This window comes from Mycobacterium sp. RTGN5 (genome assembly GCF_033804465.1).
Classification (GTDB): Bacteria; Actinomycetota; Actinomycetes; order Mycobacteriales; family Mycobacteriaceae; genus Mycobacterium.
Genome location: NZ_JAPZLA010000006.1, coordinates 1 through 57671, shown reverse-complemented (window position 1 = coordinate 57671; position 57671 = coordinate 1). Strand labels below are relative to the sequence as shown.

At 65.5% G+C, this 57671-nt stretch carries 51 protein-coding genes, 2 tRNA genes and 2 pseudogenes (1 of these 55 running past the window's edge); 29 read left to right on the top strand and 26 right to left on the bottom strand.

Annotation, left to right across the window (positions count from 1 at the left end):
* Positions 1-702 carry the 3' portion of a hypothetical protein gene (locus SLQ31_RS24315; protein WP_319436698.1) on the top strand. The gene continues 153 nt to the left of window position 1, outside the view, so the window shows 702 of its 855 coding nt (coding positions 154-855); the start codon falls outside the window, past its left edge; it ends in the stop codon at positions 700-702.
* Between the two features lie 7 nt (positions 703-709).
* On the opposite strand, the gene SLQ31_RS24310 is transcribed toward SLQ31_RS24315, so the two are convergent.
* From SLQ31_RS24310 to bcp, 3 genes are all read right to left on the bottom strand, one after another.
* Entirely contained in the window at positions 710-2626 is a 1917-nt protein-coding gene (locus SLQ31_RS24310; RefSeq protein WP_319436697.1) for a LamG-like jellyroll fold domain-containing protein, read from the bottom strand.
* Positions 2627-3235: 609 nt separating this feature from the next.
* Positions 3236-3952, bottom strand: a complete 717-nt coding sequence (locus SLQ31_RS24305; protein WP_319436696.1) for a hypothetical protein — start codon at positions 3950-3952, stop codon at positions 3236-3238.
* 72 nt (positions 3953-4024) lie between these two features.
* Entirely contained in the window at positions 4025-4498 is a 474-nt protein-coding gene (bcp, locus tag SLQ31_RS24300) for a thioredoxin-dependent thiol peroxidase (protein WP_319436695.1), read from the bottom strand.
* 86 nt (positions 4499-4584) lie between these two features.
* On the opposite strand from bcp, the gene SLQ31_RS24295 reads away from it, so the two are divergent.
* Both SLQ31_RS24295 and SLQ31_RS24290 read left to right on the top strand, forming a co-directional pair.
* Complete coding sequence (locus SLQ31_RS24295) at positions 4585-4812, top strand: DUF3618 domain-containing protein (protein WP_319436694.1); 228 nt, start codon at positions 4585-4587, stop codon at positions 4810-4812.
* Positions 4813-4937: 125 nt separating this feature from the next.
* A complete protein-coding gene (locus SLQ31_RS24290; protein ID WP_319436693.1) occupies positions 4938-6683 on the top strand; it encodes an MFS transporter in 1746 nt (581 codons plus the stop codon).
* Between the two features lie 427 nt (positions 6684-7110).
* Here SLQ31_RS24290 and SLQ31_RS24285 read toward each other — a convergent pair whose 3' ends face one another.
* The 5 genes from SLQ31_RS24285 to SLQ31_RS24265 form a co-directional block, all read right to left on the bottom strand.
* On the bottom strand, positions 7111-8310 hold the full coding sequence (locus SLQ31_RS24285; protein WP_319436692.1) for a cytochrome P450: 1200 nt from the start codon (positions 8308-8310) through the stop codon (positions 7111-7113).
* A gap of 114 nt (positions 8311-8424) precedes the next feature.
* The gene (locus SLQ31_RS24280; RefSeq protein ID WP_319436691.1) at positions 8425-9798 is read right to left on the bottom strand and encodes an FAD-binding oxidoreductase; all 1374 of its coding nucleotides are present in this window, start codon (positions 9796-9798) and stop codon (positions 8425-8427) included.
* Positions 9799-9802: 4 nt separating this feature from the next.
* Complete coding sequence (locus tag SLQ31_RS24275; RefSeq protein ID WP_319436690.1) at positions 9803-11158, bottom strand: alpha/beta hydrolase fold domain-containing protein; 1356 nt, start codon at positions 11156-11158, stop codon at positions 9803-9805.
* Between the two features lie 21 nt (positions 11159-11179).
* Positions 11180-12751, bottom strand: coding sequence for a PQQ-dependent sugar dehydrogenase (locus SLQ31_RS24270; RefSeq protein WP_319436689.1), 1572 nt, complete (start codon positions 12749-12751; stop codon positions 11180-11182).
* 97 nt (positions 12752-12848) lie between these two features.
* Positions 12849-14354, bottom strand: coding sequence for a cellulase family glycosylhydrolase (locus tag SLQ31_RS24265; RefSeq protein WP_319436688.1), 1506 nt, complete (start codon positions 14352-14354; stop codon positions 12849-12851).
* A gap of 270 nt (positions 14355-14624) precedes the next feature.
* Between SLQ31_RS24265 and SLQ31_RS24260 the strand changes: the two genes are divergently transcribed.
* Positions 14625-15359 (top strand): FkbM family methyltransferase, encoded by a 735-nt coding sequence (locus tag SLQ31_RS24260; RefSeq protein ID WP_319436687.1) that lies wholly within the window; start codon positions 14625-14627, stop codon positions 15357-15359.
* Positions 15360-15410: 51 nt separating this feature from the next.
* Here the strand turns inward: SLQ31_RS24260 and SLQ31_RS24255 are convergent, their stop codons facing one another.
* From SLQ31_RS24255 to SLQ31_RS24235, 5 genes are all read right to left on the bottom strand, one after another.
* Positions 15411-16616, bottom strand: coding sequence for a glycosyltransferase family 4 protein (locus SLQ31_RS24255; RefSeq protein WP_319436686.1), 1206 nt, complete (start codon positions 16614-16616; stop codon positions 15411-15413).
* A 13-nt stretch (positions 16617-16629) separates the two neighbouring features.
* Positions 16630-17256 carry a PIG-L deacetylase family protein gene (locus tag SLQ31_RS24250; RefSeq protein ID WP_319436685.1) on the bottom strand — a complete coding sequence of 209 codons (627 nt, stop codon included), beginning with the start codon at positions 17254-17256 and terminating at the stop codon, positions 16630-16632.
* A gap of 8 nt (positions 17257-17264) precedes the next feature.
* Positions 17265-18224: an NAD(P)-dependent oxidoreductase gene (locus tag SLQ31_RS24245; protein ID WP_319436684.1), complete on the bottom strand. Its 960-nt coding sequence runs from the start codon at positions 18222-18224 to the stop codon at positions 17265-17267.
* Positions 18225-18424: 200 nt separating this feature from the next.
* Positions 18425-19030 carry a sugar transferase gene (locus SLQ31_RS24240; protein ID WP_319436683.1) on the bottom strand — a complete coding sequence of 202 codons (606 nt, stop codon included), beginning with the start codon at positions 19028-19030 and terminating at the stop codon, positions 18425-18427.
* Positions 19031-19735: 705 nt separating this feature from the next.
* Positions 19736-19808, bottom strand: a tRNA-Lys gene (locus SLQ31_RS24235).
* A gap of 164 nt (positions 19809-19972) precedes the next feature.
* Here SLQ31_RS24235 and SLQ31_RS24230 point away from each other — a divergent pair.
* Both SLQ31_RS24230 and SLQ31_RS24225 read left to right on the top strand, forming a co-directional pair.
* A complete protein-coding gene (locus tag SLQ31_RS24230; protein WP_319436682.1) occupies positions 19973-21193 on the top strand; it encodes a L,D-transpeptidase in 1221 nt (406 codons plus the stop codon).
* A gap of 10 nt (positions 21194-21203) precedes the next feature.
* Positions 21204-22184, top strand: a complete 981-nt coding sequence (locus SLQ31_RS24225; RefSeq protein WP_319436681.1) for an amidohydrolase family protein — start codon at positions 21204-21206, stop codon at positions 22182-22184.
* 3 nt (positions 22185-22187) lie between these two features.
* Here SLQ31_RS24225 and SLQ31_RS24220 read toward each other — a convergent pair whose 3' ends face one another.
* Complete coding sequence (locus SLQ31_RS24220) at positions 22188-22625, bottom strand: hypothetical protein (protein ID WP_319436680.1); 438 nt, start codon at positions 22623-22625, stop codon at positions 22188-22190.
* Between the two features lie 155 nt (positions 22626-22780).
* Complete coding sequence (locus SLQ31_RS24215) at positions 22781-24055, bottom strand: hypothetical protein (RefSeq protein WP_319436679.1); 1275 nt, start codon at positions 24053-24055, stop codon at positions 22781-22783.
* Positions 24056-24487: 432 nt separating this feature from the next.
* On the opposite strand from SLQ31_RS24215, the gene SLQ31_RS24210 reads away from it, so the two are divergent.
* Positions 24488-25573 (top strand): GGDEF domain-containing protein, encoded by a 1086-nt coding sequence (locus SLQ31_RS24210; protein WP_319436678.1) that lies wholly within the window; start codon positions 24488-24490, stop codon positions 25571-25573.
* A gap of 43 nt (positions 25574-25616) precedes the next feature.
* On the opposite strand, the gene SLQ31_RS24205 is transcribed toward SLQ31_RS24210, so the two are convergent.
* A tRNA-His gene (locus SLQ31_RS24205) sits at positions 25617-25689 on the bottom strand.
* A 44-nt stretch (positions 25690-25733) separates the two neighbouring features.
* Positions 25734-26369, bottom strand: coding sequence for an oligoribonuclease (orn, locus tag SLQ31_RS24200; protein ID WP_319436677.1), 636 nt, complete (start codon positions 26367-26369; stop codon positions 25734-25736).
* Between the two features lie 75 nt (positions 26370-26444).
* On the opposite strand from orn, the gene SLQ31_RS24195 reads away from it, so the two are divergent.
* A complete protein-coding gene (locus SLQ31_RS24195; protein WP_319436676.1) occupies positions 26445-28016 on the top strand; it encodes a helicase HerA-like domain-containing protein in 1572 nt (523 codons plus the stop codon).
* Here SLQ31_RS24195 and cmrA read toward each other — a convergent pair whose 3' ends face one another.
* Positions 28017-28823: a mycolate reductase gene (gene cmrA, locus SLQ31_RS24190; protein WP_319436675.1), complete on the bottom strand. Its 807-nt coding sequence runs from the start codon at positions 28821-28823 to the stop codon at positions 28017-28019.
* Positions 28824-28846: 23 nt separating this feature from the next.
* Between cmrA and SLQ31_RS24185 the strand changes: the two genes are divergently transcribed.
* The gene (locus SLQ31_RS24185) at positions 28847-30163 is read left to right on the top strand and encodes an MFS transporter (RefSeq protein ID WP_319436674.1); all 1317 of its coding nucleotides are present in this window, start codon (positions 28847-28849) and stop codon (positions 30161-30163) included.
* On the opposite strand, the gene SLQ31_RS24180 is transcribed toward SLQ31_RS24185, so the two are convergent.
* Entirely contained in the window at positions 30164-30913 is a 750-nt protein-coding gene (locus tag SLQ31_RS24180; protein WP_319436673.1) for an MmpS family transport accessory protein, read from the bottom strand.
* A 127-nt stretch (positions 30914-31040) separates the two neighbouring features.
* Here SLQ31_RS24180 and SLQ31_RS24175 point away from each other — a divergent pair, with 127 nt between their 5' ends.
* The 3 genes from SLQ31_RS24175 to SLQ31_RS24165 all read left to right on the top strand — a co-directional run bounded on the left by SLQ31_RS24175 (position 31041) and on the right by SLQ31_RS24165 (position 33394).
* Positions 31041-32927: an alpha/beta hydrolase family protein gene (locus SLQ31_RS24175; RefSeq protein ID WP_319436672.1), complete on the top strand. Its 1887-nt coding sequence runs from the start codon at positions 31041-31043 to the stop codon at positions 32925-32927.
* A gap of 61 nt (positions 32928-32988) precedes the next feature.
* Positions 32989-33198 carry a hypothetical protein gene (locus tag SLQ31_RS24170; protein ID WP_319436671.1) on the top strand — a complete coding sequence of 70 codons (210 nt, stop codon included), beginning with the start codon at positions 32989-32991 and terminating at the stop codon, positions 33196-33198.
* Between the two features lie 40 nt (positions 33199-33238).
* On the top strand, positions 33239-33394 hold the full coding sequence (locus SLQ31_RS24165) for a DUF6131 family protein (protein ID WP_108053704.1): 156 nt from the start codon (positions 33239-33241) through the stop codon (positions 33392-33394).
* Here SLQ31_RS24165 and SLQ31_RS24160 read toward each other — a convergent pair.
* The gene (locus SLQ31_RS24160) at positions 33391-34017 is read right to left on the bottom strand and encodes a TetR/AcrR family transcriptional regulator (protein WP_319436945.1); all 627 of its coding nucleotides are present in this window, start codon (positions 34015-34017) and stop codon (positions 33391-33393) included. The two genes, SLQ31_RS24165 and SLQ31_RS24160, sit on opposite strands and share 4 nt — an antisense overlap.
* A 96-nt stretch (positions 34018-34113) precedes the next feature.
* On the opposite strand from SLQ31_RS24160, the gene SLQ31_RS24155 reads away from it, so the two are divergent.
* From SLQ31_RS24155 to SLQ31_RS24120, 8 genes are read left to right on the top strand one after another with little or no spacing between them, the layout of a single operon-like run.
* Positions 34114-35664 carry a carboxyl transferase domain-containing protein gene (locus SLQ31_RS24155; RefSeq protein ID WP_319436670.1) on the top strand — a complete coding sequence of 517 codons (1551 nt, stop codon included), beginning with the start codon at positions 34114-34116 and terminating at the stop codon, positions 35662-35664.
* A 2-nt stretch (positions 35665-35666) separates the two neighbouring features.
* The gene (locus SLQ31_RS24150; protein WP_319436669.1) at positions 35667-37640 is read left to right on the top strand and encodes an acetyl/propionyl/methylcrotonyl-CoA carboxylase subunit alpha; all 1974 of its coding nucleotides are present in this window, start codon (positions 35667-35669) and stop codon (positions 37638-37640) included.
* A gap of 12 nt (positions 37641-37652) precedes the next feature.
* Positions 37653-38813: an acyl-CoA dehydrogenase family protein gene (locus SLQ31_RS24145; RefSeq protein WP_319436668.1), complete on the top strand. Its 1161-nt coding sequence runs from the start codon at positions 37653-37655 to the stop codon at positions 38811-38813.
* Entirely contained in the window at positions 38814-39302 is a 489-nt protein-coding gene (locus SLQ31_RS24140; RefSeq protein WP_319436667.1) for a MaoC family dehydratase, read from the top strand. It abuts the gene before it with no gap.
* Entirely contained in the window at positions 39302-40120 is an 819-nt protein-coding gene (locus SLQ31_RS24135) for a CoA ester lyase (RefSeq protein WP_319436666.1), read from the top strand. Before SLQ31_RS24140 ends, SLQ31_RS24135 begins: the two co-directional genes overlap by 1 nt.
* A 59-nt stretch (positions 40121-40179) precedes the next feature.
* Positions 40180-41229: a pyruvate dehydrogenase (acetyl-transferring) E1 component subunit alpha gene (gene pdhA, locus SLQ31_RS24130; protein WP_319436665.1), complete on the top strand. Its 1050-nt coding sequence runs from the start codon at positions 40180-40182 to the stop codon at positions 41227-41229.
* Positions 41230-41239: 10 nt separating this feature from the next.
* Positions 41240-42292 carry an alpha-ketoacid dehydrogenase subunit beta gene (locus SLQ31_RS24125; protein WP_319436664.1) on the top strand — a complete coding sequence of 351 codons (1053 nt, stop codon included), beginning with the start codon at positions 41240-41242 and terminating at the stop codon, positions 42290-42292.
* Complete coding sequence (locus SLQ31_RS24120; protein ID WP_319436663.1) at positions 42289-43389, top strand: dihydrolipoamide acetyltransferase family protein; 1101 nt, start codon at positions 42289-42291, stop codon at positions 43387-43389. The genes SLQ31_RS24125 and SLQ31_RS24120 overlap by 4 nt, the downstream gene beginning before the upstream one ends.
* Here the strand turns inward: SLQ31_RS24120 and SLQ31_RS24115 are convergent.
* Positions 43386-45485 carry an Ig-like domain-containing protein gene (locus SLQ31_RS24115; protein WP_319436662.1) on the bottom strand — a complete coding sequence of 700 codons (2100 nt, stop codon included), beginning with the start codon at positions 45483-45485 and terminating at the stop codon, positions 43386-43388. The genes SLQ31_RS24120 and SLQ31_RS24115 overlap by 4 nt on opposite strands.
* Positions 45486-45528: 43 nt before the next feature.
* Entirely contained in the window at positions 45529-46353 is an 825-nt protein-coding gene (locus SLQ31_RS24110; protein ID WP_413642894.1) for an ArsR/SmtB family transcription factor, read from the bottom strand.
* Between the two features lie 58 nt (positions 46354-46411).
* Here SLQ31_RS24110 and SLQ31_RS24105 point away from each other — a divergent pair, with 58 nt between their 5' ends.
* Positions 46412-47695: an HNH endonuclease gene (locus tag SLQ31_RS24105; RefSeq protein ID WP_319436660.1), complete on the top strand. Its 1284-nt coding sequence runs from the start codon at positions 46412-46414 to the stop codon at positions 47693-47695.
* Between the two features lie 2 nt (positions 47696-47697).
* Here SLQ31_RS24105 and SLQ31_RS24100 read toward each other — a convergent pair whose 3' ends face one another.
* Positions 47698-48444, bottom strand: coding sequence for an enoyl-CoA hydratase (locus SLQ31_RS24100; RefSeq protein WP_319436659.1), 747 nt, complete (start codon positions 48442-48444; stop codon positions 47698-47700).
* 115 nt (positions 48445-48559) lie between these two features.
* Between SLQ31_RS24100 and SLQ31_RS24095 the strand changes: the two genes are divergently transcribed.
* From SLQ31_RS24095 to SLQ31_RS24070, 6 genes are all read left to right on the top strand, one after another.
* Positions 48560-49219: an isochorismatase family cysteine hydrolase gene (locus SLQ31_RS24095; protein WP_319436658.1), complete on the top strand. Its 660-nt coding sequence runs from the start codon at positions 48560-48562 to the stop codon at positions 49217-49219.
* 3 nt (positions 49220-49222) lie between these two features.
* Positions 49223-50767: an acyl-CoA synthetase FdrA gene (fdrA, locus tag SLQ31_RS24090; protein WP_319436657.1), complete on the top strand. Its 1545-nt coding sequence runs from the start codon at positions 49223-49225 to the stop codon at positions 50765-50767.
* On the top strand, positions 50764-52179 hold the full coding sequence (locus tag SLQ31_RS24085; protein ID WP_319436656.1) for a DUF1116 domain-containing protein: 1416 nt from the start codon (positions 50764-50766) through the stop codon (positions 52177-52179). Before fdrA ends, SLQ31_RS24085 begins: the two co-directional genes overlap by 4 nt.
* Positions 52176-53546 carry a carbamate kinase gene (locus tag SLQ31_RS24080; RefSeq protein ID WP_319436655.1) on the top strand — a complete coding sequence of 457 codons (1371 nt, stop codon included), beginning with the start codon at positions 52176-52178 and terminating at the stop codon, positions 53544-53546. Before SLQ31_RS24085 ends, SLQ31_RS24080 begins: the two co-directional genes overlap by 4 nt.
* A 63-nt stretch (positions 53547-53609) precedes the next feature.
* The gene (locus tag SLQ31_RS24075; protein ID WP_319436654.1) at positions 53610-54716 is read left to right on the top strand and encodes a GGDEF domain-containing protein; all 1107 of its coding nucleotides are present in this window, start codon (positions 53610-53612) and stop codon (positions 54714-54716) included.
* On the top strand, positions 54713-54841 hold the full coding sequence (locus SLQ31_RS24070; protein ID WP_319436653.1) for a hypothetical protein: 129 nt from the start codon (positions 54713-54715) through the stop codon (positions 54839-54841). The genes SLQ31_RS24075 and SLQ31_RS24070 overlap by 4 nt, the downstream gene beginning before the upstream one ends.
* A gap of 9 nt (positions 54842-54850) precedes the next feature.
* Here SLQ31_RS24070 and SLQ31_RS24065 read toward each other — a convergent pair whose 3' ends face one another.
* Both SLQ31_RS24065 and SLQ31_RS24060 read right to left on the bottom strand, forming a co-directional pair.
* Positions 54851-55636: a DUF4239 domain-containing protein gene (locus tag SLQ31_RS24065; RefSeq protein ID WP_319436652.1), complete on the bottom strand. Its 786-nt coding sequence runs from the start codon at positions 55634-55636 to the stop codon at positions 54851-54853.
* A gap of 3 nt (positions 55637-55639) precedes the next feature.
* Positions 55640-56503, bottom strand: a complete 864-nt coding sequence (locus SLQ31_RS24060; RefSeq protein ID WP_319436651.1) for a hypothetical protein — start codon at positions 56501-56503, stop codon at positions 55640-55642.
* Positions 56504-56685: 182 nt separating this feature from the next.
* On the opposite strand from SLQ31_RS24060, the pseudogene SLQ31_RS24055 reads away from it, so the two are divergent.
* Positions 56686-56796: pseudogene (locus SLQ31_RS24055) on the top strand (AAA family ATPase); the annotation flags it as partial.
* A gap of 82 nt (positions 56797-56878) precedes the next feature.
* Here the strand turns inward: SLQ31_RS24055 and SLQ31_RS24050 are convergent.
* A complete protein-coding gene (locus SLQ31_RS24050) occupies positions 56879-57334 on the bottom strand; it encodes an Lrp/AsnC family transcriptional regulator (RefSeq protein ID WP_319436650.1) in 456 nt (151 codons plus the stop codon).
* A 151-nt stretch (positions 57335-57485) separates the two neighbouring features.
* On the opposite strand from SLQ31_RS24050, the pseudogene SLQ31_RS24045 reads away from it, so the two are divergent.
* Positions 57486-57671, top strand: a pseudogene (locus SLQ31_RS24045) (hypothetical protein); the annotation flags it as partial.

Below are 57671 nucleotides of genomic sequence, written 5' to 3'. Positions count from 1 at the left end.
GCGACCGCGACGGCAGGTGGGCTGTTCGGTGTCGCGTTCGCCCTCGGCCGCATTCCCTTGATCGGGACCGCGAATACGGGTGTGGCTACTGCGACCACAAGCGGGGCCTTCACCTTCGCTTGGGCGTGGGGCGACAACGTGACGGCACAGGCCGGGGATCTGTTCGGATTCGCCAGCCAATGGGGCACCAACGGGACGACGATCACGAAAGGCATGGGCAACATCGCCCAAGCCATCTCCAACCCGTTCGGTTCGACCACCGCCGATATCGGAATGACGCTGGCCAACGGCGTCGGCAACGTGATCACCAACGGCGCGATGTTCAGCGCGCCGGGCTCCAGCGTCGAAGCGGTGGGCTTCGGGAATTACGCGTTCAACGGGTGGGGCTTCAACAACGCCGTCAAGGCAGGCGGTACCCCGACCAGTTTCTTCAATATGGCGTTCGACGCCTTCAATGGCGGCGACGTGATCGCAGGCCCGGGCCCGTTCGCCATCGCGATCGCGATCGGGCGTGCCCCCGGCGAAACCACCAGCCAGGTGGGTCCGGGCATCAACGTCAAGGTCGGCAATGCGCTTCCGGTGTTCCCCGCTTCGGCCGCATCGCTCGGCCCGAGCAAGAAGGCGATGCCCAAGGCCGCCGCGAGCAGCGGCAAGAAGTCCGGTGTGGCGTCGGGGGCCAGGCAACACAAGAAGTCGGACTAATACCCGCCTAAGCGGTGCCGGCCCGCCAGTTGCCGACAACCTCGCTGGTTCGGAGTGCTCGGTCGTACATGCGGAACTGCCGCAGTTCGCCGCGCATTCGCGGGGCGAGCGCGAATGCGGGGGATGCGTCGATCGTGCGCAGCTCGTGGGGGAATCGCGCCCACCCGAACTGACGCCGGTCGCCGCCGTCGTTGACGATTCCGTTCACGACGAAGGTGATGATCTTGGGCCCGCCGTCCACGATGATCCCGACGTGTTGCCAGACGCCGGGTTGCAGAGCACCGGGGTCGCAGTCCCATGAGACCTCGGCGAGGCCGAAGTCACGCACCACCCGGGATGGACCTTCCCACCACGGCCCGATGGCGCCGCGCATCGAAAGCTGCAGAGTGCCACGGTCGGTCGTGGCGACGGCGAAGCCGTTTCCGTTGTCGTCGCGGTTGTCCACAAGAATCTGCCCAGGGTCGAACGATTCGAGGTTCAGGGCGAAATCGAAGGTGAAGCCCTTGTTTTCCTTGTCCTTCGTCCCGCTACCGAGATCCGGGAGGAGCGAGACCGGCAGCCGCCGTACCTCGCGCACGATTTCGTCCCCGCTGTCGACGATCAGCCCCTGCCGCGTGACAGTCCGAGCGGTGTGTTGGTTCCAGAGCATGTCGAGAAACTCCGCAGGCACCTCGTGGACGCGGGCGATGCTCTTTTGGGTCTCGGTAAAGAAATAGCGCCCTTCGTCTTCGACGAAGTCCGGGTAACTCATGCGTACGGCCATGTCTTGGTCATAGAGAAGGATGTCCGGCTCCGACCATGCGATCGCCTTGCCTGCCGGGGTATCGACCTCGCGGCCGGCCGCCAGCCAGGCCGGATTGCGTTGGCTCTGAACGGTATTGCCACCGTGATTGTGGAACCAGTACAGGTAGCGCCCGTTGCCGGCTTTCCACACGAAGTTCGCTGCCCGCGTGTTCTTTACCTTCCGCGCACCGGGGCCGTAAGTCATGAACTCCGGCTGGGTCCAGGTGTGGCCTTGGTCGCGGGAGTAAGCCTGCACCGGGTAGTCGGTTGCGGTGCGGTAGACAGTGAAGAGGCTGCCGTCGGAAAGTGCCACGATGCTCTGCTCTTCGGCGATGGCGCCCACGGGCGAGCGCAGTCCGATGTCGCCGTCCGGCAAGGTGTCCCAGTGGATCTTCGCCGGGTCGCGCTCGGTGAGAATATTGTCGCTGCGTAGGAAATTCCCTTCCGATTCTGCGATGAATTCGGGCGGCCCGAAGTTGCCGACCTTATGCAGCGTGACGTAAGCGGCGCCTCGGTCGATGAGCGGCCGCCCTACCTGCCAAAAGAAGCGCACCTTGCCGCCATAGACGTTTCGGCGGTCGATATCTGTCTCCCGGACGGGAATTTCGTACCGTGCCTGGGACCACGACATGCCGTTGTCGTCGCTGTATTTGAATACGAAAGCCCCGAGCGTATCGACTCGTTTTTCCATGGTGCCGTCGATGGTCTTGACCTCGCGCACGTTGTCCTTGTTGTAGTTGTAGAACGCGTAAATACGACCGTAGGGCGTCTTCAGCAGCGTGGCGTACGAGGACTCCGGCGGCCCCGACGGTTCGATCGCGATCAACGGCGACCACGTGCGGCCGAAATCGGTACTCCGTGTCACTACGACATGCTGACTGGTCGCGCCCTCATCGCCACGTGACGTGGTCAGGACGCACAGCCACGCGTGGTCATCAGCCTTCACGATGTAGGGCTGGTCGGCATACGCCTCGTCGGGGATCGTCCAGCCACTACTGATATCGCGCCACTTGTCGAGGGCGCCGGGGTTCGACTTCCCCGCTCGGGGGGTTGCCGCGGAATCTCCAGGGCGGGCGTCGGTCTGACCGATGAACAGCCGGTCGACGCCGACGCCGATGCCGCCCCCGACTAGTGCCGCCACCCCTGCTAGACCAGCTCCGCTGATCACCTCACGACGATTCATCGGCATCGGCGCAAGTTATCACGCAAGCAGAGGTGTCCCGCCGCAGCGTGGCGACGTGGCCGGTGGCGCGAGAGCAAGGGATTTCCCCGTATCGCAATCGCACGTGCAGCTCCTACGGTTTCAGTAATTGGGGGATCAACGATGACGGGGGAACGCAGTGAGGACGATTACTCAAGGACTAGTGATAGGCGGCGTGTTTATAGCCGCTGCGGTCGGTTTGGCTGTTCCGGCGTCAGCCGAGGGGCTCGACGGGATGTATTCGATCTTGGTGACAGACGGGGGAGGCGTCGTCGAAAACGGCGCTAAAGACGGTGCGTTCGCATCGCCATGTGGCCCCGACTGCACGCGCTTGATCACCTCGGGGTGGTCGACAGATGCTCAGCGGCAAGGCAATGCATGGACCGGTATCACTACGTCCGGGATCACCATCTCATTTGCCAGTGACACTCTCGCCGGCACGATGGTGAAGGGTCCGCAGGTCGTGAATGTGCAGTTGATCAAGGTCGGTTGAGTCTCCTCAACCGAGACATCGCGACCGCCGAGCGCTGCGGCTGGCGAACCTGGGTCCTAGGCCGCTTCCAACTTCCTCACCTGATCGTTGAAGAGGTTCACCAGAGTGTCTGTGTCAGCCGGTGAAACCTTGACGCCATTCGTATGAGTGGTCGATACCTCGACGTAGAGGCCCCGGCTGAGGCCGAAGATTTCGAGGCCTGTGAAGTGGACTTCTCCGCCAATAATGGGGGCGACTCCCGTTGCGTCATAACTCCAGGCGACGGCCGACTCGGGTAACCCGGGGTGTTGCAGGGGCGGCGACGCGGTCGACGTGAGTCCACCGAGGTGCGAGGTCTTGCATTTACCGAGCAGATCGCGCAGACCTCGAAGGTCTGGCTGTCCCGTCGGCACCGCAATGAGCACCGTAACGGTCTCGACTGGCAGATCCGAGCCGTCGGTCGGCCACTTCGACCAAAGAGCGGCCCCCTTTTGGCCGTGGGCAGGTCCCGAGAATATCGGCGCGCACTCCGGCGGATCGACCGGGTCGTCATACGGGTTGTGCCCGTCGGAGTTCAGGGCCGCTCCCGAGAAATTCAGTGCGGGACCATCCGGGATAGCCGATGCGTCGACGAACATCGACTCCGTCACCTGTGTGAAATCTGTTCGCTGTGGCGGGCTTTCGCTGCCCTGCGCCGCAGAGTGGTTGGCGGACGAAGAGCAGGAGACGGTCACAATTGTCAGGACCGCCGCCGCGGTCGCCGCCAGCGACCTCTGGTGACCAACTGCAACCATGTCTTCCCCTGCCGACGACAAGTCCCCAAGAGTCAGTCGAGTATGTCGTATCGGCTTGCCTGGTTGCGCGGTTCAGATGGAAAGGTCGCGCCGCAGCTTGGCGACGTGGCCGGTGGCCTTCACGTTGTACTGGGCGACCTCGATCTTGCCCTTCTCGTCGACCACGAACGTCGAACGGATGACGCCCTGCACGGTCTTGCCGTACAGCTTCTTCTCGCCGTAGGCGCCCCATTCGATGAGCACCTTTTTGTCGGGGTCGGACAACAGCGGGAACGTCAGCTGGTCGCGGTCGGTGAACTTGGCCAGTTTCTCCGGCTTGTCGGGGGAGATGCCGATGACGTCGATGCCCGCCCCGTTCAGCTCGGCCAGGCTGTCGCGGAAGTCGCAGGCCTGCTTGGTGCAGCCCGGGGTCATCGCGGCCGGGTAGAAGTAGACGATCACCTTGCGACCCTTGAAGTCGGACAGCTTCACGGTCTTGCCCTCGGCGTCCGGCAGGCTGAATGCCGGTGCTTTGTCGCCGACTTCGAGGCGTGCTGTGTCCGTCACTGATGGTCCCTTCATCTACCGGTGCATCAGGGTTGGCCCGGGTTGATCTAGGGTAGTTCGGCAGGACGGCAATTTGGAGGACGGAAGTGGCTGACCGGGACCCCGAGGTCATCAAGGCCGAGATCGACCAGGCTCGTGACCGGCTGGCGACGACGGTGGACTCGTTGGCCGTGCGGGCCAATCCACAGCGCATCGCCGACGACGTCAAGGCCGCGGTGCTGCGCTTTGTGAAGAAGCCCCCCGTGGCTGCGGCGCTGGCCGGGGTCAGTGTGGTGACCGTCGTGCTGGTGATCCGCCGAATCCGTAACGGCTAGGCAGCCCCCGCTCTTCTCACCTCCGGGAGTTCCACGCCCACTCAGGTAACGCACAGCCATTCATTTACATAGTTAATGAATGTTTTGGTTATCCCTCATCTCGACACCAAGAGATGCGGATAGAGATGACCACCGATATCGCGAACACCGACGCACCGGTCGTGGAAAGCGCCCAAGAGGCAGTCGCCGCAACCGCGCGGCGCCGCCAGCGGATGGACCATGACCACCCCAGATACAAGTGGGTGGCGCTGTCCAACACCACGCTGGGCGCGCTGCTGGCCTCGATCAACTCTTCGATCGTCCTGATCTCACTGCCGGCGATCTTCCGCGGCATCGGTCTCAACCCGCTGGCACCGGGAAACGTCGGATACCTGCTGTGGATGCTGATGGGCTACCTGGTGGCGACCGCGGTGCTGGTCGTGCCACTGGGCAGGCTGGGCGACATCTTCGGCCGGGTACGCATCTACACGCTGGGCTTCGTCGTGTTCACCGTCGCGGCCATCGCCTTGTCATTCGATCCCTTTCAGCTGACCGGCGGAGCCATCTGGTTGATCGGCTGGCGGGTGGTGCAGGGCGTCGGTGGCGCCATGCTGATGGCGTGTTCGGCGGCGATCCTCACCGACGCCTTTCCCAGCCGCCAGCGGGGCATGGCCCTCGGTGTCAACCAGGTGGCCGCGATCGCCGGGCAATTCCTGGGTCTGCTGATCGGAGGACTGCTGTCGCAATGGGATTGGCGCGCGGTCTTCTGGGTCGGTGTACCACTCGGCCTGGTCGGAACGATCTGGAGCTTCCGGTCTTTGGTCGAGGTCGGGGTTCGGACGCCGGCCCGGTTGGACTGGTCGGGCACGGTCCTGTTCGCGGTCGGATTCACCGTGCTGCTGGCCGCGATCACCTATGGCATCCAGCCCTACGGCGGACACCCCACCGGCTGGACCAATCCGTTGGTGCTCGGCGCGATCGGGCTGGGCGTCCTGCTGTTGGTCGTGTTGTGTCTGGTCGAACGTCGGGTGCGCGCACCGATGCTCGACATCCGGCTGTTCAAGTCGAAACCGTTCGCGCTCGGCAATCTCGCCGGGCTGATGGCCGCCGTGGGGCGCGGCGGCTTGCAGTTCATGCTCATCATCTGGTTGCAGGGCATCTGGTTGCCGTTGCACGGCTACAGCTTTGAATCGACCCCCTTGTGGTCGGGCATCTATCTGCTGCCCATGACGTTCGGCTTCCTGCTCGCCGGTCCGCTGTCGGGAACGCTGTCCGACCGGTTCGGCTCACGACCATTCGCCATCGGTGGAATGTTGCTGATGGCGCTGACTTTCCTTGCGCTGATGGTCATTCCGGTGGACTTCAGCTTCTGGGTCTTCGCGGTGCTGATCTTCCTCAACGGCTTGGGCGGCGGGATCTTCACCTCGCCGAACACCGCGGCGATCATGTCCAGCGTGCCTGCGGCCGAGCGGGGCGCCGCCTCCGGTATCCGGGCGACGTTCACCAACGCCGGCATGTCCCTGTCGATCGGCATCTTCTTCTCGCTGATGATCGCCGGGCTGGCCAAGACCCTCCCGGCCACGTTGAGCACCGGGCTTCAACAGCAGGGCGTGTCGGTGGCCGACGCGCACCGCATCGCGGAGCTACCGCCGGTGGGGAGCTTGTTCGCGGCGTTCCTGGGCTACAACCCGATCGGTGAACTCGCGGGCGGCACCTTGCAGCAGCCCGGAGTCAATGCGACGGTGCTGACAGGTAAGGAATTCTTCCCGCACCTGATCTCCGGGCCGTTCCACGCCGGCCTCACGGTGGTGTTCATCGCAGCTGCGGTGATGATGGTGATCGGGGCGGCCGCGTCATGGGTGAATCCCGGTCGCATCGCCGAGCGCGATTAGCGGCGGCGCAGCCAGTCGCCGAGCGAACGCCGGAACCCGGGGGGATTAGCGACCAGGCCGATCCGGCTGCAGCTATGAATCTGCATCGGGGTCACGGGTGCGGAGACCTGCGGAGCTACTTCGCCTGCGGGGCGTGGAACTAGGTTCTCCGGCACCATGCGGCTAAGTCCTTACGTCGTCACCGGACCTGAGGTCCGTGGGCGGCTGATGGTCAATTCAGCTAACGGCGACTATAACACCGTTCGCGCCATCGTTGCAGCACAATGCGGTGATCTTGAGCTCGGAAGCGCCTGCCGGTTATCTGTTGACGCGTATATCCCCTGGTCAGTCAGCTGTCTTAACGGGCCGCTCAGGATATTCACAGCGACGCATCTCACAACCCCCGGCGTGGTGTGCGCCCGTGACCTCGGGCAACGTCACATGCCGGTCAGGGGAGCACGATCGGCAACCGCTCCCAGCCCCGCACGGTCGATGTCGGGGCGAGCTTGGCTCCTGTGTAGTCGATGTCCCATTCCGGGAAGCGGTTGAGCAGCTCGTCCAGGGCGACCCGCCCTTCCAGCCGGGCCAGGTTCGCCCCTAGGCAGTAGTGCACTCCCTTGCCGAAGGTCACGTGGCTGATCGTGTCGCGGTGGATGTCGAAGGAGTCGGGGTTCTCATAGCGGCGCGGATCGCGGTTGGCGGCGCCGAACAGCAGCAGCATGGCGCTGCCGGCGGGCACCGTCGTGCCGTAGCACTCGAAGTCCTTCAGCACGTAGCGACCGACATGCGGCCCGGTCGGTTCGAAGCGCAACGTCTCGTCGATCGTGCGGTTCAGCAGCGAGCGGTCGGCCAGCACCTCGCGGCGCTGGTCGGGATGCTCGGCCAGCACCTTGGCCAGCCAACCGATCAGCCGGCCCGTCGTCTCGTTTCCCGCGCCGGCGACCACCTGGGTGTAGTGCAGCACTTCCTTGCGGGTGAGCCTGCGGGTGACGCCCTGGTCGTCGGTGAACTCGACATTGAGCAGCGCTGTCATCAGATCATCGGAGGGATTGTTCGACCGCCATTCGACATAGTCGGCGTAGATGCGGCCGTCAGCGATGCGGTCGGGGTCCGCGACCTTCATCGGTGCGCCGGGCTTGGTGCGCAGGTTGGCGTCATTGGCGTCCCGCACCGAAATCTGTTCGGACTCCGGGATTCCCAGCAGCATGCCGATGACGCGCATCGGCATCATCGACGCCAGCTCGGCGATGATGTCGAAACCGTCCGAGCCGATCAGGGGATCCAGGCAGCCGATGCAGTACCGGCGGATCTGGTCTTCGATCTCAGCCATCCGGCGCGGGGTGAACACCCGCGACATCAGCCCACGCAGCTGTGTGTGCGCGGGCGGATCCTCGAACATCATCACGCCGTCGGGCATGTCGAAGTCGGACTTGATCAGCTCCAGGATGTCGCTGCGGCTGTTGGAGAACGTCTCCCAATTCGACAACGCCGCTTCGACGTCGGAGTGGCGGGCCAGCGTCCAGAAGTCGTAGCGCTCGTTGTGATAGATCGGAGCCTCGTCGCGGAGACGGGCATAGACCGGGTACGGGTTGACGACAATGTCGACGTCGTAGGGGTCGTAGTAGACGGTGTCGTTCGCAGTCGTCATGTCCATCCCCACATCGGCCCCGCTGGCTGCTGAGCGATCGCTCAAACTTCCGGGTGGTGCCATGTTTAGCAGCCCTGGCGAGGGCCGGTCAAGGGATGCGGCGGCGGGTCGCGGCTAGACGAAGACCACGCCGGGATTGAGGATGCCGGCCGGGTCGAAGCTCTCCTTGATCCGCCGCATCAACGCCAGCTTCGCAGGGTCCTCCAGCTCGCAGAAGTAGTCCGCCTTGGCCCGCCCGACGCCATGCTCGCCCGAGATCGCCCCGCCCAGCGACATCCCCATCGCGAAGATCTCAGTCAGTATTTTCTTGCGGATCTGCGGGTCCTTGCAGAACAGCACACCGTGCACGTTGCCGTCACCGGCGTGCCCGCATCCGCTCATGCCGACGCCCTCGGCCAGGGCGATGTCACGGGCCCGGCGCAGAAACTCCGGCATCGACGCCCTGGGCACCACCACGTCGATGATGTCGTCGGCGCCGATCGCCTTGGCGGTCCAGAACACATTCTCCCGCGCCACGATCAGCCTGCGTGCCGAGTTTCCCTGTAGCACATACGCATCCAATGCACCCCACTCGGTGAGCAGCTCGCCAAGGGCCGCGGCGTCGTCGTCGAGGCGATCAGCGTGGGTATTCTCCAGAGCGACGACGAGGTAGGCCGCACAGGTTTCCCGAATCTCCTCGGGGATCCCCAGTTCCAGATTCTCGGCGTTGACGATCGCCGCCATCACCACGTTGTCGATGTATTCGACGATGGTCGGGTTCAGTCCGCTCGAGATGAGCTTCGGGACGGCAGCCATCACCTGGTCGAAGTCGCCGAATGGGGCCAGCACGGTGGCGCTGTGCGCCAACCGCGGGACCAGCTTGACGGTCACCTCGGTGACCAGCGCCAGCGTGCCCTCCGAGCCGATGATCAGCTGGGTGAGGTCGTAACCGGTGGAGATCTTCGACATCTTGCCGCCGGTTCGGATGATCTCGCCGGTGGGCAGCACGGCTTGCAGGCCGAGCACGTTGTGGCGGGTGACGCCGTACTTCACCGCACGCATACCCCCGGCGTTGGTCCCGACGTTGCCGCCGACGCTGGACGACAGCTCACCGGGATACACCGTGTAACTCAGTCCCACCCTTGCGGTCTGGGTGTCCAGCTCGGTCAGCGTCACGCCGGGCTGGACCACCGCGACGTGGTTTTCGGTATCGACCTCCAGCACGGCGTTCATCCGCTCGAACGAGATCAGCAGGCCGTCGGCGACCGGTTGCGCCGCGCCGGACAGGCCGCAGCCCGACCCGCGCGCGGTCACCGGCACATGGAATTCGGTCGCGGCCGTCAACAGTGCGGCGACCTCGTCGGCCGTCGCCGGCTTGGCGAGATAGGCGGGCTGCTGAGGCGGAATCGTCAGCGCCTCGTCGTGCCCATAGTCCTCGGAGATGGCGTCGCCGGTCAGCAGGTGCGTGGGGCCAACGATGTCGCCGAAGCGTGCCGCCAGATCGGTCATATGGTCAGACAGTAGTCGCGGCGGGGATCAGCCCGAGTTGGCGATAGATGTCGCGCCGCACCACCATCGCCTGGGAGTTGACCGGCACCCCGAGGGCCCAGTCGTGGATCTGCCCGCTGCCGATGACCACCGACATCGTGCCGCCGGCATCGACGACCTTCTTCTGGAAGAGCAGAGTGTCGGGCAGCAGGAACTCCGTCGATCCGACGTAGAGGGTGGTCGGCGGAAGCTCCTGCAGCACTGCATCTTCGAAGTTCATGGCATTGATCAGGGGATCAGTCTTCTCGACACCGTCACCCCAATGGTTGGTGTTGGTGTAGAACGCGATGTTGTTGACGTCGATGATCGGGTCGTTGGTCTTCTTGATGTCCGGGTTGGACAGGGTGGGGTCGGGTGCAAACGACAGCAGCACCATGCTGGCCGGGACGGGCTTGCCCGCCTTCAGTAACAGCCGAACGGCGCCTATCGCGATGTTGGGGCCGGCCGAATCGGCATAGATGCTGACGTTCTCCGGCCCGAAGGTGTCGATCTGCGCGGAGATGAAATCCGCCATCGCCGGGATGGTGTGGACGGCGGCGCCAGCCTCGGTGGTGGCCAGTGGGTACATCGGCACGATCACGGTGGCGCCGGTGTCGCGCGCCATGTTGGTGTAGTCGATCCAGTGCAACAGGAGCGGCTGCAGGATGAACCCGCCGCCGTGAATGGCGACCACTGCCTTGCCGCTGGGATCGGGCGGGGTGAACTCCCACACCTTCCACTCCGCCCCTTCGGCGGTGGTGTAGGTGGTCTTGGTGGCCGTCAATCCGCCGAGGAGGAACGACGGCGGGTTGGCGCTGGCCAGCGCCTTGCCGACCAGACCGTAGATGTCGGTGCCGAGGACGTTGGAGACGACGCGCATTAGGCGCAAAGTCGCCAATGTGAGCCGGTCACTCAGTGACGACGGCGCGGTGTAGGTCACCGAATTCGGGGCAGGCGCGGCCGAAACCGATTCGGTGGCAACCGGTTCGGACGACGTCGCCGGGGCAGCCGTGGGGCGCGGGGCCAGGCGGCGGGTGGTCGCTGCAGCGGTGACGACCTGCGACAGTGCGATCGGAGCTGCGGGGGAGGCCGGGCCAGGGTCGGGGACCTTCACCCGGGCGGGCCGCTTGCTCGTGCCGGCCAGCGTCTGGGAGGCTTTCACCCGCTTGTTCGAGGCGCGGCCGGCCGAGGGGGTCTTGGCGCTGTCCGATGAGGCGCTGCCCGGTGTCCCGGAACTGTCGGCGACGGCTGCCGGGGCGCCTATCCCGGTCCATACCGCCGCCCCGATGCCCAGCGCGACAGCTAATCCACCAACCCTGCCGATGTGCCCCCCAGCGCCCATAGCCTCGGTATAACAGCTGCACTAGTCGGCGGGGGTCAAAACGGACAGCTCACCGGGGAAGATCGTTAACTGATAGATGGAGCCGTTGGGGCCCTCCGCTAGCTTGACGGTGCTCCCCGCTGTGCCGTCGAAAGTCACCGCGCCCAGGAGCGTTGAGTAGTTGGAATTGAAGCTCAGGACCTTGATAAAGCCCCGGATGTAGTCAGCGATGAACACCGTGTTGTGGTAGCCAGGACCGAACGCGTTGCCGGTGTAGAACAGCACTGAGGTGATGGCCGCGCTCCCGGCGGAGTGGTCGTAGGTGTAGATCGGGTTGATGGATGTGCAACTGGCGCACACACCTTCGGCGCCGGGCCACCCGTAGTTGCCGCCCTTGGTGATGAGGTCCAGTTCTTCGACGGCGTTGTTGCCGACGTCGCCGGCCAGCAGGCGGTCGTCGGAATCGAAGGCTAACCGGAACGGATTGCGCAGGCCGTACGCCCAGATCCGCGGCTCCGCGTTCGGGGTGTTGACGAACGGATTGCCTTGCGCTGCAGACCCATCCGTTGGGTTCAGGCGCAGGATCTTGCCGCGGATGTTCGACAGGTCCTGGGCGTTGGCGCCGACGGTGTTGTCGCCGACTCCCCAGTAGAGCATGCCGTCGGGCCCGAATTGGAGGTCGCCGCCCTGATGGTTGGTGTTGGAAACTTCGGGTGAGTGGAAGAGCGAGAACTCCGAGTCGGGGTCGATGCCCTCATCGGTGACGGTCAGTCGGGACAGCTGGTAGTGCGCATCGGTCGTGGTGTAGGCGACGTAGATGTAGCCGTTGTCGGCGAAATGGGGATCGACCTCGATCCCGAGTAACCCGCGTTCGCCTTCGGTGCGCGTCGGCAGGACCAGAATGGGGTCGGGGTTCAGCGCGCCGTTCTCGTAGATCCGGATGGCGCCGGCCTTCTGCGTGATGAGAATCCGGCCGTCGGGCAGGACGACGAAATCCGTGGGACTGGACAGGCCGGTAGCGATCGGGGTGCGGTCGAACGGGGGCGGCTCGGTGGGCGGAGCCGTACCGCAGGCCATGATCGCGTCGTAGGTCCGTTCGGCGAAGCGCGTGACCGCCTGCACTACCTGCTTGACCACGGGTTGTGCCGCGATCCGTGCGACGGTGTCTTCGGCTTGCTTACGCACCCAGGCCAGCGCTACCCATGCTCCGAACGGGTCGGGTGCGGGTTGCGGGATGATCGGTGGGCGGGCCTCCGCGACGAAGAGCGCGGTATAGGTCGCCACGGTCTTGAGGAGATTGCACGCACAGGCGGTCACGGTGGAGACGACCGAGTTCACCGATGTCGCCCGCGAGACCGGCTTGGCCTGGGCGGTTGTCGGCCGCACGCTCTTGACTGTCACCGGCGCCTTGCGCGCGGCTTGCTGGGACTGGGACTGGGACTGGGACTGGGGCTTCGGCGCGGCCTTCGCGTTTCGCGGTCCGTGCGATCCCGCTGTCGCGGATCCCGATGTGGTGTCGGCCAGCGCTACCGCGGGTGAGGTCAACACGGCCCAGCCGAAGATCAGCGCGGTGGCGATAATGGCAATGCGCGCAACATATTTGGCGTGCACCATGGGTGCCCCCCGGGGGTTGTCGGCTAACTGACGCCTTTGCATATTCTGTCACGCTGGCGTGGCGGCGCGGGGGTTTTCTGTGAAGTTCCTCGAAGCCTCAGTGGGCCGACGGACGTGGCGCAGGCCTGCCGCTGTGACGAACCTTGGGCTGGGCGGACGCCGACCGCGAGGCGCCCGCCTTGGCTGTTGTGGTCTTTTTGGATGTGGTGCGCGGCACGGAAAGTTTGGCTCTCGGCGCCTTTTGCGCGACGGTCGTGCGGTCCGGCTGTGTGGCAGCAATTTTCGCCGCCACCGGTGCCGCCGCCGCTGTGGCCGGCCGCGTGATGCCCAGCGCCGAGCCGATGGCGTGAGTGATCGCGGTGACCGCGGACGTCGCGAGCTGATAGATCGCTCTCGGCACGATCAGCACCAGGTTGATGAACTGGCGGATGACGATCACCGCCGCACCCAGAAAGTCGACCTTGTTGGCGTACGGGGTGACATCGAACGGTTGCAGGTGCCCGCTCGCGAGTTCCTGAATCAATTCCTCGACGGTCGCGACGGCTTGCTTCGGCGTCCAGTTCGTCGTGAACAGCCCGAAGTTCTGCTCGTCGTCGAAGCCACCGGTACTCGAGTCCCGCGTGCTGTAGATGAACATCGGCCCGGCGCCCTCGACGGTCTGCCAGGACACGACGAAGTCGTGAATGAAGGCGGCCTGCTGCTTTTGCGTGATCGGGTAATTGGTGGGCAGGCCGTATTCGGTGGCCCAGATCTTGAGGTCGGCGTCACCGTTGGCATCCATCAGCGCCCGGAGGGCTTTCACCTGTTCCAGCGGGGAGTTGGCGACGCCCGTGCCGAGCGAGAACGGCAGCGTGTAGTGGTAGGGGTGGTAGGACAGGGCGTCGAAATAGCCCTCCGCGCCTGCGTCGTACATCTGCTTGAGGAAGCTCTGCGGTGCTACCGACAGACCGGAAATCGTTCTGACCGCCCCCAGCACGCCCGCAATCACCACGGCGTTGGGGTTGTTCGCCTTGATCGCCGGATACGCGGCCTGCAGCATCTTTGTGTACGACGCTGCGCTCACCGGGTTGTAGAACAGTGCACCGTTGGGCTCGTTCCAGATTTCGTAGTCGTCGATCGCACCGATGGTGCTGGTGTCGTTGTAGCGGGCGGCCACCGCGGCGGCGAAGCGCGCATAGTCAGCGGGATCGGAATGCCCGTTGAGCGGGAAGCCGGCCCAGGTCGGCGTCCCGCTGATGACCCCGACGAGGCTGATGCCGCGCTCGCTGGCCGCGTGCACGACGTAGTCCATCTTCGACCAGTTGTAGTTCGTGTTATCCGCCTGCTGGATGTACACCCACGGCACCGCGATCCGAATATCGTTGACGCCCATATCTTTCAGGTGATCGAGGGTGACATCGATATCGGCTTCGGACAGGGTGTAGAGCGTCGAGTCCGCGACGCCGAGCGTTGTCGGCGCCTCATTGACCGCGCCGGTGAGGACGAGCGGGATGGAGACGACGTGGCCACGCGGCGTGGCCGGCGGCGCGACGTAATAGCTGCCCGTGGTGGCAGTGCACACCAGTGCCGCGGTCAATGCCGCAGCTAGAGTCCGACGCTTCATCAAGCCCCCCGGCCGTCCGACTATGGATGGATTAGTGGCACCTTAACGTGCTCATGGTTAGCTGGGCCGTCCAATCGCGAAGTTGCGCGCGGTATCTGGTGCCGCGGGGCTTCGCTGATCGGACGATCAGTGGTCGAGAAGCGGCCCGAGGTGAACCGGGGCTCTTTGTGGTGACTGGCCACTAAACTATGCCAAAGTCGGATCCACCGTCGGTTAGTCGGACAGGTCGCCTATCGTTCGGAAAGTAGCAATAGAGATGTCTGACGTCACGTGAGTCTCAAACACAAATTGCGGCTTTTTGTCAACCACTTTGGTATTGACATCGTTCGGTATCCACTGCACGTGCCAGAGGTGCGAACAGCGAAATTGATCACTGATAGACACATCAATTGCGTCGTTGATGTGGGTGCCCACGATGGGGGATTTGCGACTGGAATCCGGGCTCTTGGCTACGCTGGTCGGATCATTTCATTTGAGCCGCTGCAAGAACCGTTTAGGCGGCTCAGCGATAAGGCCAAGGTCGACGACACCTGGGATGCCGTGCGATCAGCTATCGGCGATACCGACGGTGAGGTAACGATCAACGTTGCTGCCAATGATGGGCAGTCAAGCTCTGTATTGCCGATGTTGCCGAGCCATACCAACGCGGCCCCCGATTCGCGTTACATCGGGACCGAGACAGTTATTCAACAACGCCTGGACAGTATCTTGCCGCAACTCGGCGTAGGCCCCGGCTCGGGCAGCCGTGTGTTCCTGAAAGTTGACGTGCAGGGATACGAGGGGGCGGTGTTGGATGGCGCTGCAGAGTTACTGGCCGAGAGGGTTATCGTAGGACTTCAGTTGGAGTTGTCGCTGGTACCGCTTTACGGTGGCGCGATGACTTACCGCGAGGGGATAGACCGTGCTGAGGGTCTCGGAATGACGCTCATGGGTCTGGAGCCTGCTTTCGCCGATCCCGGATCTGGCCAGTTGCTACAAGCGGACGCAGTGTTCTTCGTCGCGTGAATAGCTTGGTACCGGCGACTCCTCACCATTTAGGGAGAGCGGTATCGACGGTCACCGGTTTCGCTCGGCCACCGCGCGGTGGAGGATGGATTCGAATTCGTCGGCGCGTCGTACGACGTCGAATTCAGTCAGCGCGAAGGTGCGCGCGGCGGTGCCCATCCGGACCCGTGCTCCCGCATCGTCATACAATTGTTCGGCGACCTTGAGCACGCGCCGATGGTCATCTGGGGGGACTACGTGGCCGGCGCGGCTGCGGCAGATCATCTCCGCGGCGTCGTTGTCGATCGGCATCACGCCAATTATCGGACGGCCTGCACACAGATAGCTCAGGACCTTTGACGGCACCGAATATCGGCCGGATTGATCGGTGAGCAGGGCGATGAGCACGTCGGCGGTGCCGAGCACTTCCGGGTGGACCTGATGCGGTTCGAGGCCGAGAAGGTGGATGTTGCGCACGTGCCTGGCAGCCGCCTGATTCCTGAGCCAGCTCTTCCCCGGGCCGTCGGCGGCGACGACGACCAGTTCGGCGCGCCCGGCGAAGCGGATCGCGAGCTCGAGTAACACCGTTGGGTTGTGCTTCAGCCCAAGGATGCCGCTGTACGCAAACACGAAGCGCCCCTCGAGATCATGGCGGCGCTCCCAGCCAGTCGGCCGTGCGAGTACCGGGATTTCGTCTGTATGGGCCCAATTGGGAATCACGGTGACGCGCTCATCGCGCACTCCCCACTTGAGCAATTGCGGCACGAGCGAGCTGGAGATCGACACGACTTGCTCGCTGGCGCGTAGGGTCCGTGCCTCGATCCGTTGCAGCGACCACGTAAGCGCGCTCGCGGCGGGTCCCGCGAGCGAGGTGACAACGTCGGCCGCGGCAGCGCTGTAGAGGTCCTGCACCCAAGCGACGCTCGGCACCCGGGCATGCCGGGCATACCAGCTCATCATCGCCTGCGACAGGAGCGGCGTATTGCACGAGATGATCACGTCGGGTTGCCAGTGCCTGATCAGTCGGCTCGCGCGCAGCCCGTACTCGACCTCCTGCGCGGCGCGCATCAACCATCGATACTTCGCGAACGTTCGCCGGTGCGAGAGCACTCCGAACGTCAGTGACGGGGGGTCGTCGGCACGCGCTATGAGACCGCCCTTCGCCGAGTCGAAAGTGGCGCAGTGCACGTGGTTCACGCGGTGGCCCCGTCGGGCGAGCTCCCGGCCGAGGCCAGCAGGGAAGGCGTGGCCGGCATGATCGTGGAGCAGGATTCTCATGGAATGGCGGCGATCATAGGAAAGCCCTGGCCACCACGAACGCCTCGGCGTACGTGGTGCCGCTCTGCACGCCGCGCTCACGAAGGTGCCGTTCGAGGTCTTCGGGCCGTCGTCCGGGATCCTGCTCGGTCCGATAGACCGCCATCGCATCGAGCTTGCGGCGAGCTTGGGACTCGTCGATGTCGACGAACAATCCGGGGTTGAACGCACTGGCGAACGCCTGATCTGTCGAGGTGCGCACCTCCATGAGCAGCACCGTACGTCGGAGTCGGAACGGACGCGTAGCGATCTCCACCGCACGCGAGACCTGCTGGTGGACCTGGTGGACGTCGCCGGGCCAGTGCGTGATGACGACATCCGACCAGGCGACCTGTTCGGCGACAAGCTCGTGGAGCCGTTTCAGGTCGGTCTCGGCCTGCTCTTCGGAAAGCGTGTTCGGTGACACGTGTGCTTCGACACCGAGGATGGCTGCAGCATCATGGAATTGACCGACGATCTCGTCCCAGTGCTCGCGACCTCGCGGATCGGTCCGGTGGACCGGGAGCAGGATGCGCACGTCCGCGCCAAGGTCGACGGCCTTTGCCAACGTGGCGCCGCAGCCCAGGACCTCGTCGTCGGGATGCCCTACAACGCAGAGCACGCGGCCGGTTAAGGCGACCACGTGCCGTCGAACGGGTGGGCGAGACCATGGAACGACAGCGCAGCGTCGACCGTGTGACTGTCGAGCGCGCCGTACCACGCCAACGTGGTGCCGAACGCGACGTCCCAGTCGGTCAGTTGGGTCGGGCCGAGCAGTTTCTCGAGGGTGTGGGGTTCAGCGACGGCCTGGCGCGTCGTGCGCACCTCGCCCTTGCGCATTGGAACATGTTGGATACCAGCCATGTTGCCGAAGTACGCATTGGTCCGTTCGGCCAGCTCGTTGACGCTCATGGCGACGCCCGAGCCACAGTCGACGGCGTGGTCAACGAACCCGACATCGAGAAAGTCAACGGTAATCCGCGCTGCATCGCCGACATAGAGCATGTCGATCAGCTGCTCGCCGTCACCGAATACCTGGATCGGCAGTCCTCGCATGGCCTGGATTGCGAACGTCGGCAGCACCTTTCGCACCGGGTAGAGCTTCTGTGCCGGTCCGAACAGATTGAGGTAACGCAGCGAACAGATCCGCGTCGGGTGTTGCTGGCTCAGAAGCCGTCCGATCTGCTCGGCCGCATGTTTGGTGATGGTGTACGCGTTTAGCCAGATGTGGACCTTCGAGGCGAAGAAGACCCGCGGGACATGCTGCGCGATCGCTGCCTCGAACACGTTGAGGGAGCCGATGATATTGGTGGTAATCGACTGGTGGAGCTGGTCGTCGAGTTCTGAGGTGCCGAGTTGGCCGGCGAGGTGGTACACCTCATCGGCACCGTCGACCACAGCGTCGAGCGAAGCACGATCGGTGATGTCGATGATCACCGGTCGCACGTTGTCGTGCTCGCCGTGGTCGGGTCTCTTACGGTCGCACGCGACGACCGAGCGTCCACGGGAGCAGAGCTCGTCGACGAGTGCGCGTCCGAGGAAGCCGCTGCTACCGATCACCACCGCGACAGGTGCGGCCAGTTCGCTCACATCTCTGTCCTCCGGTTGGTCGGATATGCGTTGCTCGGCGAATGATGCACCGCACGGAACGAGAGTGCAGGCCCCCCAAGGCGTCTCGTCGGTCGACCACCTTGCCCCTGTGATCCCACGCGTATGACTGGTCGACAGATCGTACGCAATGCGAACGCCCCGGTTGGGGCTCGTTTGCGGCCCGCAACGACCGTACTCATTTACATCGCCCCCCTGCGGGCGAGGACCGCCCATGGTGTTCGGGCGAGGATATAAAGGTCGAGTCGGAGCGAGTGTTTTTGCACGTACCGTACGTCGAGCTGTTGGAGTCCGACCAAGTCGTTGGCGCTGCGTCCCTGGACCTGCCACAAGCCTGAGATTCCGGGCTTCACAGCGCGGCGCACGTTGAGGAACGACGGTGGCAGATGATGCAGCAGGTCGGTCGGCATTGGTCGTGGGCCGACGAGGCTCATGTCACCTCGTGCGACGTTCACGAGTTGGGGTAGCTCGTCGATGCTCCACCGTCGCAATGTCCGTCCGACGCGTCCTAGGACACGAGGGTCGTCTCGCAGCCTGAGGTATCGGTTCCACTCCGTCGCGGCTGCGTCATCGTCTGCGAGCAGGGCGGCGAGCCGTGTATCGGCGTCGCGGTACATCGTCCTGAGCTTCAAGAGGCGGAAGGGGTCGCCGCAGAGACCGTCGCGTTCTTGTACGAAGATCACGGGCCAGCCGTCGATCGCAATGATGGCCGCCGACGCCAGAACCATTAGCGGGAGGGTCACCATCAACAGTACGGCGGAGGCCACCACGTCGACTGCGCGTTTCATCCTTCGTTGGAAACCGACGTCGTGTCCGATGGCTGACGCCAGGCTGAGCCTGTGTCTCGCCCGCCGCGATCGCGACTCCGGCGCAACGGCTGCGGCACCGCTAACCCGCCCGGCACAAGAACAATCACTCATCACAGCAACCTGCGCCCTTAGGCAGACAACCCAGACGTGAACCGTCTCGAGTGATAGAAAAGCACGGTTTAGGGGAAGCCGCAGGCCGATCCTGGGAAATCTCTGGCAATTGCCTGCGCATTTCGAAGACAGCGGCATCGCGAGAGTGGACCTCCTGAACGCAGGGGCCGGAACTGATTGTGAAATAACGGCGTAAGTGTCCTGGTCGCGGTCCTCGGGAGATCCGAGCACAACTGCGTCGCTGACCCCGTCGCCGTCTCAGCCGCGAACGACGACGGCGCTGTCGGCAGGTTCGAGATGTCGGGGATTGCGAGGTCGCGCTCGTGGCTGCACGACACGAAGTGCGCGGCAAGGGGTTTGGTCGGCTGCGAACGCAATTGTCAGCCGTCGCCATCCGCGGATCGGCGCGACCAAGAAGCCGCTGTCCCCAAGACGCAGGTGGGTCATTCGCCCCGCATATTCACCGCGCTGGCCTTCGCCTCAGCGGTCGCAGTGGCTAGCAGGCGAGCGGTGCCGCGCTGAACCAGGAACGGCAAAGAGCCCCGGAGTTCTCCGGGGCCCTTCTACCTACTGTGCGCCGTCAGGGTTTCGAACCCCGGACCCGCTGATTAAGAGTCAGCTGCTCTACCAACTGAGCTAACGGCGCGTAACCGCGTCAGCGACAATAACAAACTCCGCTGCCGAACATGAAATTCCGCTGCTGGCCAGCGCCGAGCCGCTGACCTGTGTAGTCGCCACTATCGCCGGCGTTCCCTTAGAATATTGCCAATCATCCCCAGCGTTTGCACAGCTAGTGAGACAGAGAGCGATATGAGGCAGGCCGGCTCGGCACACCGTCCGCGGTCGCGGCGTTGGCTGGCCGCGCTCGCGATCGTTCCGGCCTTGCTGCTCGGGTCCAGCGCGTGCGGCAGCGAACCGGCGGGGCCCCCGCCCGTCAAGGTCATCGCCGATAAGGGGACGCCCTACGGCGACCTGCTGATTCCCCAGCTCACGGCGTCGGTCAAGGACGGTGCGGTCGACGTGCCGCTCGACCGCCCAGTGACGGTCACCGCCACCAGCGGGGTGCTCGGATCGGTCACGATGGTCAACGCCGCCGGCAATCAGGTCGAGGGCAAGCTCAGCCCCGATGGCGTGACATGGGCGACCAGCGAGACGCTGGGCTACAACAAGAGCTACACGCTCACCGCCCAGTCGCTGGGCCTCGGCGGCGTGACGGCCGAGAAGATCACCTTCGAGACGCAGTCGCCCGAGAACCTGACCATGCCGTACCTGCTGCCCGGTGACGGCGAGGTTGTCGGTATCGGCCAGCCCATCGCGGTGCGCTTCGACGAGAACATCCCCAACCGGCTGGCTGCCGAGCGCGCGATGAAGGTGACCACCAATCCGCCCGTCGAGGGCGCCTTCTACTGGCTCAACAACCGCGAGGTGCGCTGGCGCCCGCAGAACTACTGGAAGCCGGGCACCACCGTCGACGTGGCGGTGAACACCTACGGTGTCGATCTCGGTGACGGGCTGTTCGGTCAGCAGAATCTGACGTCGCACTTCACCATCGGCGACGAGGTGATCGCGACCGCCGATGACGACACCAAGACGCTGACCGTCCGGCGCAACGGTGTGGTGGAGCGGACCATCCCGGTCTCGATGGGGAAGAACAGCACACCGACCAACAACGGTGTCTACGTCATCGGCGACCGGTTCTCCCACCTGATCATGGATTCGTCGACATACGGCGTTCCGTCCAACTCGCCCAACGGATATCGCACCGAGGTCGACTGGGCCACCCAGATGTCCTACAGCGGTATCTACGTTCATTCCGCGCCGTGGTCGGTCGGCGCGCAGGGCTACTCCAACACCAGCCACGGCTGCCTGAACGCCAGCCCGAGCAACGCGCAGTGGTTCTACAACAACACCAAGCGCGGCGACATCGTCGAGGTCCACAACACCGTCGGCTCAACGCTTCCGGGAACGGAAGGCCTCGGCGACTGGAACATTCCCTGGCCGCAGTGGAAAGCGGGCAACGCCAACGCCTAGAGTCGCGACCGTGTTGATCGCCCTCGAAGAGCACTACGCATGGGACCCGGTCAGTGCCGACAATGTCGTCGGCACCTGGCTCGAAACCCACAATGTCACCGCACACCAACGGCTCTACGACCGCGGCCCGCTGCGGCTGGAGCAGATGGATGCCGCCGGAATCGATTTCCAGATCCTGTCGCTGTTCGATCCCGGCGTCCAGGACGATGACGACACCGCCCGCGCGGTAGACCACGCGCGGCGCGCCAACGACGACCTCGCCGAGACGGTACGGGCCACCCCGGACCGGTTCGGTGGCTTCGCCACCCTGGCCACTCAGGATCCCGACGCCGCGGCCGCCGAACTGGAACGGGCGGTGCGCGATCTCGGTCTGGTCGGCGGCCTGATCAACGGGCACACCCACGGCCGGTATCTCGACGATCCCGCGTACCTCGGGTTGTTCGACTGCGCGCAGCGACTCGGCGTGCCGATCTACCTGCATCCGACCACGCCGCACCCGGCCGTGATGGAGGCCTGGTTCGCCCCGTACGTGAAAGATGGCCTGCACCTTGCCTCGTGGGGCTTCGCCGCCGAAACCGGCACGCACGTGCTGCGGCTGATCTACTCCGGACTATTCGACAAGTTCCCCCGGTTGCAGATGATCCTTGGCCACTTGGGCGAGATGCTGCCGTACGCGGCCTACCGCATCGACCGCTACTACGGACTCGGTGGCGGCGGCGCTGACGGCGGGGGATTGTCCCGGCTGCCATCGGAGTATCTGCGCGACAACTTCTACATCACGACGAGCGGCAACTTCAACCCGATCGCGTTTGGCTGCGCCTTGGACGTGATGGGTCCTGAGCGGCTGATGTTCTCGGTGGACTACCCGATGGACGACAACGTGACCGGCGCTGAGTTTCTCAGGGACCTGCAGGTGGACGACGACGTCCGGCACAAGGTGGCCGGCGAGAACGCGCTGAGGTTGTTCGGGGACAAGATCCCGCGACGGTGAGGCCTACGCCGACCGCTTGGTGATGACGTGCAGGCCGGTCGCCGCAAGAGCGCTGCGCGCCCGGACCTCAGCGGCGGACGGCAGGCCTTCGCGGCGCCAACGCTCGCACTCACGCTGAACGTCGGCCAGCTCTTCGGTCAGTGAGGCGTGCACGGCCGTCAGCGTCACCCGTCCTCGGGCCTCGGCTGAGTGGCGGTAGGTGGATGCCATCACGCTGGACAGTGCCTGCCGAACGCCGAGGACGATCAGCATGGCGGGGTGGGTGTCGGGCAGGGGATCGGAGGCGACGGCACCGTCCCAGATGTCCCAGGCTTGCTCGCAATAGGCCACCGGCTCGTCGGCATCGATGGCGTCGATCGCGGAAACGAAGGCGTCGAGGCGGTCCACCCAGATGCCCGGGCTAACAGCTCCGTCAAATTCTGTCAGTAGCCGAACGCTCATGTCCGTACGTCCCTTCCGCGATTGCGTCCCCCCGAACGCCAAGCCCCTGTGCTGCGGTTTTCCGCCAGGTACCTCCCTGTACCCGCTAGGCGGCAAGTTCAACCGGAAGGGTTTGCTGCGCGAACAGTGAGTTGCGTTACAGCATCCGAGGCGGCCTATTCGAAAGTTCGCACGAAGGAGAGCACGCGTGTCGAGAAATGCGGCGGCATCCACGGCTTATCCAGGGAGCCGGGCGCGGAGTGCAGGGCGTCCAAGCCTTTCTGGCCCCCGAATCGCGCAATCAGTTCTTTGACGGCCGCAACGTCGTCGGCCACGTTCGGATACAGGATCGCGTCGAGGTGCCCCTGCAGTGAATTCACCTTGGGCTGAATCGCTTTGATCATGTCGAGCACACTGGGGTCGCCGGCCATCACGGCCAGCTCACCGGGAGCGAGCCACTTCTTCTTGGACTTGGCCATGTAATCGCGATCCATCCGGACGTCCACGTCCGATTCGCCGTACCGCCGCGCGGTGAAGTGATACTTCACGGCGGCATGGTCGCCGCTCTGTAGTGGCTCGTGCAGTTCGTCCAACCATCGGTACTCAAACGAGGACCGCCTGACATCGTCGAACAGTGTTTCCACCGCCTTGGCCCGCGGGCTGCCGTAACCGAAGGTCCTCGCCGCGGTCTTGATCGATTGTTCGCGGTGGTTCTGCAAGGCGCCGGTGACCGAGACCAACGCTGACTCGATCTTGGTCTTGCGCTCGGCCATCACGGTCTCATCGAACGTGGAACCTCGGCTGGCCTGCAGATCCAGGACGATCTCGTGCACGACGTCCGAGAGGGTGTCGCTCTCATCGGTGATGCGCTGCAACGACTCTCGGTTCAGCATTCCTCGCAGCCGGTCGTAGGCTTCCCGGTACCGCCGGTTCTCGGTATCGGTGAGCGCGCACACTTTGTCGAACACAATTCCGGTGGCCGATATGGGCGCGGCGCCAGGCGTATTGGTCGCCTGCAGACTGGCCACCAACGTTGCACTCTGTGCCTTTATCTCCTCGGCGGCCGGCAAACCGTCGAGCAACCATTGGGCTGACTCCCGTCGCAGCGTGCCCAGGCAAGCCTTCAGCGACGCATGCACGGTCGAGAGTGTCTTGCGATCGCGGGCGTTGGCGGTGCGGTAGTAGTCGAGCGTCGACGCCGTCATGGCGTGTGCCACGGCCTGCAGGCCGCCGAGGGCCACGAGCACCGCGGGGCTGGTCTCAGGCGGGGGATCTGCGGCAACGGCGCTCTGCCAGATCTCCCAGGCCTCTGCGCAGAAGTCGAACGGATCGTCAGCGTCGATAGCGTCGAGCGCCAGTAGGTAGGCGTCGACCCTGTCGACCCAGACACCAAGACGCTCATCATCCCCAGCGAACCCTGCGGATCCGTTTTCGATCTGATCGCAATCCATGATTCAGCCCTCCCCAGCTAATCAATGCAATCTATTACTGGACGGTAACCTATGCCCAAATAATTGTCCCGCTTAAGTGGCGGAATCAGACAGAATCTTTACCATTTCGGTGCTTGTCCGACCGGAATCGGCGCCCGGAGGCGGTGGCGACGGAGGGAATCGAAGGTTTCCTCGCAGCTAGAGGCGGCCGACGGGGTAGGAACTCCCGGCTGGGGCATGAATCTGCGTCATGGCCGTCGCAGGGGAGCGGCAAGCTGTGGGTACAGTTATGGTGATACCGCTGGTAATGCCTACATCTACCTTCATGAAGCGTGATAAATAGGTCATTCAGCAAACAATTGGGCGTGCCATGGGAGCCCGCGGGCCCTGGGGTGTCGGTCGGCCCTTCGCGTTCGCGTGTGAAATTATTGACGCATGCGTAACGCGGGATCAATGGACCTGATAGCACTCGCCCGCGCCCGTCAGGCCCTCCTGCGGGTGGGCATCGTCTTGATCATGGTCGGCGCGATGATCGTCGGGACCGCGCCGGGTGACTGGCTCGCGCAATGCATGTGGATCGCGGCGTACGCCTCGGTTGCCGTCGGCGCGGCCGTTATCGCGCTCTCACCGGCAGGCAAGTTGATCTCGGGACCTCGATGGCGGGTCGCCACCGCGATCACCGATATTGTGGCGTTGTCCGGCTTTCACCTGCTGACTACGGGTGGCTACGTGCCGCTGCTGCTCGTCGGACTCCTTCCGCTGATGGTGATCGTCGAAGTGTCGTGGCGACGCGCCGCGGTCATCCTCGGTCTCAGCGTGGTGGCGTTCATCGGGACGCTGGTGGCAGATACCTCGATCCCCGCGCAGATCGGTTGGCCGGCGGCCTGGTTCCTGGTTGCGCTGTATGCCTACCTGTGTTGCGCGGCGTTTCTGGCGACCTATGTGCAGGCCCGCCAGATTGACGAAGTCACAACGCAGCGCACGGCCAACGAATACTTCGCCCATCTGGCCACGCACGACGCCCTGACCGGACTGCCCAACCGGGCATACGTGCTGGCCCGCATCTCGGATGCCGTCACCCGCGATGGCGGCGGCGCGTTGTCTGCCGCGCTGTTCATCGACCTCGATCGATTCAAAGACATCAACGACTCACTGGGGCACGAAGCCGGCGACACGGTGCTCCGGACGGCCGCCGAACGACTGCAGCGGGCAGTACGCCCCGATGACCTGGTCGCCCGTCTTGGCGGAGACGAATTTGTCGCGCTGCTGTTCGGGCCGACGACGAGCGACGTGCTGGACCACGTCTGCGAGCGCCTGCATGCCGCATTGGCTGCGCCGATTCGCATCGGCGATACCGCTGTGAACGTCACGGCCAGCATCGGTATCGCCCCGGTCGGTGAGCACGACGAGCGGGACGGCGCCGCCATCCTCAATGACGCCGATTTCGCGATGTACGCGGCGAAGGCGGTGGGCCGTGGCGAGAGCCGATATGCGAGCGGATTACCCGACGTCACCGAAGAACTACTCGACGTGAATTGAGATTGAAAAAGGTCAGGGGCCCAAAAGGGCCCCTGACCTGCTGGGTGGCTGACGGGACTCGAACCCGCGACAGCCAGGATCACAACCTGGTGCTCTACCAACTGAACTACAGCCACCATCGCTGGACACCGTCCTGGGGACGGCAGCAGCGTCGTCGATACTAGCCGTTGTCGGCCTCAACGGCCGAATCTGCGCCGCCGGGTCCGTCGATCTCCGCGGCCGCGTTCGCAATCTCGCTGGTAGACGGTCCCGGCAGGGGCACGAACGCGGTGCGCCGGTAGTACTTCAGCTCGCGGATCGACTCCTGAATGTCGGCAAGGGCCCGGTGTGCGAGTCCCTTTTCCGGCTGGCCGTAGTAGATCCGGGGATACCAGCGCCGGCACAGCTCCTTGATCGAGCTGACGTCGATCATCCGGTAGTGCAGGTAGTTGTCCAGCGTCGGCATGTCCCTGGCGATGAACCCGCGGTCGGTGGCGATCGAATTGCCGGCCAGCGGTGCGGTCTTGGCCTGCTTCACGTAGCCGCGGATGTAGTCCATGACGAGTGCTTCGGCGGCCGCGACGTCGATCGTCGACGCGCGGACCTCCTCGGTAAGCCCGGACCGGTGGTGCATCTGGGTGACCACCTCGACCATGCCGTCCAGCGCCTCGTTGTCCGCGTGGATCACCACGTCGATGCCGTCTCCGAGGACGTTGAGCTCGGCGTCGGTCACCAGGGCAGCGATCTCGATGAGCTTGTCGGTCCGCAGGTCGAGGCCGGTCATCTCGCAGTCGATCCACACCAATTCTTCACGCACAGCGCTCAACCCTAAGCCCAGAGGGCCAAGTAGTGTCGTAGCGGCCATCACGTGAGCAACAACGGAGGTCGGCCGATGACCAGCGAATCGACAGCGACTCCTGCCCAGCAGATCGCCGCCGGATACGCGAGCACGGGGGCGACGCTCGATCTCGGGTCGGTCGTGATCGACGGGGTGGCCGATCCCGCGTCGCAGGTCCGGATCCCGCTGGCCATGATGAACCGCCACGGCCTGGTCGCCGGCGCCACCGGCACCGGCAAGACCAAGACGCTGCAGGTGATCGCCGAACAGCTGTCCGCCGCCGGGGTGCCGGTGATGATGGCCGACGTCAAGGGCGACCTGTCCGGTCTGTCGCGGGCGGGGGAGTCCAGTGACCGCACGCTGCAGCGTGCCAAGGACACCGGCGACGACGGCTGGACCGGCGCGCCATTCCCCGTCGAGTTCCTGTCGCTGGGCACCGACGGCATCGGTGTCCCGGTGCGCGCCACAATCTCGGCGTTCGGGCCGATCTTGCTCTCAAAAGTATTGGGGCTCAACCCTACTCAGGAATCCACCCTCGGCTTGATCTTCCACTGGGCCGACCAGCAGGGCCTTCCGTTGCTCGACCTGAAGGATCTGCGCTCCGTCATCACCTACCTGACCAGTGATGAGGGCAAGGAGGTCCTGAAGACGATCGGCGGGGTGTCGCCCCAGACCGCGGGGGTCATCTTGCGGGCGCTGGTCAATCTTGAGGCCGAAGGTGGTGGCACGTTCTTCGGCGAGCCGGAACTCGACCCGGCCGATCTGCTGCGCGTCGACGCGCAGGGGCGCGGTGTGATCACCCTGCTCGAGCTGGGCGATCAGGCCGCCCGGCCGGTGATGTTCTCGACGTTCCTGATGTGGGTGCTGGCCGACCTGTTCACCTACCTGCCCGAGGTCGGTGACATCGACAAGCCCAAGCTGGTGTTCTTCTTCGACGAAGCCCACCTGCTGTTCGCGGATGCGTCCAAGGCGTTTCTGCAGCAGGTCGAGCAGACGGTCAAGCTGATCCGGTCCAAGGGGGTCGGTGTGTTCTTCTGCACCCAGCTGCCCACCGACGTGCCCAATGATGTGCTGTCCCAGCTGGGTGCACGCGTCCAGCACGCGTTGCGGGCGTTCACCCCTGACGATCAGAAGGCACTGTCCAAGACGGTGCGCACCTACCCCAAGACCGAATTCTATGACCTGGAAACGGATTTGACGTCGCTAGGCATCGGGGAGGCCATCGTCACGGTGCTCTCCGAACGTGGCGCGCCGACCCCGGTGGCGTGGACGCGGATGCGTCCGCCGCAGTCGTTGATGGACACCATCGGACCCGACGCCATCAAGGCCGCTGCCCAATCCAGTCCGCTGTTCGCCAAGTACGGCCAGACCGTCGACCGCGAGTCCGCCTACGAGAAACTCGCGACGAAGTTGGCCAAGCCACCTGAGGAGCCCGTCGATCTGCCACCGCTGATGCCGACCGGAATCGATCTGCCGCCCATGCCGAAGCCCGAAAAGGCCGAGCCCGGTGTGCTCGATCAGGTGATGAACAGCCCGGCGTTCAAGAGCGCGATGCGCTCGGCGGGCACGGTGATCGGCCGCGAGATCACCCGCAGCATTTTCGGCACGGGTCGCCGGAGGCGCTAGTTAGTCGCCGCCCAGCTTCTTGTAGACCAAACCGACGATCGGCGTGACAATGCTGCGCGGCGCGTACCCGGAGGCGACCGACATCGCCTTGGACGTCAACCCCGGCACGATCCGCATCTTGTTGCGCGCCAAGCCATCCAGTGACAGCTGCGCGGTGTGCTCCACCGAGATCCACAGAAAGTCCGGGATCAACTTGTCCACCAGTGAGGCGTCGGCAGGGTCGGGCACGTCGGTGCGCACCGGGCCGGGCGCCAGCACGGTCACATGCACGCCCGAGCCCTTCAGCTCGCCGCGCAGCGACTCGCTGAACGTGTTGGCGAACGCCTTGCTCGCCGCATAGGTGGCGTTGTTCGGGATCGGCGAGTTCCCGGCGGCGGATCCCGAAATCAGGATGCCGCCGGCCTTGCGGGCCAGCATCCCCGGCAGCACGGCCAGCACCAGATCGTGCACGCCCAACACGTTGAGCTGAACCTGCGCCTGTTCGGCGGCGGGGTCCAGCTTGGCCACCGGGCCGAACGTGGCCGTACCCGCGTTGGCGCACAGGATCGAGATCTCGCGGTCGGCCAGCTCGTCGGCCAAGGCGGTGCGCGCGGCAGGGTCGGCAAGATCCACCGGGCGCACCTCGACGATGACCCCGTAGCGCTCGGTGAGCCGCGCGGCCAGGTTGTGCAGCACGTCGGCGCGGCGTGCGGTGATGATCAGGTGGTGGCCGCGCGCGGCGAGTTCGGTGGCCAGCGCCTCGCCGATGCCTTGGGAGGCACCGGTGACGACGGCTCGGCTGTCCGGGGCGGGTGCGGGTACAGGCATGCGGCAAGCATATTGTGGCCCGCATGACCAGCCCCCCGCCGGTTGCCCAGACCGCCGGCCGGTCGAAAGTCTTGTTCTGGGCGTTGTGGGACTGCGGTTCCACCGGCATGAACGCCATCGTCACGACGTTCGTCTTCTCGGTGTACCTGACCAGCACGGTCGGCCAGGGCTTGGGCGGTGACACCTCACCGGCCAGCTGGCTCGGCCGATCCCTGGCCATCGCCGGCCTGACCGTCGCGGTGCTGGCTCCGCTCACCGGGGTGCTGGTTCAGGCGCCGCACCGGCGCCGCGCCGCGCTGACGCTGCTGACCGGGTTGGCGGTGCTGTCCACGGCGGCGATGAGCCTGATCCGGGCCGACCCGGCCTTCTTCGCGATGGGCCTGGTGCTGCTGGCATTAACCGCGGCATGCGGCGATCTGGCCAGCGTGCCCTACAACGCGATGCTGCGGCAGCTCACCACCCCGCAGAACTCCGGGCGCATCTCGGGGATCGGGGCGGCCGCAGGCTACTTCGGCAGCGTCGCGCTACTGATCGTCATCTATGTCGCGTTCATTGCCGGGGACGGCCCGCACCGCGGCTTGTTCGGTGTCTCGGTCACCGACGGGCAGAACGTGCGGGCGGCGATGGTGATGGCCGCAGTGTGGTTCGTCGTGCTCGCCCTGCCGCTGCTGATCACCGCGCACAGTTTCTCCCCGGCGGTCGACCCGGAGGCCCAGTCCGTCGGCCTGCTCGGCGGCTACCGACGGTTGTGGAACGACCTGCGCGACGAGTGGCGGCGCGACCGCAACCTGGTCTACTACCTGGTCGTCAGCGCGATCTTCCGGGACGGGATTGCCGGAGTGTTCGCGTTTGGCGCGGTGCTCGGCGTCAGTGTCTACGGAATCTCACCGGCCAACGTGCTGATCTTCGGCGTCATCGCCAGCACGATGGCCGCACTCGGCGCGGTCCTCGCGGGTCCCGTTGACGACCGGATCGGGGGCAAGCCCGTGATCGTCGCGTCGCTGACGGTGATGATCGCCGTCGGCCTGACCCTGCTGTCGCTCTCCGGACCCGTCGTGTTCTGGATCTGCGGGCTGCTGTTGGCGCTCTGCGTCGGACCCGTCACGACGTCGGCCCGCACGGTGCTCTTGCGCATGGTCAGCGAGGGCAAGGAGGCGGTCGCCTTCGGGCTCTACACCACCACCGGACGGGCGGCGTCGTTCCTCGCGCCGTGGCTGTTCTTCGTGTTCGTGGACGCGTTCCACGCCGACCGTGCCGGCCTGGGTGGGCTGTGCGTGGTGCTGATCGTGGGCCTGTTGGGCATGCTCCTGGTCAAGGTGCCCAACGACGGCCGCGCCTAGTTAACCGGCGCCGGTGCAGATCGTCAGGCCGCGGCCGGTGCGTTCCCGCACCTGTGTCCCGTTGACCGCAACGTTGCAGGTCACGTCACGCCCGACGTTGACAACAGCGACGCTGGCCGACGCACGTGCCGGCGCGGGCAGGCTGACTTCCTTGCTCCACGGCAGCATCACGTTGAACTCGGTCTGCATGATGCCGCCGGTATCGACGTAGGTGATGTTGATCGCCCTGCCGTCACCGGCGACGCTGTAGACGACCGTGTCGGTTCCCGTCGGACTGGTGGTGCCCCCACCGGGGACCGTCGGCGTGCCCGGAGTGGCGCTCGTCGTGGGCAGCGGGGGCAGCGTCGTCGTCGGTATCGAGGTGGACGCCCGGGGCGGTGTGGACGACGTGTCGGACAGCGGCGGCAGCGGTGCCACCACCGTCGTCTCCCTGGCCGAGCTGCTGACGATCACCAGAGCGATGACCAACCCCACCACGAGGAGCACCGCGACGCCCGCGAGGATCCACAACCATTTCGGCGATTTGGGCGGACCAGGCGGCGGCTGGGGCGGCTCGCCGGGCGGGTGAGCCCCGCCCTGGTGCCAGTACGACGGCAGCTGCTCGGTGGGTTGTGTGCCACCCTGGCCGTACCCTGGCGCGCCATAACCGGTTCCGTAGTACTGGCCGGCGTAAGCGGGATCGGTGTTCGGTGGAATCCCGCCCCCGGCCTGCGTCGGGTCAGACCACCCTGGTCGACGCGGATCGTTCATGCCCACCTCATGGTTGCCCAGGCTACCTGCGCGTGGCAGCCCCCGTGCGATCCCTGTTAGCTCTGCATGTGTTTACCACCGGTGAGGACCGTGGAACGTAATACCGAGTAACTGATAGTTGAGTGGAATGCGAGGCGGAGTGGAACCGGATGTTCGCGCGACCTATGGCGCATCGCTGTCGCCCGACGCGACGGCGTTCGCCCACATCGTCGACGACGGCGGATACCCGCGTGCCGTCCAGCGGTTTTTGCGGGGCTGGCGGGCCAGTTCGTCGCGCGACGTCGAACTGCCGGTGCACGGGCCGGTGACCAGGGTCATCCACTCCGCCGACGGTCACTGGCTGGCGTGCCAGGTCGCCCCGGCGGGCAGCAGCCGAAGTCAGATCTGGGTGGTCACCACCGACCCCGACGACCGGCTGGCCCGCCGTATCGACGGCATGGGCGAGGACGGTATGGCGGGCACCGCCGAGCTGATCGCCTGGGACGGCACCAAGGTCTGCGCGATCCTCACGGGTGAGGACGGTGTCGGCCAGTCCAGCCTGATTGACCCTGCCGACGGCGGCGTGACCGTATTGGATCGCCGGTCCGGCGGCCGACTCGTCGACGCCTGGGCCGGTTCGGCACTGATCCGGGTGGGTCCCCGGGGTTATCGCGAGCTGATCATGCGGACGGGCATGACTGAAATCGCTTTGCTACCTTCGGATCCCGGCTCATGTACCGATATGGGGGTGATCCTGGATGACCATCAGCCCCGGCGGCTGCGGTCGGGGCCTGACGGCGAGGACACCACGCTGTATCACCCGGCGTACACCTACGGCCCGGACGGCGCAGACGGCTACGTGCGCGCGCTGATCCGCAGCGATAACGGCGCGGCGCACAGTCGTCTCCTCGAAGTGACCGTCACTCCCGGCGGGGTGGCTTATCACGTGGTCGCCGAGCGTCCGGGCCACGACCTCGACGAGTTCGTGGTCAGCGACGATCTGTCGACCGTGGCTCTGCTATGGAACATCAACGGCTGCAGCGAGTTACAAATACTCGATCCTGCCGACATGACAATGAGCGAACCCATCCCGCTGCCCAACCTGGTCGCGGGCGAATTGTCCATCAGCGCAGGCGGATCGATGGTTGCCCTCACGGTTCAAGGCGCCGACCTGCCTCGCACCGTCGAACTCGTCGACCCCCGATCCCGGGAGTGGGAACGCATCGACCGCAAACCCAGCGTCGGCCCGACTTCTGCCCGCCCCCGATTTCACACGGTGATCGCGCGCGATGGTCGTTCGCTGTCCGGGTGGCTGTATTGCCCGCCGGCCGGTGTCGAGCAGACCGGCACGATGATCTATCTGCACGGCGGCCCGGAGGGGGAGGCCCGCCCCTCGCACAGCGAGATTTTCCCGGGGCTGCTTGACGAGGGAATCGCGGTGTTCACCCCGAACGTGCGAGGTTCGAGTGGTCACGGTCGCGAATTCGCTCATGCCGACGACAAAGACAAGCGATTCGCCGCCATCGACGACGTGGCCGACTGCGCCCGGTATCTCGCCATGCGAGGCCTGGCCGATCCAGGCCGGATCGCCTGCGCGGGTTGGTCTTACGGTGGCTATCTGACAATGGCGGCGCTGGCGTTCCATCCGGATCTGTTCGTCGCCGGCGTCAGCATCTGCGGGATGAGTGATCTGGGCACGTTTTACCGCAACACCGAAGCGTGGATCGCGGCGGAATCCTATCCGGAATACGGCCATCCGATCGCTGAGCGCGAGCTACTCGACGCGCTGTCACCGCTGCAACGAGTAGACGCGCTGGTCGCCCCGCTGTTGGTGGTGCACGGCGGCACCGACACCAACGTTCCGGTCAGCGAATCCGAGCAAATCGTCGAAGCATTGCGAAAACGCGGTCGCGCCGTGCGTTATCTGCTCTTCGAGGATGATGGGCACGAAATCGTCAAGCGCGAGAACCACGCCGCGCTGGCCCGTGCGGTGGCTGATTGGCTGGCCACGGCGTTTGACAGGCGTCAGGTTTAGGAAACTGTCGGATGGGTAAAACCTTGTGCGCCAACTGTTGCGGACGTTCAAGGAGGACACCATGCCTGGTCGGGGAATCCTAGGCGCGATTGTGATCGTGTGGCTTGTGATTGGAGTCTTCGCTACCTGGCAGCGCGGTTACTTCTCCAACAGCGAAGCCAACTGCGCCACCGCGGGGTCCATTGCCCTGACGGTGGTGGCGGGACCGCTCAACTACGCGGGAGTCAATCCCACCGTTGCGAGCTGCAACCTGCCGAAGCCTAGCCAGTAGCGACGAAAAGAGTTCAGTAAGTGACTATCTGGAGGAAGCAATGATCGTTCTCGGAGCAATCCTGCTCATCCTTGGGTTCGTTCTGAATATTCAGATTCTCTGGACCATCGGCGTCATCCTGCTCGTCGTCGGTGCGGTTCTGTGGCTGCTGGGCAGCGTCGGACGACCGGTCGGCGGCAGGCGGAACTGGTATTAACCAACGCCATCGCGGGCGTGATGGTCGGCCGATGACAACGCCGCCATCGTCATAGCCCGGAGGACATCGCGTGAACGCCCCTGGTCGGCCCCCTTGGCCGCCAGGGGCTTCATGCTGTGTGGGGTCGAGTTGAGCAGGCCGAACACCGCGTGTGCCATCAATCGGGCGTCGGCCTCATCGAGGTCGGGATGCGCTTCACGCTGCACGCCCACCCAGATCTCGACGTAGCTGCGCTGTGCACGCCGGACCTGACGCTGTGCCGAGATCGGCAGATGTGCCAGGTCACGGTCCTGGATACGGATGAGATCCGATTCGCCAAGGGCGAAGTCGAGGTGAAATTCAATCAGTCCGGTGAGTGCCGCGGCAGGCTCATCGGTCTCGGCGAGGACGGTGCGGGCCCCGGCCAGCAGCCTGGTGCTGATGCCGACCAGAAGCTCGACCAGGAGTGCTTCTTTGTTGGGGAAGTGCCGGTAGATCGCGGGGCCGCTCACCCCGGCCGCGGCGCCGATGTCCTCGAGCCGCACGGCCTGGAAGCCCCTCTCCGCCATCAATCGCTCCGCCGCGGCCAACAGGGCAGATCGGCGATCCGACTTCTGCCTGCTTCGGCGCGTGGGAGTGTCGATGGGGGGCCTCCGACAAGACGTCTGGACGTTTCGGTTAATCTTCACTAACGTTACACGAGTTAGTCGTCATTAACTCAATTCGATGGGACATCGACGATGACATCAGCCGCCGCCAACCGTGAGGCGCATCTGCAACTCGTCGAGCAGTTGCGCGGCAAGCTGGCCGCGGCAGCGCTCGGCGGGTCGGAACGCTCACGTGAGCGACACGTCGCGCGCGGCAAGCTGCTGCCGCGCGACCGAGTGGACGGATTGCTGGACCCCGGTAGTGCGCTGCTGGAGGTGGCCCCGCTGGCCGCCGACGGCATGTACGACGACGAATGTCCGGCCGCCGGGATCATCACCGGCATCGGCCGGGTCTCCGGGCGGGAATGCATGATCGTCGCAAACGATGCGACGGTCAAAGGCGGCACCTACTACCCGGTGACGGTCAAAAAGCATCTGCGCGCTCAGGAGATTGCGCTGCAGAACCGGCTGCCATGCCTCTACCTCGTCGACTCCGGCGGTGCGTTCCTGCCACGCCAGGACGAGGTCTTCCCCGACCGCGACCACTTCGGCCGGATCTTCTACAACCAGGCCACCATGAGCGCGGCGGGCATCCCGCAGATCGCCGCGGTACTGGGCTCCTGTACTGCCGGTGGCGCCTACGTTCCCGCGATGAGCGACGAGGCCATCATCGTGCGCAATCAGGGCACCATCTTCCTGGGCGGCCCGCCGCTGGTGAAGGCCGCCACCGGTGAGGTGGTGACCGCCGAGGAGCTCGGCGGCGGCGACCTGCATTCCAAAACCTCCGGTGTCACCGATCATCTGGCCCACGACGACCGCGATGCACTGCGCATCGTCCGACGCATCGTCGCCACGCTCGGGCCACGTGAAGCGCGGCCGTGGGATGTCCGGCCCGACGGCGACGCGATCGCCGACCAGCACGAGCTCTACGACGTCGTCCCGGTTGACGCCCGGGTGCCCTACGACGTGCGCGAGGTGATCACCCGCATCGTCGACGGCGGCGAATTCAGTGAATTCAAAGCCGAATACGGCACCACCCTGGTCACCGGATTCGCCCACATCCACGGTCATCCGGTCGGCATCGTCGCCAACAACGGCGTGCTGTTCGGTGAATCCGCGCTCAAGGGAGCGCATTTCATCGAACTGTGCGACAAGCGGATGGTGCCACTGCTCTTCCTGCAAAACATCACCGGCTTCATGGTCGGCCGCGACTACGAGGCCAGCGGCATCGCCAAGCACGGCGCCAAAATGGTGACGGCGGTGGCGTGTGCGCGGGTGCCCAAGCTGACCGTCGTGATCGGCGGATCGTACGGCGCCGGCAACTACTCCATGTGCGGGCGGGCCTATTCCCCACGGTTCCTGTGGATGTGGCCCAACGCCAGGATCTCGGTGATGGGCGGTGAGCAGGCGGCCTCGGTGCTGGCCACCGTGCGCGCAGAGATGACACCCGAGGAAGAAGAAGCCTTCAAGGCACCGATCCGCGCGCAGTACGAACATCAGGGCAATCCGTACTACTCGACCGCACGGCTGTGGGACGACGGCGTCATCGATCCCGCCGACACCAGAACTGTTCTGGGGCTGGCACTCTCGGTGACCGCCAACGCGCCCGTCGAGTCCGTGTCCTACGGCGTCTTCAGGATGTGACGATGTTTACTACTGTTCTGGTCGCCAACCGTGGCGAGATCGCGGTGCGCGTCATCCGCACGCTGAAGTCGATGGGCATCCGCTCGGTGGCCGTCTACAGCGACGCCGACGCCGGCGCCCGCCATGTCACCGAGGCCGACGTCGCCGTGCGCATCGGACCCCCGCCGGCCCGGCAGAGCTACCTCGACATCGACGCCGTGGTGAATGCGGCACTGCGCACCGGCGCGCAGGCCGTCCATCCGGGCTACGGCTTCCTTTCGGAGAACTCCGATTTCGCCGCGGCACTGGAACGCGCCGGGGTGGCATTCATCGGGCCGCCGTCGGGCGCGATTCGCACCATGGGCGACAAGATCGCCGCCAAGGCCACGGTGTCGGCGTTCGGGGTTCCGGTGGTGCCCGGCATCGCTCGCCCCGGACTGACGGACGCCGATCTCGTCGAGGCCGCCGGGGACATCGGATTCCCGATCCTCGTCAAACCGTCCGCGGGCGGTGGCGGAAAGGGCATGCGACGCGTCGACGACGCCGCCGAGCTGCCTGCCGCGCTGGCCGCGGCGCGACGTGAATCCGGTGCGGCGTTCGGTGACGACACCCTGTTCCTCGAGCGGTTCGTCCTGCGGCCCAGGCACATCGAGGTTCAGGTGCTTGCCGACACGTTCGGGACCGTCCTGCATTTCGGCGAGCGGGAGTGCAGTCTGCAGCGCCGCCATCAGAAGGTGATCGAGGAAGCGCCGTCCCCGCTGCTGGATCCCGCCACCCGCGCACGCATCGGTGCGGCCGCGTGCGACACCGCCCGCAGCGTCGACTACGTCGGCGCGGGCACCGTCGAATTCATAGTCTCCGCCGACCGGCCCGACGAGTTCTTCTTCATGGAGATGAACACCCGGCTGCAGGTCGAGCACCCGGTCACCGAGATGGTCACCGGACACGACCTCGTCGAGTGGCAGGTGCGCATCGCGGCGGGGGAGAAGCTGCCCCTCACCCAGGACGACATCGTGATGGACGGGCACGCGATCGAAGCCCGGGTATACGCCGAGGATCCGGCCGCAGGCTTCCTGCCCACCGGTGGTCCGGTGCTCGGCCTTCTCGAGCCGAGCGGTGCTGGAATCCGAGTGGATTCCGGCCTGTCGCAAGGCATGACGGTCGGCAGCGACTACGACCCGATGCTCTCGAAGGTGATCGCGTACGGCGAGGACCGCGCTGCCGCATTGCGCACGCTTGACCGTGCGCTAGCGCAGACCGCGGTACTGGGCGTCGGCACCAACATCGAATTCCTGCGGTTCCTGCTGGCCGACGACGACGTGGTGGCGGGCCGACTCGACACCGGCCTTATCGATCGCACCGTGTTCACGGGCGAGCCGGCCGGCGACCAGGCATTCATCGCCGCGGCGGCCTACCGCTGGCTGCAGCGCTGGCCGACCGTATCGGCTGATCTGTGGGATGTGCCGTCCGGCTGGCGGATCGGCGCGCACGCGCCGACTACCGTTCGCCTGCGTAACGGTGAACGCACCGACCACGTCCACATCACCGGAACACCGGCCGGTGCAATCGCCCGCATCGAAGACGGTGAAAGCTGTTCGCTGTCAGCCCAGTTAGACGACGAACTTGCCGTCACGGTCGACGGAATTCGCAGCACCTACACCGTAGCTGCCGACGGCCACCAGATCTGGCTGGCCGGTGCGGGCCGAACGGTGGTGCTGGATGAGGTTCGCGAAGCGCCCGTGCGCCCCGACGACGAGGTCGGCGGTGACGCCGAGCTCATCAGCCCGATGCCAGGATCGGTGGTGGCGGTGGGTGTTTCCGACGGTGACGAGGTCACCGCAGGCACCGTGGTCGTCGCCGTCGAGGCGATGAAGATGGAGCATTCGCTGACCGCGCCCGTCGACGGGGTCGTCGAATTGCATGTCGCCGTTGGCGATCAGGTCAAAGTGGGACAGCTGCTGGCCAAGGTCACCGCCACCCCGAAAAGTGAGAAGTAGAGAAGGTACGACATGACTGACTTCCTGTCCACGGGAACGCTTCCCGAGGAATACGAACAGCTCGCCAAGACCGTCCGTGACTTCGCGCGCGCCGTGGTCGCCCCGGTCGCCGCCGAACACGACGCGCAGCACACGTTCCCCTACGAGGTCGTGGCCGGGATGGCCGAGATGGGTCTATTCGGCCTGCCGTTCCCGGAGGAATACGGCGGCATGGGTGGCGACTACTTCGCCCTGTGCCTGGCGCTTGAGGAACTCGGCAAGGTCGACCAAAGCGTGGCGATCACGCTCGAGGCCGGGGTGTCGCTGGGTGCGATGCCGGTCTACCGGTTCGGCAACGAGGCGCAGAAGCAGGAATGGCTGCCGCAGTTGACCAGCGGGCAGGCCCTCGGCGCGTTCGGCCTCACCGAGGCCGGCGGCGGCACCGATGCGGGCGCCACCAAGACCACCGCGAAATTGGACGGGGCGAGCTGGGTTATTAATGGCTCCAAGCAATTCATCACCAACTCCGGCACCGACATCACCAAGCTGGTCACCGTCACCGCAGTCACTGGCGGCTCCGGCGAAAACCGGGAGATCTCCTCGATCCTGGTGCCGGTGCCGACCTCCGGCTTCACCGCCGAGCCCGCCTACAACAAGGTCGGCTGGAACGCCTCGGACACCCACCCGCTGACGTTCGAGGACGTCCGGGTGCCGGAGGAGAATCTCCTCGGCGAGCGTGGCCGCGGCTACGCCAACTTCCTGCGGATCCTCGATGAGGGGCGAATCGCTATCGCGGCCCTCTCGGTAGGGGCGGCCCAGGGTTGTGTCGACGAGAGCGTGAAGTATGCCGCCGAGCGTGCTGCGTTCGGCCAGCCGATCGGCAAGTTCCAGGCAATCGAGTTCAAGATCGCCCGGATGGAGGCCCGCGCCCATGTGGCTCGCACCGCCTACTACGACGCGGCGGCGCTGATGCTGGCAGGCAAGCCGTTCAAGAAGGAGGCGGCGATCGCGAAGATGATCGCCAGTGAGGCCGCCATGGACAATGCCCGTGACGCCACTCAGATTCACGGTGGCTACGGTTTCATGAACGAGTACCCGGTGGCTCGGCACTACCGGGACAGCAAGATCCTCGAGATCGGCGAAGGGACAACCGAAGTGCAGCTGATGATCATCGCCCGGCAGATGGGACTGTAGGTGAGCGAGTCCTCCGAGGAGAAGGTCGTCGTCCAACGCGGTTTGTGGTTCGAGGAGTTCGAGATCGGGGTGCGCTACGTGCACGCCCCCGGCCGCACGATCACCGAGGCCGACAACGTCTTCTTCACTACGCTGACGATGAACACCCAGGCGCTCCACCTCGATGCGGCGTTCTCCGACGCGCTGCCGCCGTTCAACCAGCGGCTGGTGAACTCCATGTTCACCCTGTCCACCATGGTGGGCCTTTCGGTCACACAGCTGACGCAGGGCACCATCGTCGGCAATCTCGGCTTCTCCGACATCGCCTTCCCCAAGCCGCTTTTCCACGGCGACACGATGTATGCCGAGACCGTCGTCACCGACAAGCGCGAGTCCAAGAGCCGGCCGGGCGAAGGGATCGTCACGTTCGCGCACACCGCGCGCAACCAGCACGGTGACATCGTCGCGACCGCCAGCCGCAAGACCATGGTGCGAAAGAAGCCCGCCTGATGGCACTCGACAACCCGGGACCCGCATGGCTGTTCTGCCCCGCAGATCGCCCTGAGCGATTCGAGAAGGCCGCTGCCGCAGCCGATGTCGTGATCCTGGATCTCGAGGACGGGGTGGCGGCCAAGGATCGAGAGGCTGCCCGCGAAGCGTTGCTGGCGACCCAGCTCGACCCCGGTCGCACGGTCGTCCGGGTCAACCCGTCGACCACACCCGATCATCCGCTCGACCTCGAAGCGCTGGCCCGCACGCCGTACACCACGGTCATGCTGGCCAAGACCGAATCGCGCGAGCAGGTGGCTGCACTGGCACCCCTGGATGTCGTGGTGCTGATCGAAACCCCGTTGGGCGCGCTCAATGTCGTCGACTCGACCCGGGCAGACAACGCATTCGCCGTCATGTGGGGCGCGGAGGACTTGTTCGCGGTTCTGGGCGGCACCGCCAATCGCTATCCCGACGGCTCCTACCGGGAAGTCGCACGGCACGTGCGGTCGCAGAGCTTGCTGGCCGCCAAGGCCTACGGCCGGCTGGCACTGGACTCGGTGTACCTCGACATCAAGAATCTGGACGGTCTGCGTGGCGAGGTCGACGACGCGGTGGCCGTTGGTTTCGACGCCAAAGTGGCCATCCACCCTAGCCAGATTGCGGTGATTAGGGAGGGCTACCTTCCCAGCGCTGAGCAGGTAGGTTGGGCGCGACACGTGCTTGAGGCGGCCCGCGATGAACGCGGTGTCTTCCAATTCGAGGGCATAATGGTGGATGCCCCGGTGCTTCGGCGAGCAGAGCGCATAGTCCAACTAGCGCCCGACCCCGGCCGCTAGCTGGAGCCTGCCACAACAGGTTTGCTCCGACCGCCCCTGCACCGGCAGAGGAGGCGGTTATGGATCAGCCGATTCAACTCATCGCGCCAGACGGAAGCGCGACTGCCGAGAGTCGATATCGTCGCGACCTGCCGGCAGAAACCCTCGTCTGGCTCTACGAGAACCTCGTTGTCACTCGGGATCTCGACGCCGAGTTCGTCAATCTGCAACGCCAGGGTGAGCTGGCGCTCTACGCCTCCTGCCGTGGCCAGGAGGCCGCGCAGATCGGTGCGGCGGCAGCCCTGCGCAAGACCGACTGGCTGTTCCCGCAGTTCCGTGAACTCGGTGTCTTCCTGGTCCGGGGCATCGCGCCCTCCCACGTGGCCGCCGTCTGGCGCGGCGCCTGGCATGGTGGCCTGGATTTCACCAGCAAGTGCTGCGCACCGATCGCCATTCCCATCGCTACCCACGCACCGCACGCCGTCGGCGCGGCGATGGCCGCCCAACGGCTGGGCGAAGATTCACTGACGGTGGCTTTCCTCGGTGACGGGGCCACCAGCGAAGGCGATTCGCACGAGGCGATGAACCTGGCCGCGGTCGAGAAGGCGCCGTGTGTGTTCTACATCCAGAACAACCAGTGGGCGATCTCGGTGCCGGCCAGCCGCCAGTACGCCGCACCCAGCATCGCCCACCGTGCAATCGGATACGGAATGCCCGGAATCAGGGTGGACGGCAACGACATTCTGGCCTGCTACGCGGTGATGGCCGAAGCCGCCGAACGAGCGCGGGCCGGTGACGGACCCACCCTCATCGAAGCGGTGACCTACCGGATGGAACCGCACACCACCTCCGATGACGCCACCCGGTATCGCACTGCCGCAGAACTCGCGGAGTGGTCCGCCCGCGATCCGATCAGCCGCTACCGCACCTATCTGCACCAGAACGGGCTCCTCACCGAGCGAGTCGAACAGCGGGTGCAAGCCCGCTCTGTGCGACTACGTACGGAGCTTCGCGACGCGGTGGTTGACGCCCCAGACCCGGATGTGGGTGAGCTGTTCGACCACGTCTACGCCGAGATCACCCCCGAGCTGTCCGCCCAGCGTGCGCAGTTGCGCGCCGAATTGGCTTAGGAGGCATGAGATGACGCAGATCATCGACCGGCCGCCACTGCGTGGCGACGGGACACCGGAGCCGGGCGGCCCGATCCTGACCGAATTGCCCACCGTCACCACGCTCACCATGGCGCAGGCGATCAACCGTGCCCTGCACGACGCCATGGCCGGTGACGACCGCGTGCTGGTGTTCGGCGAAGACGTCGCTGCACTGGGCGGGGTCTTCAGGATCACCGAGGGGTTGGCCGAAACCTTCGGCGAGCAACGGTGTTTCGATACTCCGTTGGCCGAGTCGGCGATCATCGGTGCCGCGGTGGGTTTGGCGATCCGCAGTTTCGTTCCGGTTCCGGAAATCCAGTTCGACGGCTTCTCCTACCCGGCGTTCGACCAGGTGGTCAGCCACCTCGCCAAGTACCGGATGCGGACCCGCAGCCAGGTCGAGATGCCCGTCACCATCAGGATCCCGTCGTTCGGCGGTATCGGCGCGGTGGAGCACCACTCGGAATCCACCGAAACCTATTGGGTGCACACCGCGGGGCTGAAAGTCGTTGTGCCCTCGACACCCTCGGATGCCTACTGGCTTCTTCGACATGCGATCGCCGCTCGCGATCCGGTGATCTACCTGGAACCCAAGCGGCGTTACTGGGGCCGCGAAGCGGTCGACCTCGCCGTGCCGGGGCCGCCGATCGGCAAGGCCGTGGTCCGGCGCAGCGGCGACGATGTCACCGTGCTCACCTACGGCGGGCTCGTCGGCACCGCACTGAACGCCGCCGAAATCGCCGACTGCAGCCTGGAAGTCATCGATCTGCGGTCGCTGAGTCCGCTGGACTTCGACACCGTCGCGGACTCGGTCCGCAAGACCGGCCGTGCGGTGGTCATGCACGAGGGCCCGCGAACGCTCGGCTTCGGGGCTGAGTTGGCAGCCCGGATCTCCGAGGAGTTGTTTTACGACCTCGAGGCGCCGGTGTTGCGCGCCACCGGATTCGACACGCCCTACCCGCCGGCCCGGCTGGAGAAGCTCTGGCTGCCAGGAGTGGACCGGCTGCTGGACTGCGTCGAGAAAGCGATGCGACGGCCATGAGCGACTTCCTGGTTCCGGACCTCGGGGAGGGCCTGGAGGACGCCACGGTCACCAGCTGGGCCGTCGCCGTCGGTGATGTGGTCGAACTCAACCAGACACTGTGCACGGTCGAGACCAACAAGGCCGAGGTCGAGATCCCCAGTCCGTACGCCGGGCGGATCGCCGAGCTCGGTGGCGCCGAGGGGGAAACCCTGGCGGTGGGAACACTGTTGGTGCGCATCGAAACCGAGGCGCGCACGCCGGTGCTGGTCGGCTATGGTGTCGACAACGGCATGGATCGCAGCCGACGGGCCCGCGCGGCTCCCAAGGTCCGCAAGCTCGCGGCTGACCTTGACGTGGATCTGCAGGGGCTGCAACCCGGTTCGGGTACCGACGGGGTGATCACCCGCGACGATGTGCTGGACGCGGCCGGTACGGCACCGTCGTCACAGACCATCCCCGTGCGCGGTGTCCACGCCCGGATGGCGACCCACATGTCGTTGTCACGCAGCCAGATCCCCGATGCGCACGCCAGCGTGCAGGTCGATTGCACTGCGCTGCTGCGGCTTCGGGACACGCTGGAGGTGACACCCTTTGTCCTGACGTTGCGGCTACTTGTCCTCGCGCTGGGGCGCCACCGGATGCTCAACGCCACCTGGGTGGAATCCGAAGCCGGACCGGAGATTCGGCTACATCCCGACGTGCGGCTCGGCGTCGCGGTCGCCACCGAACGCGGCCTGGTGGTGCCCGTGATCGCCACCAAGGATTGCTCCACGCGGCAACTGGCCGCGGCCGTCGACGATGTCGTGCAGCGGGCCAGGGCCGGCACACTGGCGCCCGCCCAGTTGAGCGGGTCGACGTTCACGGTGTCGAATTTCGGTGCGCTGGGGCTCGACGACGGTGTCCCGGTGATCAATTACCCGGAGGCCGCGATCCTCGGCATGGGCTCGCTGAAGCCGCGGGCGGTGGTGGTCGACGACGTGGTGGTGGCTCGGCCGACGATGACCCTGACGTGTGCGTTCGACCATCGCATCGTCGACGGCGCGCAGGCGGCGGCGTTCCTGACCGACCTGCGCGGGCTGATCGAGGCGCCGGAGACGGCGCTGCTGGACCTCTAGGCCTGCGGGTAGGGCGTGTAGCGCTTGTTGTATCCGAGTTGCCGCTTGGCGATCTGGGCCGCCCGCTCCTCGGGGGTGACGAAGACGGTGCCGGCCGGCAGCACGCCGTCAAGCTCGTTGAGCTTGACCACCTGCGAGCTCACCGTGGGATCGATCGTGGAGTTCGGATCGAAGTCCTGGAACCGGATGGAGATCGTGCCCTGATTCAGACCGCCCGTGGACACCCAGTTGGCCACGCCGGGATCGGTGGGGGAGACCACGATCGTGTACGTCTCGTCGTCGTTGTCTACTTGGGACTGGCTGAGGTTGAGGCTGGTCTGCTGGTCCCAGTAGTTGTCGGTGATCGTCCAGAGGTTGGTCACCGGAACGCTGAAATACCGTGCCTTTTCGGGCTTGATCGTAAGCACCAGCGCCTCGTCGTCGGCGAGCTGGAAATAGCCGACGCTCTGCAACTGAGTGGCCAGGAACGACGCATTGTGGTCGGGATCGGAGAACACGTTCGGCAACTTGGTCTCGCCCGTGGTGGCGTCCTTCGTAGCCACCGACATGTACGTGTTCTCGCCGCTGATCCCCAGCAGCAACATGATCACCGCGGCCTCGACGGACTGCAGCAGCCGCGGTGCAGGCAACGGGGGGATCAACGAAACCAACGACGTCAGCAGCGGATTGCCCGACACCAATGGGCCGATGCCCGGGATCGCGAACCCGCCGACCTGGCTGAACAAGCTGTTCGGCGGCCCGCTGACCCGAAGGATCGACAGGCTCATCGGTTCCTCGGCGTTCCAGTCCGACAACGTGTTTCGCGTCGTGATCAGACTGGTGCCCGGCGGAAGATAGAGATGATTGGTCTGCCCCGGCAGCGTCGGCGTCGAGTCGACGGTGATGGTGAAGCTGCCGTCGGAGTTGAGGACGAGATCCTTGCCGTTGATGTTGTCGGCGGTGGTCCCGCTCAAGCCGGTGAGCACGCTGAAGTTGGTGTCGGCGGGCAGCGTGCCGTCGAATTTGCCGGTGATCACATACGACGACGCCGGGTTCACCCCGACGAATCGGTAGATGGTGTCGGGGTTGTCATACCAGATCCGGGAACCGGCGAAACTCTGCAGATACCAACTATGGGTGGGTGCCACCTGCTGAAAGAACTTGGGGGCGTTGGAGTTCAGCAGCAGAACTTCCATCGCGGCCTGGTTCGCGTACTCGCTGATCGCCTGATCGAGCTGGGCCAGGTTCTCTTGGTCCGGTCCGCCGATCAAGCTGAAGTTCTTCTGCGCGGCCAGCCGCCAGCCGATCTTGAGGATCTCCTTGGCCAGCCGCATGAACGGCGAATTGGCGATTTGGGTGGCGATCTGCTCGGCGTTGAGCTGATCGGTGGTGGACAGCACGGACGTCGGCTCGGCGGTTCCCGGATTCTCGAGAACGGTGACCTTTGCCGTCGCGGTGGATCCGCCGTTGGGCGCGAAAAATGTTGCCAGACCGTGCCAGTGGGCTTGGTTACCAGGCTGATCGTTGGCCATCACCGCGAACGTGTCGGTGCCGCCGAGCGTGGTGAACTGTGCGTTGGGTGTGTAGGTGAAGGTGCCGTCGTCGTGGATCTCGACGGCGCCCTGTTGCGGTGTCTGGGTGACGGTATAGGTGAGTGCGTATCCGTTGGTTTGTCGGGCATTGAGCGTCCCGGTGATGACGCCATCATCGGCCTGGACGTTCTGGGCGGCGTTGTAGGCCAGCGTCGGCGTGCGGGCGAAGAGGATGTTGCCGATGGTGGCGGGCGGCTGCTGGGTCGTCTGTTCTGCTTCCCGGCGTGTGTAGCCGAGGACATCGGTCAGGCTGACGGCGTCACGGGGGAGGGCCGGGTTGGTGCGGGCCTGGGCACGGCTGCGCGGGGCCGAAGCGCCGGTGCGCTTGGCCGCGGTCACCGATTGACTTCGCGCGCCCGAAGGCCTGGCCGAATGTGCTGCCGAGTTCGACGAACCAGAGCCGCCGGTATCGGCCGTCGCGACACCCGGATTGTTCGCCACCGCCACCCCGACGCCGAGCGCGAACGCCAGCGCCCCGACCCTGCCGACATACCGGGCATACCGACTCGACGTCGTGTGACTCACATATCGACTCTAAGTTGGCGCTGACCTCTACATCGCGGAATTGCTAGCCGCGCTTGGCCAGCTGTGCGGCGCGTTCCTCGGCGTGGAACTCCCAAGGCGCCGTGGGCAGCACGTCGCCGGTCTCCAGGAGCGTCTTGAGATTGGCGAACACGGTCGGCCAGCCCTGCCCGATCGATTCGCGGTCGGCCGCCGACGGGAGATTCGTGTGTGTGACGGTCAGTTTGACGATGTCGTGGAAGGGCTCGATGTCGAACGTGACGACGCTCTCCTCGGCCGTCGGATCGTCGCTGGGCTCGCCGAAGCCGAACACCAACCGGTGCGGCGGATCGACCACCATCACGGTGCCGGTGACATCGGTGATGCCGGACCCGTCGGAGCGGACGTGGTCGACGCGGCTGCCGACGCGCCAGTCCGAGACTTGCGCATGACCCCAGAACTTCGCGGTGAGATCGGCGTCGGTGAGTGCATGCCACACCTGCTCGGCGCTGGCGTGAATGTAGGTCGTGTAGACGTAGTCCGGAATCGGCTGCGTGTGTTCAGGCATGGCGCTTTCCTCCGCGTGTTGCTTGATCGTGGCAAGGGCCGTCAGACGCGGCTCCTCGAACTTCCAGATCCAGCGGGTCTGAATCTGGTGAAGCGGAACTGCATTCAGGTAGTGGAGCTTGCGGCGGCCGTCGCGCACCGAGGTCACCAGGTTGGCGGTCTCGAGAATCTCGATGTGCTGGCTCACCGACTGCCGACGCATGGTGAGCCCTTCGCAGAGTTCGCCGAGCGTCAGTCCGGCGCGCTCATGGAGCATGTCGAGCAAGCGCCGCCGGCCGGGGTCGGCCAGCGCCTTGAATACCGCGTCTGCGTCCACTCTTGCCATTATGCAGGCAAACGCCTGCCTATTGCAAGCATGTTCAAACAGGAGTACTATCGAACATGTGTTCGAAGAACTCCTCGAGATCGACCCGGCCGCCGAGGAATCGGCGCTGGTCGAGCGCATTGCAGAGCTCGAATGGGTGAAATCGGCCGCCGCGGCGGGGCAGGCGCGCGTGGCGGCCGCGCTGGATGCCAAGCGTCGGTCCGCGGAGGCCGCGGCGGGGGTTCCTGTGGCACGGCGGGGGCGCGGCTTGGCGGCGGAGGTGGCGCTGGCCCGCCGGGATTCACCGGCCAGGGGCGGCCGGCATCTCGGCTTCGCCAAGGCCCTGGTGTACGAGATGCCGCACACGCTGGCCGCCCTTGAGGCCGGGGTGTTGTCGGAGTGGCGGGCCACTCTCGTCGTGCGGGAGTCGGCTTGTCTGGACGTGGAGGACCGGCGTCGCCTCGATGCGGAACTCTGTTCGGACGTCGGCACATTGGCGGGCGTGGGTGATGCCGCGCTGGCCGCCAACGCCAAGGCGATCGCCTACCGACTCGACCCGCATGCTGTGGTGGAGCGCGCAGCCAAGGCCGAAGATGAGCGCACGGTGACGATCCGGCCGGCTCCGGACACGATGACGTATGTGACCGCCCTGCTGCCCGTGAAACAAGGTGTCTCGGTGTACGCCGCCCTCAAGCGGGAGGCTGACGTCTGCTGTGACGGACGCTCACGCGGCCAGATCATGGCCGACACCTTGGTCGAGCGGGTGACCGGTCGGCCGGCGGAGGAGGCCGTCCCGGTGGCGGTCAACGTCGTGATCTCGGATCAGGCGTTGCTGGGGGCCGAGCATGGTGCGGCCGTGATTGCGGGCTACGGTTCCGTGCCGTCGGCGGTCGCGCAGAAGATGATCATGGACGCGGTGACCGATTCTCGGTCGCGGGCCACGTTGCGCCGTCTGTACGCCAGCCCGGTCAGCGGCGCACTGGTCGCCCTGGAGTCGCGGTCGCGGCTGTTCCCGAAAGGGCTCGCCGACTTTGTCGAACTGCGGGACCAACGCTGCCGAACGCCGTACTGCGGTGCACGCGTTCGGCACCGCGACCACGCGACGCCGCATCGGCGTGGTGGAGCGACCAGCTCGGTCAACGGGCTGGGATTGTGCGAGGCGTGCAATTACGCCAAGGAGTCGCTGGGCTGGAAGGTGACCGCCGAAGTCGCCGAGAACGGTACGCACACAGCGGAATTCATCACCCCGACCGGTACGCACTACCACTCGACCGCGCCGCCGATGCCTGGCACGCCGAAGATCCCGATGACAGCGGCCGAGATATACCTCAACGGCGAGCTGTTGCGCGTGCTCGCCGCCTGACTTCAGCGACGTTGCGCGGCGGCCAGCCGGGCCTTGAATTCCGGCGACTCGATCGAGGTGGCCTGCGGGTCGAGCTCGATGTCCTTGGCCGCCTCGTGGTGGTCGGTGTCCAGGAAGCCGGGGATGGCGGTGGCGCGCATCGACGCCTTGGTGGCGAGGACGACGTCACGCGGCGCGGCCGCAGGACCCGCGGCCAGTTCCAGCGCGGCGGCCACAGGATCCTCGGCGACGGTGAGGGCAAGGCCGTGCCGCACGGCGGCGTCGGCGTCGAAACGCATGCCGAACAGCAGCGCGGCGCGGGCCACCTGTGGGCCGACCGCACGCTGCAACATCCAGGTGGCGCCACCGCCGGGATGGATGCCCAACTTCTGGAACCGCGGATCGAAGAGGGCGTGCGGCCCGGCGATGCGGACATCTGCGGCCAACGCCAGGTTGAGCCCGGCGCCCACGGCGGCGCCGTTGACCGCGGCGACGGTCGGCAGCGTGCAGCGGCCGACGGCCATGAAGCCGGCGTAGATGCGTTCGAGCCCTTCCTTGGCGGCCGCGCCGAGGGCGGACAGATCCGCACCCGCGCAAAACGCCTTGCCCGCGCCGGTGATCACAACGGCGTTGGCCTCGGCTTCGGCCGCCTCGACCGCCGAGCGCAGCTGCTGCGACATCGCGTCGGTGACGGCGTTGCGCCGGTCGGGATCGTTGACGGTGATCAGCGCGACGCGATCGATGACTTCGTAAAGAACCAAATCTCCCACGGGCTCGATCGTGCCACCTCAGATCATTTACGCCGACGAAATCTTGCCGCGCGCGCTCATTCGTGACTTGCGCTTCAATGGACCAGTCGTTCGACGTGTCAGGAAGGGACCTCAGATGGCCACGATCAAGGCGGAGCCCTTCCCGTTGGACTTCGACGTCGCGAGCACCGCATTGGTGATCATCGACATGCAGCGCGACTTCGTGCTGCCCGGCGGATTCGGTGAGGCGCTCGGCAATGACACCTCGCTGCTGCTCGCCGCGGTGGAGCCGATCGGACGGGTGCTGGCCAAGGCCCGCGACATCGGCATGCTGGTCATCCACACCCGGGAGGGGCACCGCCCCGACCTGACCGACTGTCCGCCGGCGAAGCTGCATCGCGGCGGCAAGACATTCATCGGCGAACCCGGCCCGATGGGCCGCATCCTGGTGCGCGGCGAGAAGGGCCACGACATCATCGACCAGCTGTATCCCATCGATGGCGAGCCGGTGATCGACAAGCCCGGCAAGGGCAGCTTCCATGCCACCGACCTGGCCCAGATCTTGTCCGACCGCGGCATCAAGACGCTGGTGGTCTGCGGGGTCACGACGGAAGTCTGCGTCCACACCACGGTGCGTGAGGCCAACGACCGCGGCTATGAATGCCTGGTGCTCAGCGACTGCGTGGCGTCGTACTTCCCGGAATTCCAGCGGGTGGCATTGGAGATGATCAAGGCGCAGGGCGGCATCTTCGGTTGGGTCTCCGACGCCGACGAGTTCGTCGCCGCGACGTCCTGACGCATGGGAACCAGTTCGCGTTTCTATCCCAACCTCTACAAGGACTCGGTGTCCTTGATGACGGTCTCCGCGCGGGTGACGTCGATACCGGGCATCCAGGCCGCGTCGGTGGTGATGGCCTCGGCCACCAATGTCGACAACCTGGTCCAGGCCGGTCTCGGCGCTTTCGAGGTCCGGCCCAACGATCTCGTGGTCGCCGTCTCGGGCACCGACGAAGCCTGCGACGAAGCGCTGGCGATCGCCGACAAGCTGCTCTCGGCGGCGGCCGCCGACAGCGGTGAGCCGGCCGCCGCCGCGCCCACGACGAGCATTCAGATGGCCGTCGCCAAGGACCCCGCGCTCAACCTGGCGCTGATCTCGGTGCCGGGCGACTATGCCGCGGCCGAGGCGATGAAGGCCCTGCGGCTGGGTCTGGACGTGATGGTGTTCAGCGACAACGTCAGCCCGGATGCCGAATTGGCGCTCAAGCAGTACGCCCGCGAGGTCGACCTGATGGTGATGGGCCCGGACTGCGGGACCTCGATCGTCAACGGAGTACCACTCGGGTTCGCCAACGTCGTACGGCGCGGGCCGATCGGGGTGGTCGGTGCTTCGGGCACCGGCACCCAGGAGGTCACCGTCCGGATCCACCAGAACGGATCCGGGGTGTCGCAGGCGCTGGGCACCGGCGGCCACGACCTGGCCGACGCCATCGGCGGCATCTCGATGCTGCACGGCCTGGCCGCACTCGACGGCGATCCGGCCACCACGGTCATCGTCCTGGTGTCCAAGCCGCCGTCGGCCGCGGTGGCCGCGAAAGTCCTTGCCGCAGCCCAAGCCAGCACCAAGCCCGTCGTCGTCATCTTCCTCGGCGCCGACCCGGCGGCCATCACCGGCGACGGCGTGTACGGCGCGGCGTACCTCGCGCAGGCCGCCGACATGGCCGTGCAGCTGGCCCGCGGTGAGCAGCCGAGCACCGGCGACATCGCCATCGCACCCGACATGCAACGAACCCTCACTGATCTCGCCGAATCGATGGCGCCGGGCCAGCACTACGTCCGAGGCATCTTCTCCGGTGGCACATTCTGCTTCGAGGCGCAGCTGGTGCACCGCTCGCACGGCATCACCGCGCACTCCAACACCCCGGTCGCGGGCAACGCCGCACTGAAAGACATCCGAACCAGCCTGCAGCACACCATCATCGACATGGGGGATGACGAATTCACGCAGGGCAAGCCACATCCCATGATCGACCCGTCGGGTAAGGACGCCCGAATCCGCGATGAGATCGCCGACCCGACGACGGCGGTGGTGCTGTTCGATGTGGTGCTGGGCTACGGATCGGCCGACGACCCGACCGTAGGACTGATGTCGATCATCGAGGCGGCTCGCGCCGAAGGAAGAACGGTGGCATTCATCGGCTACGTGTGCGGCACCGATCTCGATCCGCAGGATCACGCCAAGGCCGTCGCCGGCCTGCAGTCCGCCGGAGTGCTGGTCGCGTCCAGCAATGCCGAGGCGGCGCTGTGGTCGGCAACCCTGATCGCCGCGCGGGGAGGAAAGCGGTGAAGAAACTCTTCGAGCATGATCTCAAGGTCGTCAACGTCGGCCTGCAGGGCTTCGCCACCAACATCACCGCCGCCGGCGGTCAGGTCACCAACGTCACCTGGGCCCCGCCCGCCGGGGCCGATCCCGCGCTGGGCTGGACGCTGGCCACCCTGGTCGGCGACCCGCGCGTGGAGGCGGCCAACCAGATCGCCTTCGACCGCTACCTGGCCGCGCAGCCACGGCTGATCGATCTGGTTCGCGCGGGCGACGTGATCGCGGGCCTCGGCCCCGGCGAGCGTCGTATCTTGCATTCCGGGCCGCCGATCGACTGGCCCGACATGTGCGGACCGCAGCGCGGCGCGATCGCCGGAGCGATCCTCTACGAGGGCTGGGCACAGGACCTCGACGCTGCCGAAAAGCTCGCCGAGAGTGGGGAAGTGGCGCTGGACCCCTGCCACGAGCACGGCGCGGTCGGGCCGATGGCGGGCATCATCAGCCCGTCGATGCCGGTATGGGTGGTGGAGAACACCGCCGCGGGAAACCGGGCTTACTGCAACCTCAACGAGGGATTGGGCAAGGTGCTGCGGTTCGGCGCCAACTCGCCCGACGTGCTGGACCGGCTGCGCTGGCTGGGCAGCGACTTCTTCGCCACCATGCAGGTCGCGGTGCGCGGACTGGCCGATCCCGACCTCAAACCGCTGATGGCACAGGCACTGCACATGGGCGACGAGTTGCACAACCGCAACGCGGCCGCATCCGGGCTGTTGTTCAAGCGGCTGACGCTATCGCTGCTCGGTTCGGACTTGCCATCGGACGCGGTGCGTCGGGCCTTGGAGTTCGTCGCCGGCAATGACCATTTCTTTCTCAATATCTCGATGGCCGCATCCAAGTCGATGTCGGACGCTGCCGCCGATGTACCGGGCAGCAGCATGGTCACGGTGATGGCCCGCAACGGGGTGAACTTCGGCATCAAGCTGTCCGGCACCGGCGATCAGTGGTTCCAGGCGCCCGCCAATCCTGTTGACGGGCTGTACTTCCCGGGCTACTCCGTCGACGACGCGGCCGCCGACCTCGGCGACTCGGCTATCACCGAGACCAACGGGCTCGGCGGATTCGCGATGGCCGCCTCGCCGGCGATCGTCCAGTTCGTCGGCGGTACCCCGGCCGATGCGACGGCCAACAGTCGTCGCATGCTGTCCATCACGCTGGGCGCCAACCCCGCATTCACGTTGCCGGCGTTGAACTTCGGGGGCACCCCGGCCGGCATCGATACCCGCCTGGTGGTCGATTCCGGTGTGCTGCCCATCATCAACACGGGCATCGCGCACCGGCAGGCCGGCGTCGGGCAGATCGGTGCGGGTATCACCACCGCACCGATGGAATGTTTCAACGACGCCTTGGCCGCGCTGGCGTCGGGCCTAGGAGGCGCATGAAGACTGCCATCGTGGCGTTCGGCGGCAACGCGCTGGTCACCGACGCCGATCACGACTCCATCCCGCAGCAGTACGACACCGTCGCCCGCACCGTCTCTCCTCTGATCGACATGGTGGAGCAGGGCTGGAAACTCGTTGTTTCCCATGGCAATGGGCCTCAGGTCGGCTTCATCCTGCGTCGCTCTGAACTCGCCAAGGACGAGGTGGACCCGGTTCCGGTCGACTATGCCGTCGCCGACACACAGGGTGCGATCGGCTACATGTTCGTCAAGGCCCTGCGCAACGAACTCGCCCGCCGTGGCCTGTCCCGGCCCGTCGTCGCGGTCGTGACCCACTCGGTGGTCAGCCTGGACGACCCCGCTTTCAGTGCTCCGACCAAGCCGGTCGGCTCCTTCCTCGATGAGGACCGGGCCAGGGCGCTGGCCGCGAGCCAGGGCTGGACCATCGCCGAGGATGCCGGGCGCGGCTGGCGGCGCACGGTGGCGTCACCGCGGCCGACGGCCATCCTGGAGACGGAGGTGATCCGCCGACTGCTCGACGACGGTGTGATTGTCGTCGCGGTAGGTGGTGGCGGCATCCCGGTCGCGCTCGAGGCGGACGGCACCGTCGTCGGCGTGGAAGCCGTCGTCGACAAGGACATCGCCTCCGGCCTTTTAGCCCACGAACTGGGCGCGGACCTTCTGATGATTCCCACCGGCGTGCCGCGGGTGGCCATCGGATTCGGGACCCGGAGCGAGGCGTGGCTCGACACCATCACCGTCGAACAAGCCCGTGAGTACATCGCCTCCGGCCAGTTCGGCAAGGGGTCGATGGAACCCAAGGTGGAGGCCGTCGCCGATTTCGTGGCCGCCACGCCTGGAGCCGTCGGTGTCATCGGGGCGGCCGAGGAGATCCCGGCGATCCTGGCCGGCACCTCGGGAACCCGGATCGTCGGCGCTACAGTAGTTGCTGTGCATGACGACGAAACTGACAGTGGGGCAGTGCTATTAGCGGTCAACGGCACGTTGATGCGCGGGCTGAAACTCTCGCCGAACATGGCGGCCGCCGGCGCCACGTTCATCAGGGAGGCCACCACCGAGCCGGTGTACCGGCTGTGGACGATCAACGACGACCATCCGGCGATGGTCCGGGTCACCGACGGCTCGGGGGTCTCGGTGGCGGTCGAGGTGTGGGCGGTGCCCGCCGCGGGCCTGGCGGGAATCCTGCTCGCCGAGCCGCCCGGGCTGTCGATCGGGAAGGTCCGCCTCGACGACGGGACGACGGTGCTGGGCGTGATCGGTGAGCCCGCACTCGTCGAGGGCCAGCAGGAGATCACCCGATTCGGCGGTTGGCGGGCCTACACGGCCGCCGATGGGACGGCGCGGTAGCCACCGACGGTGGTGCTCGATAGCATCCGTCACACATAACTTCAACAATTCCGAGGGTGCCGCATGGGTGAGCGCGAGTTCGCCATCTCTACTGCGGTGCTGCGCGCCACCGGCTATCTGAACCGCATCCGCATCCTCATCGGAGTGCTGTGCATTGGCAAGGGTCTGGTCAGTGCCTTCGAGCAGTTCCACGCGCTGCAGCCACTCGGCCCACATGGGGTGGCGGCCCGGGCGATCCACTTAACAGTGCTGGTATCGGCCATTGTGATCGGGATCTGGTGGCTGGTGCGGCCGTGGCCGAGCCACCGGGCCGCCGTCGCGTTCGCGGTCTGGGGTGATGTCGCGGTTACCGTCATAGCTGTCACATTCGCCGTGCCTGAGGTGCGGCTGGCGGCGACTGTCTACATGTGCCTGATCGGTGTTTTTGTCGCAGTGCTGTTGGGGTATCGGGTGTTGCTTCTGCACTGCGGCTTCGCCACCGCGACGATCGCGGTGTTCACCTGGCTAGGTGTGCAGTACGACGGCAAGTCTCTGGCGGAGCTGTCGCTGTATTTTGTGCCGGCGCTGGCAACGGTCGTCGTCTTGCCGGCCGTCGCGGCGATGGCGATCGAGGGCACTCGTCGCGGCCTGAGCGCCACCGCCTACGCGGCCAATCGTGATCCACTGACCGGGCTGCTGAACCGGCGTGGGCTCTACACCGAGTCGGGACTGATCTTCGCGCGCAGTCCACGCGGTTCGGTACTCGCTGTCGTCGTCATCGACCTCGATGGGTTCAAGCAGCTCAACGACGACCACGGACACGGCAAGGGAGATGCCACGTTGCGGGCTGTCGCCGAACAGCTGACCAAGACGATCCGGACCCGCGATATCGCCGCACGGGTCGGCGGAGACGAATTCGTGCTTGTCGCTGGCCTTTTGGATGACCACGACCTCGACAGCTTCGTGCGACGGGTGCAGAGCCTGACGTTGCGTGACCATGCGGGCCTGGCCCTGCGGTCCAGCGTGGGCGTCACCTGGGAGCCCGTCGACACCGTCGACACCGTCGGCTTCGATCTCGACAGAGTCCTGCACCGCGCCGATGAGGCGATGTACCGCGCCAAACGGGTCGGCGGCGGGACGGCCGTGGTGGTAGAGCCGCCAGTTACCGGGGAAGAACAGGCCGCGGTATGAGCCCGTGGCAGTGGGTCCGAGTCGTGCTGCTGGTCGCGGTGTTCGCTGCCGCGGCGATCGCCGGAACATTGCTGCTCGCCACCGGAAACGGTGACCCGAACATGGGTCCGATCGGCAGGCCGTAGAGCACTCGCCTACTTGCCTTGGTCGACCCCATCGAAAACCTGCACCGAGTGCTCGAACGGCGCTGGCGTGACGCCGAGTTGGTGCCCGAATGGATGGTCGAGCCAGAAGACGATGAACAACAGCAAGCCGAGCAGGATCGCGACAGCGCTGGACAGCATCACGTGCCCCCGCTTACTTTCCATCCGGACGAACCCCAACAAGGCCAGCAGTACGAGGCCGCCGAAAAGCAGGCCAGTCCATAGCAGGCCGGGGATGCGCGGGCGAGCATCCAGGATCCTGGTATTGCGTTGTGACGTCAGGACAGTGAGCTGGTTGAGGAATTCGCCGTTGAGCGGGTTGGATGCGTCGGGCTGCGGTTGGGTGCCTAACACGCGGTACATGTCGGTGATCGCGGTCCGCGCGGCGTCGGCCGCGCGATCCCGCTCGCGGGGGTTCCATTCGTCTGGCACAGCTGTGGTGTAGGTGCGCAGCAGTTGACGCATTTTGCCTTGCTCGGCTGTGGGCATGCCGACGGTTTGCCGGTACATCGTTACCAGCGTGGATGATTCGCTGGTGACGTTCCGTTCGGCGGAGGAGAACTGCTCCCAAGCAACCACGACGGTGAAACCCAACAGCGCACCGTAAACCAGGCCCACTGTGGTCAAGAACGGCGAGAGTGAGGCGTTGTATCCGGTGCCGTGCTCGGGCACTCCGGAGCGGTTGGCCAGCCAGATACTTCCCAACGCCAGCGCCGTCGAGACGGCAACGACCAGAATCAAGAACAACCACAGACCCGGCAGTCCCATCCCGGCCACTGATCACCCTGCTTTCGGCCGGCTGGCGCTCTTGGGTGACGGCTTCTCGTGCGCCGCACGCTTCTGGGACAGCGACTGCCGTGGTGCGGCGGAATCCACGCGACGATTGGCAGTTGGATCGCCCAGGCCTGCAGGGAGAGTCAACGTGACCGAAGCTGTCGGCGGCACAATGCGAGCGGTTCGGCTGGCCAATGGACGGCCGGTGGCTCGAGGCGTCCGGTCGGCTTTTGTCTGCGTGGGCTGCGCGCTGGTATCAGCCTCGGTCTGTTTCGCGGCTTGCTTGGCGGCCAGCGGGAGCGGCGGCAGCGGTGGGAGTGGCGGCAAGAAGTAGTTCCACTCGTCGATGCCCAACTGGACCAACGCATTCCAACTGTCCCGGGCGACGTTCCGCAAGCCTTGCACGAACGGCAGCGGACCGAACAGCCAGTCGGCGACGTTGAACGTGATGCTTCGTACGATGCGTTCGCCGAAGTTGTAGAAGATCATGATCTGCCCGGACAGCCAGCCCACATACGGGACCCAGCCGACCACATAGGTCGCCACTTCGAACCCGTAACGAACCCACGGTTCGACCGCGTTGTAGATGTTCTTGATGGCGTCATTGGTGCCGGTCGCAACCGGGATCGGTGTGTTGGCCGGTGCCGTCGGCGGTGGTTGGCCCAGGCTGGGAATGACAACGCCGTGCCCGATCAGGTCGAACAACGAGGGGCCGTCATACGGGTCATACGGGGTGGTCGGCAGTGCCGCCGCAGCCAGCGTGACGGCGTGTGCTCTAGCCGGGGGAGTATCGGGCGGCGCGGTAGTTGGCGCCCAGACTATGGCCATCGCCGTGGCGACCGCGACGCCGGCACTGAATGAAACTGGCATGAGCACCCACCCCCTGACCGACCACCCACCCCTGACGGTCGTAGCAACCAACGTACGCCGCGATTGTCGCCGTGAACAGAGTGCACCGACCACGCGAAGTGGAGTCCGGTTCAGCAACGCCCGCCGGCCTCCGCTCAGGCCTCCGAAAGCGCCCCGGTTCCTTTGAGGCCGTGTATTGAGTCGGGCGCTTCGAATTCCGCGAGGGCTCCATTTTCACGAACCTGCTGCTGGCTGACGAGATCAACCGGACACCGCCAAAGGCGCAGGCTGCCCTGTTGGAGGCACTGGCCGATGCGGTCCCAAACGATAGTTCTGGGCTGGAATGCCGGCCGATGCTCACTGCTTTCGGTAGGCGTCCGCGCGGGCCAGCGGCGATCACAGGATCGGCACGGTTTGGTGGGCACCGATCCGCTTCATCACCAGTGTCGACGTGAGGCGCTGGACGCCTGGGAGCGCCCCGAGCTCATTGTCATAGATGTTCTGGTAGGCGACGAGGTCGCGGGCGAGCACGCGCAGAGTGAAGTCGGGCTCACCGAAGAGGCGTTCAGCGGTGACGATGTGCGGGTTGGCCGCGACGTCTCGCTCGAACGCGGCGATGGTCTCTTGGTCGGTACGCACCATCGTGACGAATACAAGTGCTTCGAAGCAGAGTCCGAGCGCCTCCGGTGAGATGACCGCGCGGTAGCTCTCGATGGCGCCGGACTGCTCCAGATCCTTCACGCGGCGATGGCACGACGACAGACTTAAGCCCACCTGTGCGGCCAGATCGGTAACGCTGATCCGGCCATCGTCCTGTAGCAGTGACAGAATGTTTCTGTCAATTCGATCCATGCGAATAATTCTCCCACTTAAAGCCGAAAACCGCGAAATTTTGGAAGAATATTCCGCGCTTTGGCGCATAGGATTGCCGCGAGACTTTTAGTCAACGGAAGCATCCGGGTGGCTCACGAGGTCGAACACCAACAAGCAGAGGAAGATCGACATGACGTCGGCACAGAACGAATCGCAGGCCCTTGGCGGCGCCGCTGCCCGGCAGCTTGCCAACGCCACCAAGACCGTCCCCCAGCTGGAGACGATCACCCCCCGGTTTCTGCTGCACCTGCTGAGCTGGGTGCCGGTCGAGGCGGGTATTTACCGCGTCAACCGGGTGGTCAATCCCGACCAGGTG

What these genes read in the sequence shown, in the direction of transcription:
- SLQ31_RS24305 (WP_319436696.1), bottom strand. Translation starts at nt 3,952, where the DNA reads ATGGTTGCAGTTGGTCACCAGAGGTCGCTGGCGGCGACCGCGGCGGCG.
- SLQ31_RS24290 (WP_319436693.1), top strand. Translation starts at nt 4,938, where the DNA reads ATGACCACCGATATCGCGAACACCGACGCACCGGTCGTGGAAAGCGCC.
- SLQ31_RS24285 (WP_319436692.1), bottom strand. Translation starts at nt 8,310, where the DNA reads ATGACGACTGCGAACGACACCGTCTACTACGACCCCTACGACGTCGAC.
- SLQ31_RS24280 (WP_319436691.1), bottom strand. Translation starts at nt 9,798, where the DNA reads ATGACCGATCTGGCGGCACGCTTCGGCGACATCGTTGGCCCCACGCAC.
- SLQ31_RS24275 (WP_319436690.1), bottom strand. Translation starts at nt 11,158, where the DNA reads ATGGGCGCTGGGGGGCACATCGGCAGGGTTGGTGGATTAGCTGTCGCG.
- SLQ31_RS24270 (WP_319436689.1), bottom strand. Translation starts at nt 12,751, where the DNA reads ATGGTGCACGCCAAATATGTTGCGCGCATTGCCATTATCGCCACCGCG.
- SLQ31_RS24265 (WP_319436688.1), bottom strand. Translation starts at nt 14,354, where the DNA reads ATGAAGCGTCGGACTCTAGCTGCGGCATTGACCGCGGCACTGGTGTGC.
- SLQ31_RS24255 (WP_319436686.1), bottom strand. Translation starts at nt 16,616, where the DNA reads ATGAGAATCCTGCTCCACGATCATGCCGGCCACGCCTTCCCTGCTGGC.
- SLQ31_RS24240 (WP_319436683.1), bottom strand. Translation starts at nt 19,030, where the DNA reads ATGAAACGCGCAGTCGACGTGGTGGCCTCCGCCGTACTGTTGATGGTG.
- SLQ31_RS24230 (WP_319436682.1), top strand. Translation starts at nt 19,973, where the DNA reads ATGAGGCAGGCCGGCTCGGCACACCGTCCGCGGTCGCGGCGTTGGCTG.
- SLQ31_RS24220 (WP_319436680.1), bottom strand. Translation starts at nt 22,625, where the DNA reads ATGAGCGTTCGGCTACTGACAGAATTTGACGGAGCTGTTAGCCCGGGC.
- SLQ31_RS24215 (WP_319436679.1), bottom strand. Translation starts at nt 24,055, where the DNA reads ATGGATTGCGATCAGATCGAAAACGGATCCGCAGGGTTCGCTGGGGAT.
- SLQ31_RS24210 (WP_319436678.1), top strand. Translation starts at nt 24,488, where the DNA reads ATGGACCTGATAGCACTCGCCCGCGCCCGTCAGGCCCTCCTGCGGGTG.
- SLQ31_RS24195 (WP_319436676.1), top strand. Translation starts at nt 26,445, where the DNA reads ATGACCAGCGAATCGACAGCGACTCCTGCCCAGCAGATCGCCGCCGGA.
- cmrA (WP_319436675.1), bottom strand. Translation starts at nt 28,823, where the DNA reads ATGCCTGTACCCGCACCCGCCCCGGACAGCCGAGCCGTCGTCACCGGT.
- SLQ31_RS24185 (WP_319436674.1), top strand. Translation starts at nt 28,847, where the DNA reads ATGACCAGCCCCCCGCCGGTTGCCCAGACCGCCGGCCGGTCGAAAGTC.
- SLQ31_RS24180 (WP_319436673.1), bottom strand. Translation starts at nt 30,913, where the DNA reads ATGAACGATCCGCGTCGACCAGGGTGGTCTGACCCGACGCAGGCCGGG.
- SLQ31_RS24175 (WP_319436672.1), top strand. Translation starts at nt 31,041, where the DNA reads ATGCGAGGCGGAGTGGAACCGGATGTTCGCGCGACCTATGGCGCATCG.
- SLQ31_RS24170 (WP_319436671.1), top strand. Translation starts at nt 32,989, where the DNA reads ATGCCTGGTCGGGGAATCCTAGGCGCGATTGTGATCGTGTGGCTTGTG.
- SLQ31_RS24165 (WP_108053704.1), top strand. Translation starts at nt 33,239, where the DNA reads ATGATCGTTCTCGGAGCAATCCTGCTCATCCTTGGGTTCGTTCTGAAT.
- SLQ31_RS24155 (WP_319436670.1), top strand. Translation starts at nt 34,114, where the DNA reads ATGACATCAGCCGCCGCCAACCGTGAGGCGCATCTGCAACTCGTCGAG.
- SLQ31_RS24150 (WP_319436669.1), top strand. Translation starts at nt 35,667, where the DNA reads ATGTTTACTACTGTTCTGGTCGCCAACCGTGGCGAGATCGCGGTGCGC.
- SLQ31_RS24145 (WP_319436668.1), top strand. Translation starts at nt 37,653, where the DNA reads ATGACTGACTTCCTGTCCACGGGAACGCTTCCCGAGGAATACGAACAG.
- SLQ31_RS24135 (WP_319436666.1), top strand. Translation starts at nt 39,302, where the DNA reads ATGGCACTCGACAACCCGGGACCCGCATGGCTGTTCTGCCCCGCAGAT.
- pdhA (WP_319436665.1), top strand. Translation starts at nt 40,180, where the DNA reads ATGGATCAGCCGATTCAACTCATCGCGCCAGACGGAAGCGCGACTGCC.
- SLQ31_RS24125 (WP_319436664.1), top strand. Translation starts at nt 41,240, where the DNA reads ATGACGCAGATCATCGACCGGCCGCCACTGCGTGGCGACGGGACACCG.
- SLQ31_RS24120 (WP_319436663.1), top strand. Translation starts at nt 42,289, where the DNA reads ATGAGCGACTTCCTGGTTCCGGACCTCGGGGAGGGCCTGGAGGACGCC.
- SLQ31_RS24110 (WP_413642894.1), bottom strand. Translation starts at nt 46,353, where the DNA reads ATGGCAAGAGTGGACGCAGACGCGGTATTCAAGGCGCTGGCCGACCCC.
- SLQ31_RS24095 (WP_319436658.1), top strand. Translation starts at nt 48,560, where the DNA reads ATGGCCACGATCAAGGCGGAGCCCTTCCCGTTGGACTTCGACGTCGCG.
- fdrA (WP_319436657.1), top strand. Translation starts at nt 49,223, where the DNA reads ATGGGAACCAGTTCGCGTTTCTATCCCAACCTCTACAAGGACTCGGTG.
- SLQ31_RS24080 (WP_319436655.1), top strand. Translation starts at nt 52,176, where the DNA reads ATGAAGACTGCCATCGTGGCGTTCGGCGGCAACGCGCTGGTCACCGAC.
- SLQ31_RS24075 (WP_319436654.1), top strand. Translation starts at nt 53,610, where the DNA reads ATGGGTGAGCGCGAGTTCGCCATCTCTACTGCGGTGCTGCGCGCCACC.
- SLQ31_RS24070 (WP_319436653.1), top strand. Translation starts at nt 54,713, where the DNA reads ATGAGCCCGTGGCAGTGGGTCCGAGTCGTGCTGCTGGTCGCGGTGTTC.
- SLQ31_RS24060 (WP_319436651.1), bottom strand. Translation starts at nt 56,503, where the DNA reads ATGCCAGTTTCATTCAGTGCCGGCGTCGCGGTCGCCACGGCGATGGCC.
- SLQ31_RS24050 (WP_319436650.1), bottom strand. Translation starts at nt 57,334, where the DNA reads ATGGATCGAATTGACAGAAACATTCTGTCACTGCTACAGGACGATGGC.